50 protein-coding genes and 1 tRNA gene (1 of these 51 running past the window's edge) are annotated in these 57,671 nt (G+C 61.5%); 35 read left to right on the forward strand and 16 right to left on the reverse strand.

All coding sequences use genetic code 11. The annotated features are described in order from the left end of the window. Positions 1 to 448 precede the first annotated feature (448 nt). The 21 genes from B5P46_RS15745 (at position 449) to B5P46_RS15845 (ending at position 23,975) form a co-directional block, all read left to right on the forward strand. Entirely contained in the window at positions 449 to 787 is a 339-nt protein-coding gene (locus B5P46_RS15745; RefSeq protein ID WP_020051470.1) for a hypothetical protein, read from the forward strand. Between the two features lie 139 nt (positions 788 to 926). Beyond that, on the forward strand, positions 927 to 1,133 hold the full coding sequence (locus B5P46_RS15750) for a hypothetical protein (RefSeq protein WP_012758797.1): 207 nt from the start codon (positions 927 to 929) through the stop codon (positions 1,131 to 1,133). Between the two features lie 157 nt (positions 1,134 to 1,290). Continuing rightward, entirely contained in the window at positions 1,291 to 2,097 is an 807-nt protein-coding gene (locus tag B5P46_RS15755) for a pseudouridine synthase (protein ID WP_129419471.1), read from the forward strand. A 14-nt stretch (positions 2,098 to 2,111) separates the two neighbouring features. Continuing rightward, positions 2,112 to 2,798: a phosphoribosyltransferase gene (locus B5P46_RS15760; RefSeq protein ID WP_129419619.1), complete on the forward strand. Its 687-nt coding sequence runs from the start codon at positions 2,112 to 2,114 to the stop codon at positions 2,796 to 2,798. Positions 2,799 to 2,900: 102 nt separating this feature from the next. Further along, the gene (locus B5P46_RS15765; protein WP_129419472.1) at positions 2,901 to 4,643 is read left to right on the forward strand and encodes an SLC13 family permease; all 1,743 of its coding nucleotides are present in this window, start codon (positions 2,901 to 2,903) and stop codon (positions 4,641 to 4,643) included. 84 nt (positions 4,644 to 4,727) lie between these two features. Next, positions 4,728 to 5,672, forward strand: a complete 945-nt coding sequence (locus B5P46_RS15770) for a phosphoribosylaminoimidazolesuccinocarboxamide synthase (RefSeq protein ID WP_129419473.1) — start codon at positions 4,728 to 4,730, stop codon at positions 5,670 to 5,672. A gap of 108 nt (positions 5,673 to 5,780) precedes the next feature. Next, positions 5,781 to 6,383, forward strand: coding sequence for a TetR family transcriptional regulator (locus B5P46_RS15775; RefSeq protein WP_129419474.1), 603 nt, complete (start codon positions 5,781 to 5,783; stop codon positions 6,381 to 6,383). Between the two features lie 167 nt (positions 6,384 to 6,550). Further along, positions 6,551 to 7,762 (forward strand): efflux RND transporter periplasmic adaptor subunit, encoded by a 1,212-nt coding sequence (locus tag B5P46_RS15780; RefSeq protein WP_129419475.1) that lies wholly within the window; start codon positions 6,551 to 6,553, stop codon positions 7,760 to 7,762. Positions 7,763 to 7,810: 48 nt separating this feature from the next. Beyond that, entirely contained in the window at positions 7,811 to 10,921 is a 3,111-nt protein-coding gene (locus tag B5P46_RS15785) for an efflux RND transporter permease subunit (RefSeq protein WP_129419476.1), read from the forward strand. 148 nt (positions 10,922 to 11,069) lie between these two features. Beyond that, on the forward strand, positions 11,070 to 12,503 hold the full coding sequence (locus tag B5P46_RS15790) for an efflux transporter outer membrane subunit (protein ID WP_129419477.1): 1,434 nt from the start codon (positions 11,070 to 11,072) through the stop codon (positions 12,501 to 12,503). A gap of 174 nt (positions 12,504 to 12,677) precedes the next feature. Continuing rightward, positions 12,678 to 13,721 carry a LacI family DNA-binding transcriptional regulator gene (locus tag B5P46_RS15795; RefSeq protein WP_129419478.1) on the forward strand — a complete coding sequence of 348 codons (1,044 nt, stop codon included), beginning with the start codon at positions 12,678 to 12,680 and terminating at the stop codon, positions 13,719 to 13,721. Between the two features lies 1 nt (position 13,722). Further along, entirely contained in the window at positions 13,723 to 14,745 is a 1,023-nt protein-coding gene (locus B5P46_RS15800; RefSeq protein WP_129419479.1) for an ABC transporter substrate-binding protein, read from the forward strand. A 67-nt stretch (positions 14,746 to 14,812) separates the two neighbouring features. Beyond that, a complete protein-coding gene (locus B5P46_RS15805; RefSeq protein ID WP_129419480.1) occupies positions 14,813 to 15,640 on the forward strand; it encodes an ABC transporter permease in 828 nt (275 codons plus the stop codon). Beyond that, on the forward strand, positions 15,637 to 16,416 hold the full coding sequence (locus B5P46_RS15810; RefSeq protein WP_129419481.1) for an ABC transporter permease: 780 nt from the start codon (positions 15,637 to 15,639) through the stop codon (positions 16,414 to 16,416). Before B5P46_RS15805 ends, B5P46_RS15810 begins: the two co-directional genes overlap by 4 nt. Continuing rightward, positions 16,409 to 17,434 carry an ABC transporter ATP-binding protein gene (locus B5P46_RS15815; RefSeq protein WP_129419482.1) on the forward strand — a complete coding sequence of 342 codons (1,026 nt, stop codon included), beginning with the start codon at positions 16,409 to 16,411 and terminating at the stop codon, positions 17,432 to 17,434. Before B5P46_RS15810 ends, B5P46_RS15815 begins: the two co-directional genes overlap by 8 nt. A 4-nt stretch (positions 17,435 to 17,438) precedes the next feature. Next, the gene (locus B5P46_RS15820; protein WP_129419483.1) at positions 17,439 to 18,359 is read left to right on the forward strand and encodes a nucleoside hydrolase; all 921 of its coding nucleotides are present in this window, start codon (positions 17,439 to 17,441) and stop codon (positions 18,357 to 18,359) included. Beyond that, positions 18,356 to 20,143 carry an adenine deaminase gene (locus tag B5P46_RS15825; protein ID WP_129419484.1) on the forward strand — a complete coding sequence of 596 codons (1,788 nt, stop codon included), beginning with the start codon at positions 18,356 to 18,358 and terminating at the stop codon, positions 20,141 to 20,143. The genes B5P46_RS15820 and B5P46_RS15825 overlap by 4 nt, the downstream gene beginning before the upstream one ends. 298 nt (positions 20,144 to 20,441) lie before the next feature. Beyond that, a complete protein-coding gene (locus tag B5P46_RS15830; RefSeq protein ID WP_129419485.1) occupies positions 20,442 to 21,374 on the forward strand; it encodes a metal ABC transporter substrate-binding protein in 933 nt (310 codons plus the stop codon). Next, complete coding sequence (locus B5P46_RS15835) at positions 21,371 to 22,276, forward strand: manganese/iron ABC transporter ATP-binding protein (RefSeq protein ID WP_129419486.1); 906 nt, start codon at positions 21,371 to 21,373, stop codon at positions 22,274 to 22,276. The genes B5P46_RS15830 and B5P46_RS15835 overlap by 4 nt, the downstream gene beginning before the upstream one ends. Next, the gene (gene sitC, locus B5P46_RS15840; RefSeq protein ID WP_164986500.1) at positions 22,273 to 23,133 is read left to right on the forward strand and encodes an iron/manganese ABC transporter permease subunit SitC; all 861 of its coding nucleotides are present in this window, start codon (positions 22,273 to 22,275) and stop codon (positions 23,131 to 23,133) included. Before B5P46_RS15835 ends, sitC begins: the two co-directional genes overlap by 4 nt. Continuing rightward, complete coding sequence (locus B5P46_RS15845) at positions 23,130 to 23,975, forward strand: metal ABC transporter permease (protein WP_129419487.1); 846 nt, start codon at positions 23,130 to 23,132, stop codon at positions 23,973 to 23,975. The genes sitC and B5P46_RS15845 overlap by 4 nt, the downstream gene beginning before the upstream one ends. 135 nt (positions 23,976 to 24,110) lie before the next feature. Here the strand turns inward: B5P46_RS15845 and B5P46_RS15850 are convergent, their stop codons facing one another. The 6 genes from B5P46_RS15850 to B5P46_RS15875 form a co-directional block, all read right to left on the reverse strand. Further along, the gene (locus B5P46_RS15850) at positions 24,111 to 25,280 is read right to left on the reverse strand and encodes a M20 aminoacylase family protein (RefSeq protein ID WP_129419488.1); all 1,170 of its coding nucleotides are present in this window, start codon (positions 25,278 to 25,280) and stop codon (positions 24,111 to 24,113) included. A gap of 215 nt (positions 25,281 to 25,495) precedes the next feature. Then, positions 25,496 to 27,001 carry a tripartite tricarboxylate transporter permease gene (locus B5P46_RS15855; RefSeq protein WP_129419621.1) on the reverse strand — a complete coding sequence of 502 codons (1,506 nt, stop codon included), beginning with the start codon at positions 26,999 to 27,001 and terminating at the stop codon, positions 25,496 to 25,498. Between the two features lie 9 nt (positions 27,002 to 27,010). Then, on the reverse strand, positions 27,011 to 27,472 hold the full coding sequence (locus tag B5P46_RS15860) for a tripartite tricarboxylate transporter TctB family protein (protein ID WP_129419489.1): 462 nt from the start codon (positions 27,470 to 27,472) through the stop codon (positions 27,011 to 27,013). A 213-nt stretch (positions 27,473 to 27,685) separates the two neighbouring features. Then, positions 27,686 to 28,669, reverse strand: coding sequence for a tripartite tricarboxylate transporter substrate-binding protein (locus B5P46_RS15865; protein ID WP_129419490.1), 984 nt, complete (start codon positions 28,667 to 28,669; stop codon positions 27,686 to 27,688). A gap of 229 nt (positions 28,670 to 28,898) precedes the next feature. After that, the gene (locus B5P46_RS15870; protein ID WP_017961950.1) at positions 28,899 to 30,233 is read right to left on the reverse strand and encodes a sigma-54-dependent transcriptional regulator; all 1,335 of its coding nucleotides are present in this window, start codon (positions 30,231 to 30,233) and stop codon (positions 28,899 to 28,901) included. Next, positions 30,230 to 32,032, reverse strand: a complete 1,803-nt coding sequence (locus B5P46_RS15875; protein WP_129419491.1) for a sensor histidine kinase — start codon at positions 32,030 to 32,032, stop codon at positions 30,230 to 30,232. Before B5P46_RS15875 ends, B5P46_RS15870 begins: the two co-directional genes overlap by 4 nt. A 185-nt stretch (positions 32,033 to 32,217) precedes the next feature. Between B5P46_RS15875 and B5P46_RS15880 the strand changes: the two genes are divergently transcribed. Beyond that, positions 32,218 to 32,880, forward strand: a complete 663-nt coding sequence (locus tag B5P46_RS15880; protein ID WP_129419492.1) for a sulfite oxidase-like oxidoreductase — start codon at positions 32,218 to 32,220, stop codon at positions 32,878 to 32,880. On the opposite strand, the gene B5P46_RS15885 is transcribed toward B5P46_RS15880, so the two are convergent. The 3 genes from B5P46_RS15885 to B5P46_RS15900 form a co-directional block, all read right to left on the reverse strand. Then, positions 32,865 to 33,494, reverse strand: coding sequence for a hypothetical protein (locus B5P46_RS15885; protein ID WP_129419493.1), 630 nt, complete (start codon positions 33,492 to 33,494; stop codon positions 32,865 to 32,867). The genes B5P46_RS15880 and B5P46_RS15885 overlap by 16 nt on opposite strands. 295 nt (positions 33,495 to 33,789) lie before the next feature. Then, entirely contained in the window at positions 33,790 to 34,524 is a 735-nt protein-coding gene (locus tag B5P46_RS15890; RefSeq protein WP_129419494.1) for a CbtA family protein, read from the reverse strand. 115 nt (positions 34,525 to 34,639) lie between these two features. Next, positions 34,640 to 34,849 (reverse strand): CbtB domain-containing protein, encoded by a 210-nt coding sequence (locus tag B5P46_RS15900; RefSeq protein WP_003542661.1) that lies wholly within the window; start codon positions 34,847 to 34,849, stop codon positions 34,640 to 34,642. A gap of 233 nt (positions 34,850 to 35,082) precedes the next feature. On the opposite strand from B5P46_RS15900, the gene B5P46_RS15905 reads away from it, so the two are divergent. Together B5P46_RS15905 and B5P46_RS15910 are read left to right on the forward strand one after the other, a co-directional pair. After that, positions 35,083 to 35,637: a histidine phosphatase family protein gene (locus B5P46_RS15905; protein ID WP_129419495.1), complete on the forward strand. Its 555-nt coding sequence runs from the start codon at positions 35,083 to 35,085 to the stop codon at positions 35,635 to 35,637. A gap of 417 nt (positions 35,638 to 36,054) precedes the next feature. After that, on the forward strand, positions 36,055 to 37,626 hold the full coding sequence (locus B5P46_RS15910; RefSeq protein ID WP_129419496.1) for a putative bifunctional diguanylate cyclase/phosphodiesterase: 1,572 nt from the start codon (positions 36,055 to 36,057) through the stop codon (positions 37,624 to 37,626). Between the two features lie 9 nt (positions 37,627 to 37,635). Here the strand turns inward: B5P46_RS15910 and B5P46_RS15915 are convergent, their stop codons facing one another. Continuing rightward, the gene (locus tag B5P46_RS15915; protein ID WP_129419497.1) at positions 37,636 to 39,237 is read right to left on the reverse strand and encodes an inorganic phosphate transporter; all 1,602 of its coding nucleotides are present in this window, start codon (positions 39,235 to 39,237) and stop codon (positions 37,636 to 37,638) included. A gap of 280 nt (positions 39,238 to 39,517) precedes the next feature. Between B5P46_RS15915 and B5P46_RS15920 the strand changes: the two genes are divergently transcribed. The 3 genes from B5P46_RS15920 (at position 39,518) to B5P46_RS15930 (ending at position 43,510) form a co-directional block, all read left to right on the forward strand. Then, a complete protein-coding gene (locus B5P46_RS15920; RefSeq protein ID WP_129419498.1) occupies positions 39,518 to 40,696 on the forward strand; it encodes an acetate/propionate family kinase in 1,179 nt (392 codons plus the stop codon). Positions 40,697 to 40,767: 71 nt separating this feature from the next. Next, positions 40,768 to 43,152, forward strand: coding sequence for a phosphoketolase family protein (locus B5P46_RS15925; RefSeq protein ID WP_129419499.1), 2,385 nt, complete (start codon positions 40,768 to 40,770; stop codon positions 43,150 to 43,152). Between the two features lie 79 nt (positions 43,153 to 43,231). Next, entirely contained in the window at positions 43,232 to 43,510 is a 279-nt protein-coding gene (locus B5P46_RS15930) for a hypothetical protein (protein WP_129419500.1), read from the forward strand. A 68-nt stretch (positions 43,511 to 43,578) separates the two neighbouring features. Here the strand turns inward: B5P46_RS15930 and B5P46_RS15935 are convergent, their stop codons facing one another. Beyond that, a complete protein-coding gene (locus B5P46_RS15935) occupies positions 43,579 to 44,469 on the reverse strand; it encodes a helix-turn-helix domain-containing protein (protein ID WP_129419501.1) in 891 nt (296 codons plus the stop codon). A 117-nt stretch (positions 44,470 to 44,586) separates the two neighbouring features. On the opposite strand from B5P46_RS15935, the gene pobA reads away from it, so the two are divergent. From pobA to B5P46_RS15970, 7 genes are all read left to right on the forward strand, one after another. Then, positions 44,587 to 45,759, forward strand: a complete 1,173-nt coding sequence (gene pobA / locus B5P46_RS15940; protein WP_129419502.1) for a 4-hydroxybenzoate 3-monooxygenase — start codon at positions 44,587 to 44,589, stop codon at positions 45,757 to 45,759. 209 nt (positions 45,760 to 45,968) lie between these two features. Next, complete coding sequence (locus tag B5P46_RS15945; RefSeq protein WP_129419503.1) at positions 45,969 to 47,141, forward strand: ABC transporter substrate-binding protein; 1,173 nt, start codon at positions 45,969 to 45,971, stop codon at positions 47,139 to 47,141. Between the two features lie 70 nt (positions 47,142 to 47,211). Then, complete coding sequence (locus tag B5P46_RS15950) at positions 47,212 to 48,075, forward strand: branched-chain amino acid ABC transporter permease (RefSeq protein WP_026158858.1); 864 nt, start codon at positions 47,212 to 47,214, stop codon at positions 48,073 to 48,075. Between the two features lies 1 nt (position 48,076). Next, on the forward strand, positions 48,077 to 49,081 hold the full coding sequence (locus B5P46_RS15955) for a branched-chain amino acid ABC transporter permease (protein WP_129419504.1): 1,005 nt from the start codon (positions 48,077 to 48,079) through the stop codon (positions 49,079 to 49,081). Continuing rightward, complete coding sequence (locus B5P46_RS15960) at positions 49,078 to 49,842, forward strand: ABC transporter ATP-binding protein (RefSeq protein WP_129419505.1); 765 nt, start codon at positions 49,078 to 49,080, stop codon at positions 49,840 to 49,842. The genes B5P46_RS15955 and B5P46_RS15960 overlap by 4 nt, the downstream gene beginning before the upstream one ends. Then, positions 49,823 to 50,539, forward strand: coding sequence for an ABC transporter ATP-binding protein (locus B5P46_RS15965; RefSeq protein WP_129419506.1), 717 nt, complete (start codon positions 49,823 to 49,825; stop codon positions 50,537 to 50,539). The genes B5P46_RS15960 and B5P46_RS15965 overlap by 20 nt, the downstream gene beginning before the upstream one ends. Positions 50,540 to 50,945: 406 nt before the next feature. Beyond that, complete coding sequence (locus tag B5P46_RS15970; RefSeq protein WP_129419507.1) at positions 50,946 to 51,779, forward strand: VCBS domain-containing protein; 834 nt, start codon at positions 50,946 to 50,948, stop codon at positions 51,777 to 51,779. 731 nt (positions 51,780 to 52,510) lie between these two features. On the opposite strand, the gene B5P46_RS15975 is transcribed toward B5P46_RS15970, so the two are convergent. Together B5P46_RS15975 and B5P46_RS15980 are read right to left on the reverse strand one after the other, a co-directional pair. After that, the gene (locus B5P46_RS15975) at positions 52,511 to 53,647 is read right to left on the reverse strand and encodes a P-loop NTPase fold protein (RefSeq protein WP_206735359.1); all 1,137 of its coding nucleotides are present in this window, start codon (positions 53,645 to 53,647) and stop codon (positions 52,511 to 52,513) included. Further along, complete coding sequence (locus tag B5P46_RS15980) at positions 53,644 to 53,976, reverse strand: P-loop NTPase fold protein (protein ID WP_164986501.1); 333 nt, start codon at positions 53,974 to 53,976, stop codon at positions 53,644 to 53,646. Before B5P46_RS15980 ends, B5P46_RS15975 begins: the two co-directional genes overlap by 4 nt. 200 nt (positions 53,977 to 54,176) lie before the next feature. Here B5P46_RS15980 and B5P46_RS15985 point away from each other — a divergent pair, with 200 nt between their 5' ends. Then, positions 54,177 to 54,833 carry a DUF2971 domain-containing protein gene (locus B5P46_RS15985; protein WP_129419510.1) on the forward strand — a complete coding sequence of 219 codons (657 nt, stop codon included), beginning with the start codon at positions 54,177 to 54,179 and terminating at the stop codon, positions 54,831 to 54,833. 163 nt (positions 54,834 to 54,996) lie between these two features. Here B5P46_RS15985 and B5P46_RS15990 read toward each other — a convergent pair. The 3 genes from B5P46_RS15990 to B5P46_RS16000 form a co-directional block, all read right to left on the reverse strand. Continuing rightward, positions 54,997 to 55,073: transfer RNA gene (locus tag B5P46_RS15990), tRNA-Met, on the reverse strand. 135 nt (positions 55,074 to 55,208) lie between these two features. After that, on the reverse strand, positions 55,209 to 56,408 hold the full coding sequence (gene mnmA / locus B5P46_RS15995; RefSeq protein WP_129419511.1) for a tRNA 2-thiouridine(34) synthase MnmA: 1,200 nt from the start codon (positions 56,406 to 56,408) through the stop codon (positions 55,209 to 55,211). 448 nt (positions 56,409 to 56,856) lie between these two features. Beyond that, a protein-coding gene (locus tag B5P46_RS16000) for a putative bifunctional diguanylate cyclase/phosphodiesterase (protein WP_129419512.1) crosses the window boundary here: on the reverse strand, positions 56,857 to 57,671 show its 3' portion. 1,339 nt of this gene lie beyond the right edge of the window; only the last 815 of its 2,154 coding nucleotides appear in the window; its start codon lies off the right edge, out of view — the gene reads right to left on this strand; it ends in the stop codon at positions 56,857 to 56,859.

The raw sequence follows: 57,671 nt of genomic DNA on the forward strand, positions 1-57,671 counted from the left end.
CAGAACACAAACCAGCAATCGCCAATCCGCTTGAGTTTCACTAGAACGAAAGACTTCGTCGCCAGCAGCGCCGCCGCCCTCGTTCAGTGAGTGGGCTTATAGAACTAACCCTCCCAAACAGTCAACACACCCAACCAAAGTTTTTTGACATTTTTGTAACAGGTTGATTCGGCTTGCGTTTTTGTTGGTCGACATTATCCACAGGGTGCGCTTTCGGAACGGATTCCTGAAAATTCCTTTACCGACTGGTCAAAAATCCATCGGAAAGCCGTTCTCGGACCCCGAAAGATGACGAAAAAACAGCGTCTTGCGCGGATTTATGGTTAACAGAGGATTAAAGTGCCTCCGACCGGCGAGCTTTAAACTTCCGTCACAAATCAGCGGCTGAGATTTCGGAACCTATCACCGAGTTGGGTGTTGTCTTTCCCATTGAAGGAAGGAGACCGACATGGCTGCCAATACCGATGATATTAGAGCATCTGTCAGCAAGGACATCGCCGCACTCCAGCAGGAAGTCTCGCGCCTACAGAAGATGATTTCCGCGCAAGGCGCCGAAGCCTACTACGAAGTGCGCGGCCGCGCCGGCAAGGCGTATGACGAAGCCCTGCCCCGGGCAAAGAACGCCGTCGCCCAGATCCGGGCCGAAGGTGTCGCTGCCGCCGACGCCGCCCGCGAGCATCCGACCGCAACGACCACTGCTCTGGTGCTTGCAGGCGCCATTGGCTTCCTTGCCGGATACCTGCTTTCCGGCAGTCCGCAGCCGCAGCCTCGCCATTGGTGGCGCTGACACGCCACATCCACCCATAGACCGGTTTTTTACGCACCCGCCGATCCGTTTTTCGGCAGGGTGCGTAAATGCTTATGTCTTACAAAAACCAATTTTTAATGTGAGCTATGGGAACATAAAAAACGAAGGGAGGACTACCATGGAGAACAAGAGGGCCAACTGCATTATTGAAGTCAGCGTCGACAGCGCCGATGGCCGCTATGCGGTCGGTATCATGAATATGCGCCAGGCACTCGATCTGCCGGAAATGCCTAGTCTGTCCTACACGCATCCGGACCCGGTCAAGGCCGCCGCCGGCATCGTCGTCAGCCGCAAGGAACTGGCCGGTTTCATGGTCTGCCGCTGAGGCAGCGCCACCCTAACAAAGCCGTGACGGCGCTTTATCCAAAGCGCTGAGCCCTTGTTGCAGCGCCTTTATTCCCCTCGTTTTTTATTCACGTTGCTGGCATCCTTCTGCCGTTCATGCCAAGAAAACGGCATCGAAAGCAGGATAAGGATGGCAAATGAGGGAGCGGCGCCCCCCGCACAAGACGCGTGAACGAACAAAGCTCGGAGATAACGCCGCGGCCAAGCGGGTCACCCTTCCCCGTGCCCTTTCCAAGCTCGGTTATTGCTCCCGCACGCAGGCCGAACGCCTAATTGCCGAAAATCGTGTTGCGGTTGACGGCCGTACCGTCAGCGATACTTCCGCATGGGTCGATCTTGCCACGGCAAGGATCAGCATCGACGGCCTCGTCATCGCTGCCGAAGCGAAAATCTATCTGATGCTCAACAAGCCTCGCGGTCTCGTCACCACCCGCCACGATCCCGAAGGCAGGCCGACGGTCTATGATTGTCTCAGGGATTTCGACATCCCGCATCTCTCTCCGGTCGGCCGGCTCGACAAGGCGAGCGAGGGCTTGCTGCTTTTCACCAACGACACCGAATTCGCCCAGATCCTGCTTGATCCGGTCACCCATGTAACAAAAACCTATCATGTCCAGATCGACCGCATCATGGACGACGAGGACATAGCCGCCATGACATCAGGCATCCGCCACGACGGCGAAGTGCTGACGGCGACCGCCGCGCGGCGCCTGCGCCAGGGCGACAGGAATTCGTGGATCGAGGTCGAGCTCGACGAGGGCCGCAACCGCCAGATCCGTCGCATGCTGGAGGCGCTCGGCACCGAATGCCTGCGCCTCGTACGTGTCGCAATCGGCGGGCTCGATCTCGGCGAACTGCCGAAAGGCGCCGTGCGTGCACTGACCGAACCGGAATTGCAGGCACTGCGCCGGAGGACCGGCATGGAAAGGACGAGACGCAATTGACCGGTATGACAGAGCTGGCGCCGCACGATTTCTGGCAGGAGATTCACCCGCCCGGCACCTTCGCCGCCGATGGGGAATTAGCCTCTTTCTATGTCGCCACGCTCGAAGACGGCCGCCAGCTTCGCCTGCCGATCCGTGAGCTGGCGGATGGCGAGCACGCTCTCGCCTCGCTGATCGTCAACCAGGCAAGCTTCGCCGTGCTCGATGCGCTCGCCGAACGCCTCGCCGAAAAGATTAGGCCCATGCGCATCGATGTCGTCACCGGCCTGCCGACGCTCGGCCTGACGCTGGCCGCCGCCGTGGCACAGAAGCTCGGCCATAGCCGCTACGTTCCGCTCGGCACCTCGCGCAAATTCTGGTATCGCGACGAGCTCTCCGTCGCCCTGTCTTCGATCACCACGCCGAGACAGCAGAAACGTCTCTATATCGACCCGCGCATGCTGCCGCTGCTTCAGGGACGGCGTGTCGCACTCATCGATGACGTCATTTCCAGCGGCGCCTCGATCGTTGCCGGCCTGCATCTGCTGATGGCCTGCGGTATCGAACCCGTCGTCATCGGTGCGGCCATGCTGCAATCGGAGCGCTGGCGCGAAAGCCTCGCAGCCGCCGGGCCGCAATGGAGCGCGCGCACCGTCGGCGTCTTCGCAACCCCCATTCTGCAGCGGAACGCCGCGGGCCGGTGGCAGGCACCACCAGCCTGACGCGAGATATGAGGATTGTTCAATCTTCGCCTAAAAGCGCCTCTGTACAGCGCATGAGGAACGATTACAGTCCGCCTGATCGATGAAACAACGGACCCGCCCATGTCGTTCGAGCAAGCATCCCTGCTGATCCTTCTGCTGGCGATGCTCATTCTCTTCTCGCTCGGTCGCATCCGCATCGAGGTGGTCTCGATCGCCGGCCTGCTTGTCGGCCATGCGCTCGGCCTTTATCCCGCCGATCAGATCTTCACGGGCTTCGCCAGTCCCGTCGTCATCACCGTCGTCGAAATCCTGCTGATCGTCCAGGTGCTGGCGCGCGCCAAGCTCTTCGACAGTCTCGCCGCCCGTTTCGCGACCGCAAGACCCAGGGACTTCACCGTCATCGCTGGCACTTCCGCGCTTGCCGGCTTCATGTCCATCTTCATGAACAATATCGGCGCCTTTGCGATCACCTTGCCGGTAACGCTACGTCTCGGCACGGTCCTGACGATCCCCCGCCGCCAGCTCGTCATGCCGATCTCGTTCGCGGCCCTGCTCGGTGGCCTCGTTTCGCTGATCGGCACGCCGGCCAACCTGCTCGTCAGCGATGCGCTCGCCAAGGCGACCGGAACCGGCTTTCACTTCTTCGATTTCGCTTATGTCGGCCTGCCGGTCGCCATCGCCGGCATTCTGCTCATCGCCTTTCGCGTGCAGCGCCTGTTTCCGGAACCCGACGAAACACCGTCAACGACCTCTCCGGCTACGCGCCGCATCGTCGTCGAGCGTCGCATCCCTGACGTCTCGCCGCTGATCGGCGTGCGGCTTTCCGATTGCCCGGTGCGTTTCGGCATCAAGCCGCACGCGCTGATCCGCGCCGATAATTTCGTCTTCGGTCCGCTCGACCAGTCGGTGATCGAACCTGGCGACGTGCTGCTTGCCGAAGGCGCCGATGCAGTCTTTGCCGGCCTTGCCGCCACGCAGGCGCTGATCGCCGATACCCATCCGGATGCCCTGCAGCCGGATTTCACCCGTGTCGAAGCTGTCGTCATGCCGGAAAGCACGTTGGTCGGTTCGCGCGTCCGTTCGCTCGAAGTCTTCCATTCTCGCGGCATCGCGGTCACCGCCCTTTCCATGCGCGCGCCGCGCATCGAGGGCCGCTTCCTCGACCTGCAATTGTCGATCGGCGATATATTGACGCTGGAGGGACCGCCCATCGCGATCGGCGAAGCGTTGGAGGAAAGCGAGTGCCTGCCGCTCGCCTCGACAGCAGCGGCCGAACCGGCGCTCCTATCCTGGCGCCCCTTCGCGCTTTTTGCCGCGGGCGTCGCTGCCTCGGCCGCCGGCCTGCGTCCCGACATCGCTTTTGCCGGCGTCGTGCTCGTGCTCGCTCTGCTTAATCATCTGAACATCCGTCAGGCGATGGCCGATCTCAATTGGCCAATCATCATCATGCTGGCGGCGATGATCCCGATCGGCCAGGCGGTGGCAAGCACCGGAGCGGCCGAAACCATTGCCGGCTGGCTCAGCCTCGTCGTGCCGATCACCCATCCGCTCTTCGGCATCGCCCTCATCCTCTTCCTCGCCATGGCATTGACGCCTTTTGTCAACAATGCGACGGTCGCAATCGTCCTGACCCCGATCGCACTGGAATTCGCAAGAGCCGGCAGGCATGCGCCGGACGCCTATCTGATCGCGGTCGCCGCCGGCGCCTCCCTGGATTTCCTGACGCCCTTCGGCCATCACAACAACACGCTGGCAATGGGCATCGGCGGCTACCGCTTCGGCGATTTCCTGCGCGCCGGCTGGCCGCTTGCCGTCACAACTTACGGCCTCGCCCTGCTTCTTACCGGTCTGTTCTGGCTGTGATGCGATACCCGATCGGCTTGACTTCCCCAGCAATGAAACTAGAGCAGGAAGTCTTCACCCAATAATTAAGGACAGTCGAGCGCCGTGCGAATTCTCTCCGAAGCCCATTTCCCGGAATTGCCGAACTATTATCGCGGCAAGGTGCGCGAGAATTACGATCTTCCGGACGGACGCCGCATTATTATCAGCACCGACCGGCTGAGCGCTTTCGACCGCATCCTCACCTGCATCCCCTATAAGGGCGAGGTACTGACGCAGACTGCGCGCTACTGGTTCGAGGCGACGAAGGACATCTGCCCGAACCACGTTCTCGACTATCCCGACGCGAATGTCGTCATCGGCAAGCGGCTCGACATCCTGCCGGTCGAGATCGTCGTGCGCGGTTATCTCGCAGGCACCACCGGCACCTCGATCCTGACGCTTTATAAGAAGGGCGAACGCGAGATGTACGGCATCCGTCTGCCCGACGGCATGCGCGACAACCAGATCCTGCCGGAACCCGTCATCACGCCGACCAGCAAGGAATTCGACGGCGGCCACGATGAGCCGCTGACACCCGCCGAAATCGTCACGCGTGGCCTTCTCACCAAAGAACAATGGCAGACGCTGTCGACATATGCGCTCGCCCTCTTTGCCCGTGGCCAGGAGATGGCGGCGAAAAACGGGCTGATCCTGGTCGATACCAAATACGAGTTCGGTACCGATGGTGACGGCAACATTATCCTTGCCGACGAGATCCACACGCCGGACAGTAGCCGCTACTGGCTTGCCGAAAGCTATCCGGCAAGCTTTGCCGCCGGAAAACGCCCGGAAAGTTTAGACAAGGATTTTGTCCGCGCCTGGGTGGCGGAGCGCTGCGATCCCTATAAGGACGAGATCCCGGAAATCCCCGCCGAACTGATCGAGCAGACCTCGGCCGTCTATATCAAAGCCTACGAGGCGATCACCGGCGAGCGCTTTGTCCCAGATGATAGCGGCGAGACGCCGCTTGCCCGTGTCCGAAACAACCTCGCTCCCTATTTTCCTTGAAAAGGCGACAGACGAAAGCCGCCGGCCCGATCATCAGCTTGCGGCATTCCTTCCAATCGCGCTAGCATCGAAAAAAAGGGGTATCGGGCTCAGCCCGGCGGGGAACAGATGGCAAGAAGGCCAAGACGCAAGGCCGAGGAAACGCGGGAAGACATTCTCTCCATGGCGGAGATGCTGTTTCGCGAGCGTGGCTTCGTCGCGGTATCGATCGCCGATATCGCCGGCGCGCTGCACATGTCGCCCGCCAATGTCTTCAAGCACTTCCGTTCCAAGGTCGCGCTGGTCGATGCGATCGCCGGACGCCATCTCGACGATGCCGCCGAGCGCTTCGCCGCCTTCGACGAGAAGCTGCCGCCGAAGGAACAATTGCTCCGCTTCATCCTGCGTCTGCTGGAAAGCCACCTGCAGGACATCCAGAAGAACCCTTACATCTTCGAAATGGTGCTTTCGACGATCGAAGCCAAACTCGAGGCCGGCAATCGTTATCGCGCTCGCATCGAGGCGAAGCTCGGCGAGATCATCCGCGAGGGCATGGCGGAGGGACGTTATCATTGCCGCGATCCCGAGAGCGCGGCGCATACCGTTGCAGACGTCCTGGCCTGCGTGCTGCACCCTGTCCTGATCGCTCGCGACCACAAGGAGACCCTTGTGCACCGTGCCGAAAAAATCGTGTGTTTCGTCGATGCCGCACTGCAAAATAGCGCTTGCTAAGTGATGATTGCTGAATTACGTCACTTCGTAAAGCTTTTCTTAAATTCGGATAACGGCATTTGAAGCCAAACCAATCCTGACGCTTATATAAGCCTGCGCTCGATCGAGCCGAGCCGTGGGCTGAACTCGTGGATTGAACGGCGATTGCCACCGCACAGGAATTCAGCATGATACGGCGTGCCCTCCTCATCTCCCCGGCCCTGGCATTCGCAGCCCTTCTCGCCGCCTGCAGCGACAGTGGCTCCAAGCCCGCCGGCAATGCGGGTGCAGGGGCGGCGCAGCAGGCTGCCCCCGTCGGCGTAGTCACGCTGGCGAAGGGTACCTTCCCGATCACCACGATCCTGCCCGGCCGCGCCGAGACATTTCAGACAGCCGATATCCGGCCTCAGGTCAGCGGCCTGATCCGCGAGATTGCCTTTAAGGACGGCGGCGAGATCAAGAAGGGCGACCTTCTCTACCAGATCGAGGATGCACCCTATATCGCCGCCATCGAGCAGGCCAAGGCGGCGATCTCCAAGGCGCAGGCGAGCGTGCCGAGCGCTGAAAGCAATCTCGACCGCTACCAGCGCCTCGTCGGCAGCGGCGCCACCCAGATCGAATTCGAGACGGCCAAGACGACGCTGCTGCAGGCCAAGGCCGAAGTCGAGTCGGCGAAAGCCGCGCTTTCCGCCGCACAGATCGATCTCGACCATACCAGGATCGTCGCGCCTTTCGATGGCATCATCGACCAGACGGCTGTTAATGTCGGCAACGTCGTCTCTGCCAACCAGACGACGGCGCTGACGACGATCCGCCAGCTCGATCCGATCTACATCTCGCTGACGGAATCGAGCACCAACCTCTTGAAGCTGCGCGATGCGATGGCCGCCGGCGACATCAAGGGCGAAGCCAATGTCGTCTTCCATCTGATCTTGGAAAACGGCAAGGAATACAACCAGCAGGGCAAGCTCGACATGTCGAAGCAGGTGGTCAGCGAGACGACCGGCACCTTCATCATCCGTGTGCTCTTTCCCAATCCCGACCGTATCGTGCTGCCCGGCATGTATGTCCGCGCAACCGTCGAGCTCGGCGCCGAGGCCGGTTATGCGCTACCGCAGCTGGCGACGAGCCGTGATGCCAACGGCCGGCTGACGGCACAGTTCGTTTCCGCCGACGGCAAGGTCGAAACCCGCGCCTTCGAGAACAGCTCGCCCTCCAACAATTCCTGGCTCGTGACCGAAGGCATCAAGGACGGCGATCAGCTGATCGTCAGCGGCCTGCAATCGATCACTTCAGGCATGCCGGTGAAGCCGGTCCCGATGAAGATCAACGACAACGGCGTGGTCGTGCCTGCCGAGCAGCCCGCGGCCGGTGATGCTGAGAAGCCCGCAGCGAAGTAATCGCTGCAGGCCCGCATCGTCACCGTCTCAGCCGCACAGGAACAACCGATGGCCAAGTTTTTCATCCGACGTCCGATTTTCGCCTGGGTCATTGCGATCACCATCATGCTCGCCGGCCTGCTGGCGATTTTCACGCTGTCGATCTCGCAATATCCCGACATCGCCCCGACGACGGTTCGCATCAACGCCACCTACCGCGGCGCCAGCGCCGAGACCGTCGAGAAATCGGTGACGACGATCATCGAGGACGGCATGACCGGCCTCGACGATCTCACCTACATGACCTCGACCTCATCGACGGGTTCGGCCAGCATCCAGCTCACCTTCGGGACGAGCGCCGACCCCGATATCGCCCAGGTGCAGGTGCAGAACAAGCTGCAGCTGGTTCAGTCGCAGCTTCCAAGCGACGTCATCGATGCCGGCATCAGCGTCACCCGCTCGACCTCGAGCATCCTTCTCGTCGGCTCGCTCGTTTCAACCGACGGCAAGCGCAACTCCGTCTACCTCGGCAATATCATGTCGACCTCGATCGAGGATCAGATCCAGCGCCTGGAAGGCGTCGGCAGCATCAATGTCTTCGGCTCGGGATACGCCATGCGCGTCTGGCTCGATCCGTTCAAGCTCTTGAAATACCAGTTGACGCCGAGCGACGTGACGTCAGCCATCCAGGCGCAGAACACCCAGGTTTCCGTCGGTTCGCTCGGTGCTCAGCCGACGATCCCCGGCCAGCAGATCAACGTCACCATCACCGCCCAAAGCCAGCTGACCACCGTCGCCGATTTCGAGCACATCATCCTGAAGGTCGAAAAGGACGGCGCAACGGTGCGCTTGAGCGACGTCTCACGCATCGAGATCGGCCAGGAAAGCTACGGCGGCAGTTCGCGCTATAACGGCCAGCCGTCGACCGGTTTCGCCGTCAACCTTGCAATCGGCGCGAACGCCATCGATACCGCCGCCCGCGTGCGCTCCGCGCTCGAGGTTATCGGCCGTGGCCTGCCGGCAGGTGTCGAGATCACCTATCCCTACGACACCACGCCCTTCGTGGAACTGTCGATCGAGAAGGTCGTGCACACGCTGATCGAGGCGATCGTGCTCGTCTTCGTGGTGCTGCTTGTCTTCCTGCAGAATCTCCGGGCGACGCTGATCCCGACGATTGCCGTTCCCGTGGTGCTGCTCGGCACATTCGGGGTGCTGGCAGTCACCGGCTATTCGATCAATACCTTGACGATGTTCGCCATGGTGCTGGCGATCGGTCTTCTCGTCGACGACGCCATCGTCGTCGTCGAAAACGTCGAACGGATCATGTCCGAAGAAAAGCTTTCGCCGCTCGAAGCGACGGAAAAATCGATGGGCGAGATCACCGGCGCCATCGTCGGCATCGCGCTCGTCCTCACCGCCGTCTTCATTCCGATGGCCTTCTTCGGCGGTTCGACCGGCATCATCTATCGCCAGTTCTCGATCACCATCGTCTCGGCCATGCTGCTGTCGGCGCTGGTCGCCCTCGTGCTGACGCCCGCACTTTGCGCCACGATGCTGAAGCCCGTCGGCGAACACAGGAAGCACCGCGTCGGCGACTGGTTCAACCGCAACTTCACGCGCTCGACCAACGGCTATATCAGCGCCATCGGCTATCTGCTGAAGCGGCCGATCCGCGTCATGCTGGTCTTCCTTCTGGTCGGCGCCGGTTGCGCCTATCTCTTCACCCGCCTGCCGAGCTCCTTCCTGCCGCAGGAAGACCAGGGCGTGCTGCTGACCATCGTCACCACACCGCCGGGCTCAACCACGCAACAGACCCAGGCAGTCGTCGAGAAGGTCGAGAAATACTACCGTGAAAACGAGAAGGACGCCGTCGATTCCGTGTTCGGCGCGCTCGGTTTCGGCTTCAGCGGTTCCGGCCAGAACAGCGCTATCGTCTTCACCAAGCTCAAGGATTTCTCGTTGCGCACCGATCCGGCGCTGAGCGCCCAGTCGGTCGTCAACCGGGCGCTTGGCAATTTCTTTGCGATCCGCGAGGCGCAGGTCTTCGCGCTGCTGCCACCGGCGATCCAGGGTCTCGGCGTGTCGAGCGGCTTCTCCATGTATCTCGTTGACACCGGTGGCCACGGCAACGACGCCCTGACGGCCGCCTCCAAGCGGCTGATCCAGATGGGCAATAGCTCGGGCAAGATCGTGGCGCTGCGCAGCAGCAACAAGGAAGTCGAGCCACAGATGCGCATCGTGCTCGATCAGGAAAAGATCGGCGCTATGGGCGTCGACATTACCTCGGTCAATTCGATGCTGTCGATCATCTTCACCGGCCGTGACGTCAACGACTTCACGCTGAACGGCGAGATCAAGCCGGTCTACGTCGAGGGCGATGCGCCCTTCCGCATGCAGCCGAGCGATCTAAACCACTGGTACGCCCGCAACAATGACGGCGAAATGGTGCCCTTCTCCGCCTTTACCCGCACGGAGTGGGTGAAGGGCGCGCCCTCGCTTGCCCGCTTCAACGCCGTCAGCGCCATTCCGCTCGATGGCGCGTCCGCATCCGGGGTTTCCTCCGGCGATGCGATGAACGAAATGGAAGCACTGACCAACCAGCTCGGCGGCGGTTATACGGTCGCCTGGCAGGGCATCTCCTATCAGGAGCGGCTGTCCGGTTCGCAGGCGCCGATGCTCTACGCGATCTCGGTGCTGGTTGTCTTCCTCTGCCTGGCAGCGCTTTACGAAAGCTGGTCGATCCCGTTCTCGGTGATCATGGCGGTGCCTGTCGGCATCCTCGGGGCGCTGACGGCGGCAACGGTCTTTGGTCAGGCAAACGACGTCTATTTCAAGGTCGGCCTGCTGACCACCATCGGGCTGGCGGCGAAGAACGCCATTCTGATTGTCGAATTCGCCAAGGACCGCATGGAAAGCGGCATGGGACTCTACGAGGCGACATTGGAAGCGGCGAGATTGCGGCTGCGGCCGATCATCATGACCTCGCTTGCCTTCATTCTCGGCGTCGTGCCGCTGGCGATCGCGACAGGCGCGGGCTCGGCGGCGCAGAATGCCATCGGTATCGGCGTTCTCGGCGGCATGTTGGCGGCAACGCTGCTCGGAATTTTCTTCGTGCCGTCGTTTTTCGTCGTCATTCGACGCATCTTTGCCACACGCGCCAAAAATGCGGCAGGACTGTGATATAAATGCACTGTGATAATGCAGTTCCCGTTGCTACATTGCGCCCGACTGCTTCGGTGTGTTTTTTTGGTATGACGAGGCGCGGCGGCGATAGTGAAGCATGAAGCGTCGGACAAGAATTGACTTGCTCGAGTACAGGATGAAATGAATGGTATCTCTTCGTTTTGCCACACCGGCATTATTATTATTGTTGTCGGGCTGCGTCGTAGGCCCGGATCATGCTCCTCCTGAAATGCCGCTGCCCGCCAAATTCGGAGAGGGCGGAAACAAGAGTGTAGGCGACGTTGCTACCGCAGCCTGGTGGACCGCCTTCAACGACCCCAAACTGAATGGCTACGTCCAGGCCGGACTCGATCAGAACCTGACCGTCCAGCAAGCGATCGAACGCATCAATGCGGCTTCCGCCAACGTCACCGCCGCTGGCGCCGGCGGCCTGCCGAACCTGAACGTCGGCGCTTCGCACACGGTCAGCGGCCAGAAGGGCGAGCTGCGCACACAGTTCGACACGCGCAACACCAGTGCCGGCGACGTCCAGCTGAGCTGGCTGCTCGACCTCTTCGGCCTCTACAAGCGCAGCACCGAGAGCGCGCTTGCGTCGCTCGATTCAGCATACGCATCCGCTGATGTTGCCAAGCTGACCTTGGTGCAGGATCTCGTCTCGAGCTATATCGACGTTCGCTATTATCAGCAGCGCCTGGCGCTTTCGAGGGCCAACCTGAAGTCTCGTCAGGAAACCTACGAACTGACCAAGTTCCAGCTTGAAGCCGGCGCCGCCTCACGTCTTGACGTCGTCCAGGCCGAAGGTCTCGTACAGTCGACGCTGGCCGAAATTCCCGGCCTCGAAACCAACATCCGCATATCGGCCCATCACATCGCCACGCTGCTCGGCCTGCCGGCCTCGGCTCTCGTCGATGAATTGCTGAAGGGCCGTGGCCAGCCGGTATTCCGCGGCGGCATCAACTCCGGCATTCCGGCAGATCTGATCCGCAACCGTCCCGACATCCGCGTAGCGGAGCGTGATCTCGCCGCAGCAACGGCCAATATCGGTGTTGCCCAGGCGCAGCTTTATCCGAGCATCTCGCTCAGCGGCTCGATCTCGCCGTCCTACATCAACCAGCGCGGCGTCCATGGCGGCCTGACCGGCTGGTCCTTCGGTCCGAGCCTCAACCTACCGATCTTGGATGGTGGCCGTCTACGCGCCAACGTCAAGTCGGCAGAGTCCAACGCTGCCGCCGCCTATCTCAACTGGAAGTCGACGGTGCTGTCCGCCGTTGAACAGGTCGAAAATGCGCTTGCCGCCGTCCGGCGTGACGCCCGCACGGTCGCAGCACTTCAGGCCCAAGTGAAGACCACGCAGGAAACGCTCGAGCTTTCCACAGCATCCTACAAGGACGGCGCCTCTTCGCTGCTCGACGTTCTCGACGCCCAGCGCCAGGTCTCGCTTGCCCAGGCAAGCCTTGCCGCAGCTGTCCAGCAGATGGCCAAGGACTACGTGTCGCTGAACATCGCAGTCGGCGGTGGCTTCGCCCCCGGCGGCAAGACCACCGCACCGGCGGCGAAGGTTGTGGCTGTCAAGGGCTGACAGCTTCTTCAATCGATCTGAAAGTACAAAGCCTCGCGATTGTCTCGCGGGGCTTTTTCTTATCCGCCGCGTGCCGTAACCGAATAATTGCGGATAAGATGAATTCGGATTCGACAGGCAGGAAAAGCTAAGCTATCACTTTGATTAAACGATTAATCAGAGTGATCGTCATTCATGACAGCATCGCGCCCGGGACCGAACCTCAGCAGGATAGCGACGTCGCTCGGCGTCTCCGTCGCCACGGTCTCCAATGCGCTTTCCGGCAAGGGCCGGGTTTCCGGCCAACTGGTCGAAAGGATCCGTGAGCATGCAGCCGAGCTCGGCTACGTCCCGAGCCAGGCCGGGCGGGCGCTACGGACCGGCCGCAGCGGCGTTCTCGGCCTGGTGCTGCCCGATATTGCCAATCCGCTGTTCCCGAAGATTGCGCAGGCGATCGAATTCGCTGCCTCCGCCGCAGGTTACGGTGTGCTGATCGCCGATTCCCGCGGTGATGTCGCCGCTCAGACCGAGGCGATCAACCGGCTGGTCGAGCGCGGCGTCGACGGCATGGTCATCATTCCCCGCCGCGCCACCCGCATTTCGTCCGCCGCCTGTCCGGTCGCCGTCATCGACACTCCCTCGACGCCCGGCAACACCGTCGCCGCCGACCATTGGCAGGGCGGCCGCGAAATCGCCAGCCATCTCGCAGGCCTCGGCCATCGCCGTATCCTCATCATCGGCAACAATCAGGAATCCAACGTCCAGAACGACCGCGCCGGCGGCATCCGCTCCGGCATGCGCCCGGGCATGCATTCGGAAACGCTGTGGATCGACAGGCTGGAGCAGGAGAACGGCGGCGGCTGCCCGCTCGGCCTCGCCGAAAAAGTCAGGCAGGGTTTCACCGCCTTCGCTGCCCTCTCCGACCTGCAGGCGCTGCGTGCGCTGACGGAGTTGCAGCAGGCGGGTATCAACATTCCCAGTGACGTCAGCGTCACCGGCTTCGACGACCTCATCTGGTCGCCTGTTGTCACGCCGTCGCTGACGACGGTCCGGATGGACATGGATAGGATTGCCGGGATTGCCGTGTCGGCGCTGGTGGATACCATAAGAACAAGCAGCATCCGGGAGGGCATGCTCGTTACCGCGGAGATCGAACGCGTCGCCATGCAACTGATCGCCCGCCAATCATCCGGGCCTGCGAACCCGGCACCAAAAACCTCAGAGATGGAGAACATGTAAGATGAAAAGAGCTCTCATTGCCTCGGCAGCATTCGCCGCCCTTTCGCCGCTCGGCGCAGCCGCAGCAGAACGGACGCTGACGATTTCCGTCTATGCCTTTGCGCAGGACGATTTCAAGACGCTGGTCTACGATCCGTTCGAAGCCAAATGCGGCTGCAAGCTCGTGGTCGAAACCGGCAACAGCGTCGAGCGTCTGGCCAAGATGGAGGCGAACAAGGCCAGCCCCGTCGTCGATCTCGCCGCCGTTTCCATGGCCGATGCGCTGGCCGCGTCCCGCGCCGGCCTGATCGACAAGATCGATACCGCGAAACTCGCCGATTTCGCCAAGCTCTACGAGGTCGCCAAGGATCCGAACGGCGACGGCATGAGCGTCGGTTACACCTTCTACGCCACTTCGATTGCCTATCGCTCCGACAAGATGAAGATCGACTCCTGGGCCGATCTCTTGAAGCCGGAATATGTCGGCCACGTCGCCTTTCCTAATGTGACCACCAACCAAGGCCCGCCGGCGCTCTATATGCTCGGCCTGGCGCTCAGCAAGGACACGCCGGATCTGAAGGGGCCGATCGAAGCGCTGGGCGAGAAGAAAGACGACATCGTCACCTTCTACGAAAAGTCCTCGCAGCTGGTGCAACTGATGCAACAGGAAGAGATCTGGGCAGCGCCGATCGGCCGTTTCTCCTGGGCCGGGTTCACCAAGCTCGACGTCCCGGTCGCCTGGGCAACGCCGAAGGAGGGCCAGACCGGCGGTATGAACGTGCTGGTCCTGACCAAGGGCTCGAAGAACCAGGATCTCGCTTTGCAGTTCATGGACTTCTGGCTCTCGACCGACATCCAGACCAAACTCGCCGAAAAGCTGATCGACAGCCCGGCAAACAGCGAGGTCAAGCTTTCCGAAGCCGCCGCCAACAACCTCACCTATGGCGAGGAAACGGCCAAGAGCCTCAAGCTGATCCCCTCAGCCGTTGCCCTCGACAATCGCGGGGGCTGGCTGAAGACGTGGAACGAGAAGGTCGGCCAGTAGGCCCGCGTGAAAACTGGCCCCGGCGCCTCTGCCGGGGCCTCCCTCTTGTCCACACGAAAGGCGCCTCATGTTCCAGAACCGCGCAGAAGCCCTGGCGCTTGCCTTGCCGGCAGCCGTCTTTGCGACCCTGGTCTTTCTGTTGCCCGTTGCGATCCTCTTGTCGGAGGGCTTTCGCGCCGGCAGCAGCTGGAGCCTGTCGGCCTATGCCGATTTCTTCTCCGGGACGTTGAACCGCACTGTTTTCCTGCGCACGTTCCGGCTCGGCCTCGAAGTCACCGCCGTTTCCGCGGTCATCGGTTATGCCGCAGCCTTTGCCATCGTCAACCTGCCGGCGAATGGCAAGGGCCGGATGATCGGCCTCGTGACCCTGCCGCTGATGATCTCTCCGGTGGCGCGCACCTATGCCTGGATCGTCATTCTCGGCCGCACCGGCATCGTCAACCAGGCGATAACAGGCCTGGGTCTCAGCGCCGAGCCGCTTCGGCTGCTGTTCACCGAGACCGCCGTCTTCATCGGCCTCCTGCAGCTCTTCCTGCCGCTGATGATCCTATCGCTGATCAGCGCGCTCGAAAACATGCCGAAGGATGCGATCCCGGCTGCTCGCGTGCTCGGCGCCAACTGGTTCCAGGTCTTCTGGAAAGTCATCCTGCCGCTCACCAGAGAAGGCCTCGTCGTCGGCGGCACGCTTGTCTTCACCGGATCGCTGACCGCCTATATCACCCCCGCCGTGCTTGGTGGCTCCAAGGTGCTGATGCTGGAAACGCTGATGTACCAGCAGGTTTCCGTCGCCAATGATTTCGTTTCGGCAAGCGTCATCGCCTTCATCCTGATCGTCATGAGCTTTGCCGCCAACATTCTGCTGAAACGCCTTGCGACGGCGAGGAACCGCCGATGACGCTGCGTCTGTTTTCGCCTCTCGTGCTTTTCCTGCTGCTGGTCTTCCTGATCGGCCCGTTCCTGATCATCATCGCCGCTTCGCTATCGGCGGGCGATACGCTGGCCTTCCCGCCGCAGGGCCTGTCGCTGCGTTGGGTGATGAAGGTGTTCACCATCGAGAGTTTCCGCGACAGCTTCGCCATGTCGATGTTCCTCGCCGTCTTCGGAACGCTCGCAGCCCTCCTCTTCGGCATTCCGGCCGCCTACGCCCTCTCCCGCTACAAGCTGCCCGCGGCCGAGACCGTCCGCACCATCGTCTCGCTGCCGATCATCGTTCCCGGCATCATCGTCGGCTTGGCGCTGCTGCGTTATCTCGTCGTGCCCTTCGGCTTCAACATCACGCTCGCGCTCTTCTTCGCCCATACGGCCCTGGTGCTGCCCTATGCCGTGCGCGTCGTCTCGGCGAGCCTCGACAATCTACGTTCGGATATCGAGGAAGCGGCCGTCCTGCTCGGCTCCTCGCGGCTCGGCGCCTTCTTCCGCGTGGTGATGCCGAATATCCGCGGCGGCATCCTTGCCGCCTTCATCCTCGGTTTCGTCACCAGCTTCAATCAGGTGCCCGTCTCGCTGTTCCTGTCCGGTCCCGGCGTCCGCACGCTGCCGATCGACATGCTGGGTTACATGGAAACCACCTACGATCCTTCCATCGCGGCGCTCTCCGCCCTTCTCGCCTTTCTCTCGATCGGCATCGTCTTTCTCGCCGAACGCTTCCTGGGATTCTCGCGTTATGTCTGATGCCTATCTTCAACTCGACAAGCTGACACTTGCCTATGGCGACACGGTCGCGGTGCGGGACCTCGACCTCGCGATCGGCAAAGGTGAGCTGGTGGCGCTTCTCGGCCCCTCCGGCTGCGGCAAGACGACGACGATGCGCGCCATCGCCGGCCTGCTGACGCCCGCCGCTGGCCGCATTCGCCTCGACGGCGCCGATATCACCCGCGTCTCCGCCAACAAACGTACTGTCGGCCTCGTTTTCCAGTCCTACGCCCTCTTCCCGCATCTGACGGTCTATGAGAACGTCGCCTTCGGCTTGCGTCTCAAGCGTATTTCAGGTGCGGCTCTCGACGCCCGCGTCGGCGCCGGCCTGAAATCGGTCGGCCTGTCGGCTTTCGCCGGCCGCAAGCCCGCCGAACTCTCCGGCGGCCAGCAGCAACGCGTGGCGCTCGCTCGCTCGATGGTGATGGAGCCGAAGGTGCTGTTGCTCGACGAGCCGCTCTCCAATCTCGATGCCCGCCTTCGCCTTGAAATGCGCGCCGAATTGCAGCGCGTGCAGAAAGAGACCGGCATCACCATGATCTTCGTCACCCACGACCAGGTCGAGGCCCTGGCGCTCGCCGACCGCATCGTCGTGATGCTGAACGGCGGCATCGAACAGATCGGCACGCCGGAGGAGATCTACAACAATCCGGCCTCGGCCTTCGTCGCCGATTTCGTCGGCTTCGAGAATGTCTTCGCGCTGAAGGATGGAAAGCTCGCGACGCCAAACGGGCCGGTCGGACTTTCCGGCCCGGCGCCGGAAGCCGCAGCGGGCCTCGCATGGCGTCCGCGCATGGTGACCCTTGGCTCCGGTGCTTTCCAGGGCACCGTGCGCGGCACGTCTTTCGCCGGCAATACCCGCGAATACCTGCTCGACACTCCGCTCGGCCCGATCAAGGCCGAGATCGATGCGGGCATGCCGCCGCACGAGATCGGCAGCCCGCTCGCCTTCGATCTACCGGTTGCCGGCGCGGCAAGCCTCAAACGGTTCGGGTGAAATCATGGGCGTCTGGATCGACACGGACATGGGCTTCGACGACATCGCCGCCATTCTGGTGGTGGGACAGTCGGAACTCGAGATCGACGGTGTATCGCTGGTCTTCGGCAATACGCCGCTGCCGCAGGTGAGGATAAACGCCGCCGGCGCCGCCCGCGCCTTCGGCTGGACGTTCCCCATCCACACCGGCCGCGCCATGCCCGTGCTCGGCAAGCTCGAAACCGCTCAGGCGATCCTCGGCGAAACCGGCATCCCGACCATCGGCAGGAGCCTGCCGCAGGCGGCTGCCCTTGCCGAAAACGATGCCTTCGCAGCACTCTGCCGCTGGCTGGAGCGCAAAGGCCAGCACCGCATCCTGGCGCTTGGGCCGCTCACCAACATCGCCGCCGTGGCGCTTGCCCGGCCGGACCTTGCCGCCCGCATCACCGAACTCGTCTGGATGGGCGGCGGCGTCACCAGCGGCAACCATACGGCCTCCGCCGAGTTCAACGCGCTCGCCGATCCCGAGGCCCTCTCGATCGTCATCGCCCATGGCCTGCCGCTGCGCATGGTCGATCTCGACCTTTGCCGCAGGGTGCTGGCCAGGCCCGAAGACGCCGAGCCGGTGCGCAATGCCGGCGGCGCCAACGCCGAGCTGATCGCCGATATGTTTTCGGGTTATATCCGCATCGGTACCAGCCGCGGCCGCCCGGCCATGGCACTCTACGATCCTTCCGCCGCCGTCGCCTTCGTCGCTCCAGATATCGTCAGCTTCCGCCCTGCCCGCATCGACGTCGAGCTGCATGGCGCCTTGACCCGTGGCCGCACCGTCGTCGAGACCCGCGCCACGCATGCGAGTTTCAATGCTCAATTCGCCGCCGACATCGATGCCGACATGGCGCGTGTCATCATTCTCGCTGCCCTGGTCAACGAGGCCCGCAAATGAACGCCACCGCTCGCCAAGAACCCGCCGATCTCAACGATCCCGCTTTGCGCGCCCGCGCCGTCACTGCTGCGCGCGGCGACGCCCCCTTCGACATACTGATCACCGGCGGCCAGCTGCTCGATACGGTGACGGGCCTGATCCGGCAAGCCGATATCGGCCTTGTCGGCGCACTGATATCAAGCGTCCATGCCCCGGCAAGCCGCGCGGATGCCGTCGAGATTATCGATGCGGCGGGCAGTATCCTGACGCCCGGCCTGATCGACACGCACATGCATATCGAAAGTTCGATGGTGACACCCGCCGAATATGCGAGCGCCGTCTTGCCACGCGGCGTGACAACGATCGTCTGGGATCCGCATGAATTCGGCAACGTCCATGGGCTCGACGGCGTGCGCTGGGCGATCGAGGCGGCGCGCGGCCTGCCGCTGCGTATGATCCTTCTCGCGCCCTCCTGCGTGCCCTCCGCACCAGGCCTGGAACTTGCCGGCGCCGATTTCGATGCCGCGGTCGTCACCGAGATGCTGCACTCCTCCGCCGTCGGCGGCGTCGCCGAAGTGATGAATATGCGCGGCGTCATCGACGGCGATCCGCGCATGACGGCCATCGTCAATGCCGGCCTTGCCGCCGGCAAGCTCGTCTGCGGCCATGCCCGCGGCCTCGAAGGCGCCGATCTCAACGCCTTCATGGCATCGGGCATCACCTCCGACCACGAACTTACCTCCGGCGCCGATCTCCTCGCCAAGCTTTCCGCCGGCCTGACGATCGAGCTGCGCGGCTCTCACGACCATCTGCTGCAGGAGTTCGTCGAGGTGCTGAACGGTCTCGGCCACTTGCCCCCGACCGTCACGCTCTGCACCGACGACGTCTTTCCTGACGAACTCCAGGAAGGCGGCGGCCTCGACGACGTCATCAGACGCCTGGTGCGCTACGGCATGAAGCCGGAATGGGCCATCCGTGCCGCAACCTTCAACGCCGCACAACGTCTGAAGCGTTCCGATCTCGGCCTCCTCGCCGCCGGCCGCCGCGCCGACATCGTGCTCTTCGAAGACCTCACAGAATTCCGGGCACGGCTCGTCATATCAGCCGGCCGCATCGTTGCCCGCAACGGCAGCATGCAGGTTGCCGTCCAGCAGATCGATACGGCGCCGCTTGTCAATTCGGTGAAGCTGCCGCCGCTGACCGAGAATGATTTTCGCATCCCGGCGAAGGGCGAGCGCGTCCGCGTCGCCACCATCGACCGCCCGCGCTTCACGCAATGGGGCGAGGCCGAAACCGAGGTCAGGGATGGTTTTATCGTGCCGCCGGCCGGCAGCGCCATGATTTCCGTCGTCCATCGCCACGGCAAGACCGACGGCATCCCGCGCATCGGCTTCCTCACCGGCTGGGGTGATTGGCGCGGCGCCTTCTGTACCACCGTTTCGCATGACAGCCACAACCTCACCGTCTTCGGCGGCAATGCGGGCGACATGGCGCTCGCCGCCAACGCCGTCATCGCCGCCGGCGGCGGCATGGCGGTCGCCAAAGACGGTAGGATCGAGGCGATGCTGCCGCTACCGCTCTCCGGTCTGGTCACGGATGCATCGCTGAAGGACACGGCCCTGGCCTTCGCCGGCATCCGCAAGGCGATGGAAAAGATCGTCACGTGGAAGCCGCCCTATCGGGTCTTCAAGGCCTGCTTCGGCGCAACGCTCGCCTGCAATGTCGGCCCGCATCAGACTGATCGGGGGATTGCCGATGTGGTGACGGGCAAGGTGCTGGAAAGCCCGGTACTGGCTGTTTGGTAGATCGAGGAAAGCGCAGCTCCGCCAGAAGGCGTGCCGTGTGCTCCTCAATGCCTAACTGGTCGAAGCAGGCGCCGTTACGGCAAATCCCGGTATGCGTTGTTTGAGGTTGACCGCAGCCAGCCCCTCGGGCCCTGCTGTCATCATTTTTCGGCCTCCGGTTCGGATCATTGTTGCAATTCATTCTTAATTGCACAATATTCAAAGCAAGGGTCGTCAAGCATTTTTTGCAAATCATTCTGAATCGCAACTTGTTCCGGCTTTTGCAATTCGGTCGTAATAGCAGCAAGAGGAGAAACATATGCTCTATAGGGAAAGACGGTCGGTTTTGGCCGGACTGATAGGGGTGGCATTCGCAGCCGTGCTGGCTGCCTTTCCCGCCGCTGCCCAACAGACAAGCAATTCGAAGTTCAAGGTGGTGACAACCTTCACGGTGATTGCCGACATGGCAAAAAACGTGGCCGGTGATGCCGCGATCGTGGAATCGATCACCAAGCCGGGCGCGGAGATCCACAACTATGCGCCGACGCCGGGTGACATCCAGCGAGCACAAGGTGCACAGCTCATTCTCTGGAACGGGCTCAATCTGGAGCGCTGGTTCGAAAAGTTCTTCCAGAACCTGCACGACGTCCCCGGTGCCGTCGTCTCCGATGGCATCGAACCGATGGGCATCTCGGAAGGCCCCTACGAAGGCAAGCCCAATCCCCACGCCTGGATGTCGCCGAAGAACGCCCTGATTTACGTCGACAATATCCGTGATGCTTTCGCAAAGTATGATCCGGCGAATGCGGAGACCTACAAGGCTAACGCCGAGGCCTACAAGCAGAAGATCGAAGCGACGATCACGCCGATCCGCGCCACCCTCGAAAAAATTCCCGAGGACAAGCGTTGGCTGGTTTCCAGCGAGGGCGCCTTTTCCTATCTCGCACGCGATTTCGGGCTGAAGGAACTCTATCTCTGGCCAATCAACGCCGACCAACAGGGCACGCCCCAGCAGGTCCGCAAGGTGATAGATGCGGTCAAGGAAAACCAGATTCCAACCGTCTTCAGCGAAAGCACCGTTTCCGATAAACCGGCCCGGCAGGTGGCGCGCGAAACCGGCGCGCATTATGGCGGTGTCCTCTATGTCGACTCGCTGAGCGAAGCCGACGGCCCCGTGCCAACCTATATCGATCTTCTGCGCGTGACCTCCGATACCGTCGCGAAGGGTCTTGCCGATGGGTTGTCGCAATGACCGTGCTGCTTGGTAATCTTGTCCGTCCCGCATCCTCGGATGCGGGATCGGGGATCACGGTAAAGGATGCGACCGTCACTTACCGCAACGGACATACGGGCCTGAGGGACGCGAGTTTCCAGATCCCCACGGGCACGATCGCCGCGCTGGTCGGTGTCAACGGTTCCGGCAAGTCGACACTCTTCAAGTCGATCATGGGTTTCGTGCGTCTCGCCAGGGGCCACATTCGCGTGCTTGGCATGCCGGTCGAAGAGGCGTTGCGCAAGAACCTTGTCGCTTATGTGCCGCAATCGGAAGAAGTCGACTGGAATTTCCCGGTGCTGGTCGAGGATGTCGTGATGATGGGTCGCTACGGCCACATGGGCATGATGCGCATCCCGAAGGCCGCGGACCACGAGGCAGTGGCGGCCGCGCTCGCCCGCGTCGCCATGAGCGAGGCCCGCAAGCGCCAGATCGGCGAACTTTCCGGCGGCCAGAGGAAGCGGGTCTTTTTGGCGCGAGCACTGGCGCAGGACGGCCGGGTCATTCTGCTCGATGAACCCTTTACCGGCGTCGACGTAAAGACTGAGGACCAGATCATCAAGCTCCTGCGCGAACTGCGGGATGAAGGCCGCGTCATGCTGGTCTCCACCCACAATCTCGGCTCCGTGCCGGAATTCTGCGACCGGACCATCCTGATCAAGGGCACGGTGCTCGCCTACGGCCCGACCGTCGAGACTTTTACGCAGGAAAATCTGGAAAAGACCTTTGGCGGCGTGCTGCGTCATTTCGTGTTGAGCGGAGCGCAGAACGGCAGGCCAACGTCGATCGGCGTCATAACCGATGATGAGCGCCCCTTGATTCTGCAGGGTGGCAAAGCGACTGCCCGGGGCCCCGATAGTGGCAATGGGGGCCGGGAATGATAGCCGAGCTCCTGCAGCCCTTCACCTATGAATACATGCTCAATGCCATGTGGGTGTCCGCCCTTGTCGGCGGCGTCTGCGCTTTCCTCTCGTGTTATCTGATGCTGAAAGGCTGGTCGCTGATCGGCGACGCGCTCTCGCACGCGATCGTTCCCGGCGTTGCCGGCGCCTATATGCTCGGACTTCCTTTTTCGATCGGAGCCTTCTTTTCCGGAGGGCTCGCTGCCGCAGCGATGCTTTTCCTCAACCAGCGCACCAAGCTGAAGGAAGATGCCATCATCGGCCTGATCTTCTCCTCTTTCTTCGGGCTGGGCCTGTTCATGGTTTCGCTCCAGCCTATGGCGGTCAACATCCAGACGATCGTGCTCGGCAACATTCTCGCCATCACCCCGGAGGATACGCTGCAACTCGCCATCATCGGCTTCGTGTCGCTCGCTGTCCTGCTTGTCAAATGGAAGGACCTGATGGTCACCTTCTTCGACGAGAGCCATGCCCGATCGATCGGTCTCAATCCGACCGCTCTCAAGGTCATTTTCTTCACGCTGCTGTCCGCCTCCACCGTCGCGGCGCTGCAGACCGTCGGTGCATTCCTCGTCATCTGCATGGTGGTGACGCCCGGCGCGACCGCCTATCTGCTGACCGACCGCTTCCCGCGGCTGCTTGTGATCGCCGTCATCATTGGATCGATGACCAGTTTCGTCGGCGCCTATGCGAGTTACTTCCTCGATGGCGCGACAGGCGGCATCATCGTCGTGCTGCAGACGGCAATCTTCCTGATCGCGTTCTTCTTCGCACCCAAACACGGCATGCTGGCGGCACGCAGACGCGCCGCGCAGGCGCTGGAGGCAGCGCCATGAACATGGTCGACACACTTCTTTCGCCTTTCCAGTTCGGCTTCATGGTCAACGCGCTGGTGATCTCGGTGCTAGTCGCGATCCCGATGGCGCTATTGTCCTGCTTCCTGGTTCTGAAGGGCTGGTCTCTGATGGGAGACGCCATCAGCCACGCCGTCTTTCCCGGCGTGGTCATCGCCTATATCGTCGGCATACCCTTCGCCGTCGGCGCCTTCGTGGCCGGCATGTTTTGCGCTATCGCCACCGGTTTCCTGAAAGATAACAGCCGTATCAAACAGGATACGGTGATGGGCATCGTCTTCTCCGGCATGTTCGGGCTTGGCCTGGTCCTTTATGTCAAGATCCAGTCCGACGTGCATCTCGACCACATCCTGTTCGGCGACATGCTCGGTGTCTCCTGGCACGACATCGGGCAATCGGCCGTCATTGCCGCGATCACGGCTGTCATTCTTGGTGTGAAGTGGAAGGACTTCCTGCTGCACGCCTTCGACCCCGCCCAGGCGAGAGCGGTGGGCCTCAGGATCAACCTGCTGCATTACGGCCTTCTCGCCCTCATCTCGCTGACGATCGTCGGTGCCTTGCAGGCGGTGGGCATCATCCTTTCGATCGCCATGCTGATTGCGCCGGGAGCCATCGCCTTCCTGCTCACCCGCAAGTTCAGCACGATGCTGCTCCTCTCCATCGCCATTGCGGTGATCGGCTCTTTTGTCGGCGTCTACCTGTCCTTCTTCATCGACAGCGCGCCGGCGCCGACCATCGTGCTTGTGCTGGCGATCGGCTTCGTGCTCGCCTTCATCCATGCCACGCGAGGGACGGCCCGGGTTGAGGAATCGCCGATGGACTGATGGATATTGAAGAAGTCGCTGTACGGAGGGCAGTTGTTGACCAACGCAGAATGCAGCGAGGCGCGCAACGGTCGCTTTCAATTGCGGCCTAATTCCTAAAATCGATTCCGGCTTGGGCAATTAGGCAGCAGATAATCAAACCTTCAATTCTCGCTCGACCAATGCCACCCAATAGGCCGCCCCATATCCAAGCGCTTCATCGTTGAAATCATAGGCCGTGTTGTGATGCAGCGCCCCGTCCACCGCGGGACCGTTGCCGAGCCAAACATAGCAGCCCGGCGCGTTCTGGGCGAAGAAGGCGAAATCGTCGCCTGCCGTCGACGGCGGAAAGCTTGTCTGCACCTTTCCGCCGAAGACCGAGCCGGCGGCCGTGAGCGCCCGTGCGGTCGCATCCGCGTCATTGATGACAGGCGGAATCCGCCGTTCGAATGCATAGTCCACAGCAATGCCGTACATAGTCGCAGTGCCATGCGCCAATCGTCCGATCTCGGTCTCCAACTGGTCGCGCACATCGGGTGAATAGGCCCGCGCCGTCCCACCGATCTCCACGATATCCGGAATGACGTTCAGCGCCTTCGAGTCGCCCGCCTGCAGGAAACAGGCGCTGACGACGGCAGGCTGCAGCGGATCGACCACCCGTCCGACGATCGTCTGCAGCGACGACAGGAAGGTCCCGGCCGCCGTGATCGGATCGCGGCCGAGATGCGGCTTGGCGCCGTGCGTGCCGGTCCCACGGAAAGTCATGCGCCAGCTGTCGGAGGAGGCAAGCTGCGGCCCCTCGACCACGCCGATCTCATCGACCGCAAGCCCAGGCATGTTATGCAGCCCATAGACGGCATCGCAGGGGAAAAGCTTGAACAGCCCCTCCTCGACCATGCGCCTTGCTCCGCCTCGCCCTTCTTCGGCCGGCTGGAAGATGAAATGCACCGTGCCGGAAAAATCCTGCGTTGCCGCAAGATGCCGCGCGGCGCCGAGCAGCATCGCAGTATGACCGTCATGGCCGCAGGCATGCATTTTTCCGGGCGCGGTCGATTTATAGGGCCGCTCCGCCATTTCAGGCATGGCGAGCGCGTCCATGTCGGCCCGCAGCCCGATCCTGCGCGTGCCATTGCCGAGCTGCAGCGTGCCGACCACGCCGGTGCCGCCGAGGCCGCGATGCACCGTGATGCCAGCTTCTTCTAGAAGCCTCGCGACGATGCCGGCGGTACGCTCCTCCTCGAAACCGAGTTCGGGATGGGCGTGCAGGTCGCGGCGCAGGGAGGTCAGAAACGGCAGATCGTCCTTGATCCGGGCGGGAATGCTCATCGCGCAATGCTCCTGGGGCCTGGATATCCTGTCAAGCGAAACGGGCGCCCAACCGGCGCCCGCGTCAGATTATCTCTTGTTCATCAACCAGACAGTAAGTTCAACCCCCAGAACAGGATGATTTTAGGCCGGCCTAAAATCTGAATCCTGTTCTACATTATATAGTTAGAGCATGATGTCGTCCGAAAACCGCTTACACTTTTCGGCATCATGCTCTAGCCCTCCTCGACGAACACCTCCTCACGCTTCTTCTTGACGCTCGGCAGGAAGACGACAATGAGGACGGCGACCGCAATGGCCAGAAGAATGGCACTGATCGGCCGCGTAACGAAGGTGGTCGGATCGCCGCGCGACAGGATCATGGCACGCCGGAGGTTTTCTTCGAGCAATGGCCCGAGCACGAAGCCGAGCAGAAGTGGCGCCGGCTCACAGCGAAGCTTCGCCAGCACATAGCCGATGAGCCCGAAGAAGGCGACGGCATAGAGATCGTAGACGTTGGCGTTGACGCTGTAGACCCCGATCGAGCAGAAGGCCATGATGATGGGGAAGAGCACGTAGTAAGGCACGGTCAGGAGCTTCACCCAGAGCCCGATCAGCGGCAGGTTGAGGATGACCAGCATCAGGTTGCCGATCCACATCGAGGCGATGATGCCCCAGAACAGCGCCGGCTGCTCGGTAGCGACGTTCGGACCGGGTACGATGCCCTGGATAATCATCGCCCCAACCATCAGCGCCATGACGGGATTGGCCGGAATGCCGAGCGTCAAGAGCGGAATGAACGAGGTCTGCGCGCCGGCATTGTTCGCCGATTCCGGTCCCGCAACGCCGGCGATCGCACCCTTGCCGAATTCCTCCGGCGTTTTCGACATCCGCTTTTCTACCGTGTAGGAGGCAAAAGCAGCGAGAATGGCGCCACCACCCGGCAGGATGCCGAGCGCCGAGCCGATTGCCGTGCCGCGAATGACCGGCGCAATCATCTCCTTGAATTCCTGGCGGGACGGCAAAAGGCCGGTGACCTTGGCCATCAGCACCGTGCGTGTCGACTCGCCCTCGAGATTGCGCAGGATTTCCGCCACCCCGAACACGCCGACGGCAAGCGCCACGAAGTTCAGCCCGTCCGCATATTCACGGATGCCGAGCGTGAAGCGTGGCGTGCCGGTGTAGATGTCGGTGCCGACGAGGCCGAGCAGCAGACCGAGCGCCACCATGGCCAGCGCCTTGACGACCGAGCCATGCGCGAGCGCGATCGAGGAGACGAGGCCGACGATCATCAGCGAGAAATATTCCGCCGAGCCGAATTGCAGCGCGATTGCGGTCAGCGGCGGTGCGAAGATCGCGACGAGGAAAGTCGAGACCGTGCCGGCGAAGAACGAACCCAGTGCCGCGATCGCAAGCGCTGCGCCGGCCCGGCCCTTGCGGGCCATCTGGTAGCCGTCGATCGCGGTCACGGCCGAGGAGGATTCGCCCGGCATGTTGATCAGGATCGCCGTCGTCGAGCCGCCGTACTGCGCGCCGTAATAGATGCCGGCGAGCATGATCAGCGAGGAAACCGGTTCGAGCTGGAAGGTGATCGGCAAGAGCATGGCGATCGTCGCCGTGGCGCCGATGCCGGGCAGCACGCCGATCAGCGTGCCGAGCAGCACGCCGAGCAGGCAGAAGAGCAGGTTTTCCGGAGTGCCGGCTGTTGCAAAGCCGAGCGCGAGATTGCTGAAAAGATCCATCATCGTCTCCTAGAACCGGACCCAGGGGCCGAAGCGCTCGAACGGCAGACCGAGCCCGTAGCTGAAGACCGCAACCGAAAAGATCGTCAGCAGCAACGACAGGATGATCGCGAAAAACACGTTCATCTTTTGCGATGCGAAGCAGGCGATCAAGGCGGTGAGGAACAGTGACGGTGCAAATCCGAGACCGCGCACCGTCAACCCGAAGAATACCGGTGCCGGCAGGATGAAGAGCATGCCGCGCCAGGCAAACGGGTCGATCGGCTCGCCCTCGACCCGCAGCGCCTGAATGAAGATGATCGCCCCGAGAAGCACGAGCACGGCGGCAAGCACCAGCGGGAAATAACCAGGGCCCATGCGCACTGCCGTGCCGAGGTCGAGCCCCAGCGACTGGATGGCGAAGAAAGCGCCGGTCGCGACGAAAAGCGCGCCGCAGATCGCATTGGTGGTATCGAAACTGATGGATTTCATGGTGTCTCCTGGGGAGATGGTTCGTGACGCACTGCTGCTGCGATTGCCCTCATCCGCTTGCCGGCACCTTCTCACCGCATGCGGGGAGAAGGGAAATAGCTGCAAGCCCTTCGCCCTCTTGCCGCCGTTGAGCGACGCAAGTCCCCTCTCCCCGTTCACGGGGAGAGGGTCAGGGTGAGGGGCTCATCCGGCATGTCCTGACGAGGATAATCCTCAGTCGGCATATTCGCCAGCGGCCTCGATCACCGTTTTCCAGCGGGCGATCTCGCTTTCGAGCTTGGCCTTCAGCGCAGCCGGCGTCGCATCGGCGTCGGAGGATGGCGCCGTGCCGAGCTCGGCGAAGCGGGCGCCGACATTCGGATCCTTCAGCGCCACCTGCAGCGACTTCGACAGGCGTTCGTTGATCTCAGCCGGCGTCCCCTTCGGCGTATAGATGCCGTGCCAGATGCCGACTTCAAACCCCGGCAGACCTGCTTCGACGGCCGTCGGAATGTCCTTCATCACCTCGAGGCGCTTGGGCGAGGTCACGGCATAGGCCTTGATCGTGCCGCCTTGGATCTGCTTCGTCGTGTTGGTCGTCTGGTCGCACATGACGTCGACCTGACCGCCGAGCAGATCGGTCATCGCAGGGCCGGTCCCCTTGTAGGGAACGGTCGTCAGCGGCGTCTGGATGGCGCTCATGAACATCATGCCGCAGAGATGCGAAGCCGCACCGATGCCGGCATTGGCGACCGTCACCTTGTCCTTGTTCGCCTTAATGTAATCAATCAGCCCCTTGAGGTCGGCCGGCTCCATGTCCTTGCGCGCGACGATCGTCATCGGCACATCGGTGACGAGGCCGACATAGTCGAAGGCGCCGAGCGTATCGTAGGCGAGCTTGCGGTAGAGCGTCGCGCTGGTCGCCATGCCGATATGGTGCAGCAGGATGGTGTAACCGTCGGGATCGGCATTCGCCACGCGGCCAGCGCCGAGCGTGCCGCCGGCGCCGCCGACATTTTCGACGACGATCTGCTGGCCGAGATCCTTCGACATGGATTCGGCGACCAGGCGCGCGACGGTATCCGTCGGGCCGCCGGCCGCGAAGGGCACGACCATGGTGATGGTGCGCTCGGGATAGGTCTGCGCCGAAGCGGCGCCGGCGAGAAGAGAGACCGCGGCAGCCGCGGTCAGGCCGAGCATGGCCTTCAGAATTTTCATCGTTTCCTCCCTGATGAAATAAGCAAGCCCGCCGACACATCCTCCGCGCCGGTTCGGATCACCTATTTGCCGCCTGGAAAAATCGACCCGCAATCATTGCAGCCGCTTTCGAAAGACGATTTTGCGACAGTGCGATGCAGCATGGGTCGATTTGGAAACAAACGGCTCTGAGGGTGGGTGGAAATCCACCCATCGCACCGCGAGATTGGAGCTCCGCCCCAGCACCCGGCTAGCTTTCGGTGGTCAGCATCCGCTTGTCGAGACCATATTTCTGCATCTTTTCGTAGAGGGTCTTCCGGGAAATGCCGAGCGACTCATAGACCGGCCTGAGGCTGCCGCCATGCGCCACCAGCGCGCTGGCAATGACCCCGCGTTCGAATTCGGCGACGCGCTCCGCAAGCCCGGTTGCCTCCTCGGCTTGCCGCCCGCCATTGTCGAGACCGAGGACCAGACGGTCGGCGGCATTCCTCAGCTCACGCACATTGCCGGGCCAGTCGCGTTGAGCAATGTCGGAAATCACGTCTGGCGGCACGGCCATCTCGTCGCGGCCGTAGCGGGCCGCCGCTTCCCGCACCAGCTGCAGGAAAAGCAGCGGAACATCCGCCCGCCGCTGCGACAGCGACGGCACGTGTAGCGTCGCGACATTCAGCCGATAGAAGAGGTCGGCGCGAAAGCGCCCCGCCGCCACCTCCGCCTCCAGGTCGACCTTGCTTGTCGCGATGAAGCGCACGTCGAGCGCCACCACCTCGTTCGAACCGAGCCTGGAGATCACCCGCTCCTGCAGCACCCGCAGGAACTTCGCCTGCAGGTCGAAGGGCATAGAGCCGATCTCGTCGAGCAGGATCGTGCCGCCGCGCCCATGTTCGAATTTTCCATAACGCGGCCTCACCGCGCCCGGAAAGGCCCCCACCTCATGGCCGAAAAGCTCGCTCTCGATCAGGTTTGCGGGCAGTGCGGCGCAATTGATCGCGATGAACGGCCGGCTCGCCCGAGCACTGATGTCGTGGAGCGCCCGCGCCACCACCTCCTTGCCGGCACCGGTTTCTCCGACGATCAGCGTATCGGCATCGCTCGCCCCAATCGCCCGGATGCGGTAGCGCAGATCCACCATCACCTGCGTGCGCCCCGGCAGCCGCGCCTCGATATCGTCGCGCTTGCCGGCAACCGCCTTCAGCAGCCGGTTTTCGAGCACGAGGCCGCGCCGCTCCATCGCCCGGCGGATGACGCCGGCAAGCATCTCCGGCGTGAACGGCTTCTCGATGAAATCATAGGCGCCTTCGCGCATCGCCTTCACCGCAAGCTGAACGTCGCCGTGGCCGGTGACGAGAATGACCGGCACCTCCGGGTCGAGTTCGCGGATCTTCTGCATCAGCGTCATGCCGTCCATGCCGGGCATGCGAATATCGCTGACGACGACGCCGGGAAAGCTGTAGCCGATCAGCTCCAGCACGTGGTCGCCGTTCGAATAGGTCTCGACACTGAAGCCGGAGAGCTCCAGCGCCTGCGCCGTCGAGCGGCGCAGTTCCTCCTCGTCGTCAACCAGCAGGATCTTCGCATCGTTCATTCCGCTGCCTCCGGCATCAGCCCTGCCGCCGATTGCAGCTCGATGCGGAACACCGCGCCCCCTTCGGGATGATTGGCAGCAGTAAGGCTGCCGCCGAAATCCTTGATGATGTTATAGGAGATCGAAAGCCCGAGGCCGAGCCCCTTGCCGACGCCCTTCGTCGTGAAGAAGGGATCGAAGATACGCTCGGCGATCGCCGCCGGCACGCCCGGTCCGTGGTCCCGCACAGTCAGCACCACCTTGCCGGCCTCCTCGAAGGCCGAAACCTCGATGCGCCGATCATCCAGCCCTTCCACCGCATCGGAGGCATTCGAGATCACGTTCACCAGCACCTGCTGCAGACGCACTGAACCGGCACGCACCACCGGCGGACGCGGCCCGAGAGCGAGAAGCAGTTCGGCATCCGCCGCCTTCAGCCGCCAGGCGATAATCTCGAGCGTATCGCGCATCGCCTCGTCGAGGGAAACGGGACCGAGCTTCTCGTTCGGCTTGCGGGCGAAGTTGCGCAGGTGCCGGCTGATCGCAGCCATACGGTCGATCAGCCCGCCGATACGCCGGATATTGTCCCGCGCCTCCTCCGTCCGCCCACGGTCGATGAGAACGGAGGCGCTGTCCGTATAGGTCTTGGCAGCGGCGAGCGGCTGGTTGAACTCGTGCGAAAGGGCAGCCGACATCTGCCCCAGCCCGGCAAGCTTGCCCGCCTGGATCAGATCGGCCTGCGTCTGTCGGAGCTGTTGCTCGGTCAGCCGCCGTTCGGCGATTTCTTCTTCGATGCGGCTGTTGACGCGGGCAAGATCGGCTGTGCGCTCCTCGACGCGCCGCTCCAGCTCGTTGCGGGCTTCGGCTTGCATCTGCATGCGCTCGGCAAGCCGCGCCCGCCTCTGGCGCAGAACCGCGACTGCGAGCCCGGCGATACAGAGGAAGAGAAAGACTGCCGCAAGCGCCGTGCGTGCCTGGGCACGGATGGAACTCGTCTCCATCAGCACGTTCACCGTCCAGTCCTCGGCCGGCATGTAATGCGAGAGCACCAGATATTCACTCGAACCGCGCTCGCCGGCCAGCGTCATCAGCTCATGCTGCTCGAAGTGGTGACGCGTCACCGGCAGCGCCGCCAGCCTGGCATTGGCATAACGTCGCGACGCCTCGGTACGGGCGACGCGGTCGGCCGTCAGCGGCAGGATCGCGCCATAGAGCCATTCCGGGCTGCCGGACATGAAGATGATGCCCTCCGGATCGGAAACGAAAATCTTGTATTCGCCGCCGCCCCAGGAGGATTCGATCATGTCGATATCGACTTTGAAGACGATGACGCCGCGAATATCCGCGCCGGTTCGGATCGGTGCGGCAAAATAATAGCCGCGCTTCAGCGAGGTGGTGCCGAGCGCGTAAAATCGTGCCTGCCGGCCTTCGACCGCATCTTGGAAATAGGGCCTGTAGCTGAAATTCTGCCCGACGAAGCTTGCAGGCCCATCGTAATTGCTGGCCGCGATCGTCTCTCCGTCTGGCTTCACCACATAAATATCGGAGGATTTCAGCAGCCCGTTGATCTCCTTGAGATAGAGATTGGCCGCATCGCGCAGCGCCGCATCTTCAGGCGCGCTCACCAGTTCCTTGATGTCGTCGTGATCGGCGATCAGCGCCGGCAGCGCCTCGTAGCGGTTGAGATGACCGCTGAGTGCCGAAACGGCAAGGCGCAGCGCCGTTCCCGCCTGCGCCGAGGCTTCCTCCATGTAGGCGCGCGTCGCAATCGCGCTCCCATAGGTGAAGAAGGCGAAGATGATCAGCGGCACTACCAGCAACGCCGCTATCGCACGATATCTCGAAGACAGAACCGGCTCCTCCCCTTTTCTGCCTCCACTCCCCAGCGAGGCATACCCAACGCACCGAGTTTAGAGGGGTGGACAGGGATTTCCAAGGGGCCGCCGAAACTTGACACCCGGCAGGCGCAGATGTCCTATTGCTGCACCGCAAGGAGGCCCCGCCCATGAGCGACGACCAGACGCCCGCCGATAGCAAACTCACCACATCCAAGCGCCGCTGGGCGGCAGAGGGCAAGTTCCTGACCGGCCGTATCAGCCGTCCCGAAGCCGAGCGCCTGCCGCCCGGCCAGCACCTTGTCAAGAACTGGCCGGTACTCGACCTCGGCCAGCAGCCTGTCATCTCGACCGATACGTGGCGGCTCGAGGTGCGCGGCCTCGTCGAAACGACGCGCACCCTCACCTGGGCCGACTTCCAGGCGATCGAACAGAGCACGGGGGTGAGCGATATCCACTGCGTCACCACCTGGTCGCGCTACGACAACAAATGGAAGGGCGTTTCGACGCGCGATCTGCTTGACCTCGCAATGCCGAAGCCGGAAGCAGCTTACGTCATGCTGACGAGCTATGACGGCTATACCACGAACCTGCCGCTCGCCGATTTCGCCGCCGAGGATGCGATCCTCGCCACCGCCTGGGAAGGCCTGCCGCTGACGCCGGAGCACGGCGGCCCGATGCGCCTCGTCGTGCCGCATCTCTATTTCTGGAAAAGCGCCAAATGGCTGCGCCGCATCGAGCTGATGCCTGCCGACCAGGCCGGCTTCTGGGAAAAGAACGGCTACCACATCTATGGCGATCCGTGGCGCGAGCAGCGCTATTCCGACGATTGAGCTTTCGGCCACGAGAAACGGCGAAGCCCAAACACGCCAAGGCCGAACAAGGAGGCTAGCCCCGTCAGCGACGCCATGCTGGCGGCATGGAATGGGATCCCGCTCCAGCGCGGCTTGACGATATCGGCGGTGTTGAAGGCCTCGCCGCTGAACCGGCAGGTGATGAGCGCAAGACCGCGCCGCACCATGTCGGTGTCGACCGCGGAAATGATTTCACCCGCCGCAGCGGCCTCCCGCGGCATCTCGCGCATCGAAAGCAAGACCGCCTTGGTCGCGGCGAGATAGGCATGGGCGCATTCGTTGAACGGGCTTTCCTCATCGGTCACACTGCCCGGCATCCGGCCCCATAGGCAGTAGGAATACTGGATTTCGGCATAGTTCAGAACGCGCCGGAACGGCTCGTTCGTATCGACGGCGCGGGATGCAAGATCGATGATCCGACCGCGATAGTCAGATATGACAGCCATCTCGCCATGGGAGATTTGCGGGATATTCAGCCCGGCATGGCTGCCGCCGCCGCTGCGGCTATGGGCAAAAGCGCTTCCAGCGGCGAGGAAGAGCAAGCTTGCACTGAGGCCAAGAAAGGTAAGCAGTCGATAGAGATAGCGTGCCATCCCTCCAGCTTCCCTCATTCCGGTCCTCCGTTTCCTGATGGATGAGAGAGGAATACGGCGTCGCCACATATCCCTTCTCCCCAGCGGGGGTCCGAAGGACGGGTCGAGACCCGCGGCTCGACCCCGGTCGGTGCCGGCAGGCAGATGAGGGGGTGAGCGGCAAAGCCGCGAATGCACTGAGCGCAAGCGAAGGGCAACATATAGGGCGTGCCGTGTGGGCCCCTCATCCGACCCTTCGGGCCACCTTCCCCCGCTGGGGAGAAGGGGTAGCAAGCGGCAGCCTCGGTACGCCCGATCACCGAAACGCCGGCCGCAGCCCGACCTTAACGGCAAGCCGCTTTTCCGCCAGCGCCCCGAAGGCGAGGCCGAGCGTTGCCCAGAGGATCGCATGCATGCCGAGCGAGGTCGTGCGGAAGCCCCAGAGCACCATCGCCGAAAAGTTCTCCGGCACCTCGTTGATCGGCGGCAGCAGATAGAGCACGAGGCCGATGAAGACGAGATAGGCGACGCCGGCGATGGTCGCGCCGTTCCAGGGACCGAAGCGCTCGGAGAGACGACGTGACAGCGCCACCGCGGCAATGAGTGCGGCAAGCGAAACGACGATCATCAGGAAGAACAGTTCGGTTCTGACGCCTATCGTGTCGGGATTGCCGACCGCCGGCGGAGTGGCGGGATATTTGATGCTGGGAACAAGCACGACCGCCACGAAGGCGGCAATGGCGATGACGGCCGAGGTGCCGCGCGCCGAAAGGCGGCTGAAGCGACCATGCACGAAGGCGAAGGCGAGCGCGAAGAGCCCGCCGACGGCGACGCTGTAGGCCATGACGCCGGTGAAAAGGCCAAGACCGGCCTGCGTGGCGCGGCTGACGATTTCAGGGTCGGCAGCTTCGCCGGCCGCCTGGGCGCTCGCCTCCTCAAAGGCGATCGCCGCATCGACCAGCGGCTCGCCGAAGGTATGGGCGAAAGCGAAAACGAGGATGCCCGCAATCAGGCCCGCGAGCATGCCGCGAAGCAGAAGGTTTCCAACCATGTCAGGAACTCCTTAAAGCATGTCGCGCAAAAGTGTGCAGCGGTTTTGCGATAACGACATGCGTAAAAACAAAACCTAAAGCGCGATGAGCGAATCTGAAAGATCGCGACGCGCTTTAGTGGCAGGGAAAGCCGAGGAGATGGCGGCCGTCATGCACGAATTCGTGCACATACATGCCGTTGAACAGCGCCATCGCGCCTTCCTCGGTGCCGACGAAATAGAGGACGATGAGCATCAGCAGGCCGCCGAAGATCGCCCAGGGCAGGATCTCTCCTACAGGGATCGGCGCCGGTACAGCAACGGGCGCGAAAGTGGTGTCAGACATGTATTCCTCCGGGAATGACGCGTTCAGTCGAAAGAGTGCTTGTGCAGTAGGGTCTGACTTCCAGCGCGAAGAGCTTTCGACACGCTGGTCACAGTGGCGCGACCGCGCCGGACTTACACCGGCTTCCAAACCCGCAACAGCACGGTTATATCTGCACGCCGAAGAGACTGTCAACGAAACTTCACAAGCCGGCGAAGGACGCTGTCGCCGCATTCCGGGAGACAAGAACGACCGTGAACACGCGCCTCACCTGGATCTGCCATGGCGCGACGGCAGCAAGTCGCAAGGCCCTGTTCCCGCTCGACGAACCGCTGGAGGACAAGGCAGTGGAGGAGGCCGGCAGGATGATCGCCCCGCCCCGCGCCGACCGTATTGCCACGAGCCCCGCCTTGCGCGCCCGTCAGACTGCTGACGCGCTCCGCCTCGAAGCCCGGATAGATCAGGCGCTTTGCGACTGCGACCATGGCCGCTGGGCCGGCAGGTCGATCGCGGCGATCGGAACCGAAGAGCCGGAGAACTTCATGGGCTGGATGAGCGATCCGGAAGCGGTCCCGCATGGCGGCGAGAGTCTTATTGATCTGCGCAAGCGCATCGCCGGCTGGATGGATGGCCAGACCGTCCTCGGCGGCCACGTCATTGCAATCAGCCATGCGGCCGTCATCCGGGCAGCGATCGTGCATGTGCTGCAGGCGCCGCTTTCCTCCTTCTGGTTGAGCGACGTCGAGCCGCTTTCCGTCATCCGCATGACCAGCAACGGACAGCGCTGGTCTCTGCGCTTCCAGCATTAGAGACTGCTGATCTTATCCAGCTTTGCACAAGCAAATCGCGTCATCTCTGTTGAACCCGGCTTTGCGGGGACTACTTCCTTGTCCCAAGGAGATGGAAGAATGACATATGATTGGAGTGGCGAGCGCACGCGACGCCTGCGTTTCATGCGTGTCGCCACAGTCACGGTTCTGGTCGGTCTCATCGTCAGCGTTCCGCTGCTGATCGTCACCGCCTGAAGCACGAGAAAGGGCGAGCGATGCAATTGCACGCTCGCCTTCGTTTTTTTCCCGCATCGACGCCGTGGTTCCCTCCAAGCCCTGTCGGGTCTCTCTGCGGCACAGCAACAGGCTGCCGCCTCCGATAATTCGCCTTCTGGTTTCAACAAACATTTCAGACTTTCATGATATTTCCGTGAAGGTGGAGATGGAGAAGGCATAATGCCGGTGTTTTTCCAAAGCAGGGCCGGAAGGCAATGTGTGTCGATTGTTGGATTTGGGGTAACCCTCTGGCTCCTCGGCACGCTGCTGCAGCTCGACGACAGCCTGGTCGCCTTCATGACCGGTTTCGGCGAGTACGGCGCCGACAAGCTCGTTCTGGCGCTCGGCATCGCCGGCGCCATGAGCTTCATCTATTCGGTGCTGCGCATCGCCGACCTGCGTAAGGAAATGGAACTGCGCGCCGCCGCCCAGGCCAAAGCCGATTGGACCGCAACCCACGACCATCTCACCAAGCTGCCGAACCGATACGCCTTCGAGCGCAAGATCCTCTCACGGCCGATCAAGGACGACGAGGCCGAGATCGAGGAGTGGGACCGCAACGTCACCATCTTCTCCGTCGACCTCGACGGCTTCAAGAAGGTCAACGATCTGGTCGGCCACAAAGGCGGCGACGTCCTGTTGATCGAGGTTGCCAGACGCATCTGCGCGCTCGGCAATGCCGATTGCGTCTATCGCTTCGGCGGCGACGAATTCATCATCGTCGCCTTCGCCCTGACGGCGCAACGCGAGGAGCGTTTTGCCAAGCTGCTGATCCAGGCCGTCACCCGGCCGATCCATATCGATGGCTTTGCCGTCGAAGTCGGCGCCAGCGTCGGCTATGACCGCTGGGCGGAGGGAGCCGAGCCGCTGGAAGATGCCGCCCACCGTGCCGACCTCGCCATGTACGAGGCGAAATCACGCGGGCCTAACCACTACCTCGTCTTCGAACCTTCGATGCAGGACAAGGTAACGGAACGCGCCGCGCTGGAAACCAGGCTGCGCGCCGCAATCTCCAACAAGGCGATCAAGCCCTTCTATCAGCCGCTGATCGACCTGAAGACCGGCCAGCTCTGCGGCTTCGAGGCCTTAGCGCGTTGGATCGGCGACGACGGCGTCAACATTCCGCCGCCGGTCTTCATCGATATCGCCGAGGAAACCGGCATGATCACCGCATTGTTCGAGGACCTTCTCACCCAGGCCTGCAGCGACGCCCTCACCTGGCCAGAGCATGTGATGTTGTCCTTCAACGTCTCGCCGGTGCAGATGGAAGACAAATTGTTGACGTCGCGCATTCTCAAGGTTCTTTCGGCAAGCCGGCTGCCGCCGCAGCGTCTGGAAGTGGAGATCACCGAAAACGCGCTGATCCAGGATCCCGCCATCGCCGCGCTTATTCTCGACGAGCTGCACGCCGCCGGCATCCAGATCGCGCTCGACGATTTCGGCACGGGCTATTCGAGCCTCGCCCAGCTCGCCCGCTATCGTTTCGACAAGATCAAGATCGACAAAAGCTTCATCGCCACCTATCGCGACGACGAGCGCCAGGAGAAGATCGTCCGCGCCATGCTCGGCCTCGGCAGGAGCCTCAACATCAAGACGACGGCCGAAGGCATCGAGGAGCACGGCCAGCTCGCCTTCCTGCTGCAGCTCGGCTGCGATATCGGCCAGGGCTATCTTTTCGGCAAGGCGATGCCCGCCGCCGAGGCGGGCATCTTCATCAATGATCGTAATACCCGTCTGGCTTCGACGGGCTGACCAAATGATCTAAAAAACCTGACGCAGGATCACGAAGAGCACGAACGCGATCGCAATCGAGGCCGGCAGCGTCAGCACCCAGGCCATCAGCATGTTGCGCACGGTCGACCATTGCAGGCCGGAGCCGTTCGCCGCCATGGTGCCGGCAACGCCTGATGACAGCACATGCGTGGTCGAGACCGGCAGGCCGAGATGGTCGGCCGAAGCGATGGTGACCATCGCCACGACTTCGGCTGCCTCGCCCTGACCATAGGTCAGATGCGTCTTGCCGATCTTTTCGCCGACGGTGACGACGATGCGCTTCCAGCCCACCATCGTGCCGAGGCCGAGCGCGATCGCGACCGCCACCTTCACCCAGAGCGGGATGAACTTCGTCGCGTTGTCGACCGCCTTGTGGTAGTTCGTCACCGCGCTGAGGTCGCCGGCATCCATCGGCAGCAGCTTCTGCTTGTCAATCAGCTTCAGCGCCTCGCCGATCAGGTAGATGTCGTTGCGGACGTTGCCGACGAGATTGGTCGGCACAGCCTCGAGCGTCGGGAAACCGGCGACTTCAGCACTGGTCTGGTGGATATATTGCTGCAGAGCCAGCGTCGTCGCATCCGTCCAGGTCTTGTTCTTGACGGCGTTGCTGACCTCGACCTTGTAGTCGGTAACCGTCACGCCAGGCTTTACATATTTGCCGAGCGCGGTTTCCACCTGGGCCGATGCCGACTTATAGGCTTCGAGATAGTTGACATCGGGCGTGCGGTTCAGCGCGAAAGCCGTCGGCACCAGGCCGATCAGGATAAGCATGATGAGGCCCATGCCCTTCTGGCCGTCGTTGGAGCCGTGGGCGAAGCTGACGCCGGTGCAGGTGAAGATCAGGATGGAGCGGATCCAGAGCGGCGGCGGCTGGTTGCCCTTCGGCTCTGCATAGAGCGCCTTGTTGCGCACCAGAAGCTTCATGACCAGCAGGAGAACAGCGGACAGGCCGAAGCCGATCAGCGGAGAGATCAAAAGCGACAGGCCGATATTGGTCGCCTGCGACCAGTCGACGCCGCTGGTCGCAGTGCCTGCCGGCGCCAGGAACTGATTGGCGAGGCCGACGCCGATGATCGAGCCGACCAGCGTGTGCGAACTCGACGACGGCAGGCCGAGATACCAGGTGCCGAGGTTCCAGACGATCGCGGCAATCAGCAGCGCGAAAACCATGGCAAGGCCGGAGCCGGAACCGACCTGCAGGATCAGTTCCACCGGCAGCAGCGCCAGAATACCGAAGGCGACGGCGCCGCTCGAGGTCAGCACGCCGAGGAAGTTGAAGAAGCCGGACCAGATGACGGCGAATTCCGCCGGCATGGAACGGGTGTAGATCACGGTGGCGACGGCATTTGCCGTATCATGAAAACCGTTGACGAACTCGAAGCCGAGCGCGATGAGCAGCGCAAGACCTAGGAGAATCCAGGGAACGGCAACTGCAGTTGTCAGGTCGCGGGCGAGTGCATAGGCGACATATCCAAGGCCGCAAACCAGAACGAGCGCGAACAGCGGCAAGAACCACTTGTTGGCCGAATTCGAACTGTGGAGCGGGTGGGAAGCGTCGCTATGAACCTGGCTGGGGGCAATATCGGCCATGGCATAGTTCCTTATTCCGTTTTGCAAATTTGCCTTTTGTTAATAATTCCGCCGCGTGAAGCTCTCATGACGCCCCATCCGGCCCGCCCCGTAAGGCACTGACATCGGGCAATATTCACTGTCACATGCCTCCATCCCGGCACGTTCATGAGCGATGCCGCGGCACAATCCATAGGCCGGGCAGCGACAAAAATGCGGGAATGGCGATGAGATACCTTTCCGTCCAAGGCCCCGGCACTAAGTTCGGCCATCGTCACCTCCACACGGAGTCTGAGAGGACATGTCATCGACCGACCTCCTGCTGACCTTCAACGCCGGCTCCTCCACGATCAAGATCGGCATCTTCGCGATAGACGGCTCCAAGGCGCGGCACATCGGCAAGGGCGTCATCGATTTTCGCGCCGAACCGCTCTCGCTCGGCCTGACAAAAGGACAGCAGATAGTCGAGATGCCGTTGAAGGCCGAGGTGACGGAAGACCTGCACGGCGTCATCGATGAGACCTTCGCGCGTCTCGCCGATCACTTCGACATGACCGCGACGCGTGCTGCCGGCCACCGTGTCGTCCATGGCGGCAACCGCTTCACCAGAGCGATCGCCCTCGACGCCGCCGCAATCGATGCCGTCGATGCGCTGACCTCGCTTGCGCCCCTGCACCAGCCGCAGGCGCTGCGTTTCATCCGCGCCCTCCGGCATCTGAAACCGCATCTTGCCCAGACGGCCTCCTTCGACACGGCTTTTCACGCCACGCAGGACGATCTCGTTCGCCGCTTCGCCATTCCCCGCGCGCTGCATGACGAGGGCATCAAGCGCTACGGTTTCCACGGCCTCTCCTATAAATTCATCGCCGGAGAGCTTCGCCGCAAGGCGCCGCGCGCGGCAAAGGTGGTCGTCGCCCATCTCGGCAGCGGCGCCAGCCTCTGTGCGCTGGATGACGGCGTCAGCCGCGATTGCAGCATGGGCTTTTCGACGCTCGACGGCATCCCGATGGCGACGCGCCCGGGCTGGCTCGATCCCGGCATCGTCCTGCATCTGGCCGGTCAGAGGAAACAATCCTTCGAAGAGATCGAGGACCTGCTCTATCACCGCTCAGGCCTGCTCGGCGTCTCCGGCATCAGCGCCGATACGCGCGACCTGCTGAAGGACGGACGGCCGGAGGCGCGCCAGGCGATCGACCTCTTCACGCTGCGCATTGCCGGCGAAATCGGCCGCATGGCGGCGACGCTTGGGGGCCTTGACGCCATCGTCTTCACCGCCGGCATCGGCGAGCATCAGCCGGAGATCCGCGCTAGCGTCGCCAAGCGGCTGTCCTGGCTTGGCTTTGCAATCGACGAAAAGGCCAATGCTGCCAATGATTTCACGATTAGCACGCCGGAAAGCGGCATCGCCGCCCATGTCATCGCCACCGATGAGGAGCAGATCATCGCCGAGGAGGCGCTGTCCGTTCTTGGCAGTGGCTGATCCAGATCAACAGCTTGCCGGCATCAGCCGGTAGAATTGACGTTGAAGACGTTTTCGAACGGGAGAAACCCATGGAAAAGCATGTCTCGACCGCCGCCCTTAACGATGCCGAACTCACCCTGATCGACCGCTATTGGCGCGCCGCCAATTATCTCTCCATCGGCCAGATCTATCTGCTGGCCAATCCGCTGCTGCGCGAGCCGCTGAATCCAGAGCACATCAAGCCCCGCCTGCTCGGCCATTGGGGCACGACACCCGGCCTCAACTTCATCTATGCGCATCTGAACCGTCTCATCCGCGCTCGCGACCTCGATATCATCTACATGTGCGGCCCCGGCCATGGCGGGCCGGGCATGGTCGCCAACACCTATCTCGAAGGCATCTACAGCGAGATCTATCCCGATATCTCCGAGGATGCCGAAGGCATGCGCAAGCTCTTTCGGCAATTCTCCTTCCCCGGCGGCATTCCGAGCCATGCGGCACCCGAAACGCCCGGCTCGATCCACGAGGGCGGCGAACTCGGCTACGCCCTCGTCCATGCCTATGGCGCCGCCTTCGACAATCCCGATCTGATCGTTGCCTGCGTCGTCGGCGACGGGGAAGCCGAAACCGGGCCACTGGCTGCGAGCTGGCATTCCAACAAGTTTCTGAACCCCGCCCGCGATGGTGCCGTGCTGCCGATCCTGCATCTGAACGGCTACAAGATCGCCAATCCGACCATTCTTGGCCGCGCCAGTCACGAGGATTTGCAGAGCCTCTTTGAAGGCTACGGCTATGAGCCCTTCTTCGTCGAGGGTCACGAGCCGCGCGACATGCACCAGCAGATGGCCACAACTTTCGACAGGGTCTTCGACCGCATCCACGAAATCCAGGAGGAAGCCCGCAAGGGCAAGGCACCCGATATCTGCCCGCGCTGGCCGATGATCGTGCTGCGCAGCCCGAAGGGCTGGACGGGACCGAAGGAAGTCGACGGCAAGAAGGTCGAAGGCTTCTGGCGCTCCCACCAGGTCCCGGTCTCCAACTGCCGCGAGAATGAAGGGCATCGCAAGATCCTCGAGGACTGGATGCGTGGCTATGATCCGGAGGACCTCTTTGGCAACGACGGCCGGCTGAAACCCGAACTGCGGGCGCTAGCCCCCGTCGGCGAGCGCCGCATGGGCGCCAATCCGCATGCCAATGGCGGCTTGCTGCGCAAGGAACTCGATGTTCCCGATTTCCGCGACTATGCGGTCGATATCGGCAAGCGCGGCAGCGCCATGGTGCAATCGACGGAAATCCTCGGCCATTATCTGCGCGACACGATGAAGCGCAACGCCGATGCCGCCAACTTCCGTATCTTCGGCCCCGACGAGACCGAATCGAACCGCCTCGGCAGCGTCTTCGAAGTCACCGACCGTGTCTGGATGGAGCGTATCGAACCCTACGACGTCCACTTGTCCCGAGATGGACGTGTCATGGAGGTGCTGAGCGAACATCTCTGCCAGGGCTGGCTGGAAGGCTATTTGCTGACCGGCCGCCACGGCCTCTTCTCCTGCTACGAGGCCTTCATCCACATCATCGATTCCATGTTCAACCAGCACGCCAAGTGGCTGAAGGTGACGCGGGAACTCGCGTGGAGAAAGCCGATCTCGTCGCTGAATTACCTGCTGACCTCGCATGTCTGGCGTCAGGACCACAACGGCTTCAGCCATCAGGATCCCGGCTTCGTCGACCTCATCGCCAACAAGAATGCCGATATCGTCCGCATCTACCTGCCGCCGGATGCCAACACCCTGCTTTGGGTCGGCGACCATTGCCTGCGCACCTATGACCGCATCAATGTCATCATCGCCGGCAAGCAGCCGGAGCCGCAATGGCTATCGATGGACGAGGCGGTGAAACATTGCGAGGCCGGCATCGGCATCTGGCACTGGGCGAGCAACGAGGACGACACGATCCTGCCCGATCTCGTCATGGCCTGCGCCGGCGACGTGCCGACCATGGAGACGCTCGCCGCCGTCGACCTGCTGCGCCGTGCCATTCCGGAACTGAAGATCCGCACCGTCAACGTCGTCGATCTCCTGGCACTGCAATCCAGGGATCAGCATCCGCACGGCCTGACCGACGAGGCATTCGATGCGATCTTCACCGCCGACAAGCCTGTCATTTTCGCCTATCACGGCTATCCCTATCTCATCCACCGCCTGACCTATAAACGCACCAACCACCGCAACATCCACGTCCGCGGCTTCATCGAGGAAGGCACGACGACGACCCCCTTCGACATGACCGTCCTCAACGAACTCGACCGCTTCCACCTCGCCATCGAAGCGATCGAGCGTGTGCCGGGCCTGAAGGAAAAGGCAGGAGAAGCGCTCGCCGCCTTCCGTGGCAAGCTTGCGGAACATCACGACTATGTCCGCGAATATGGTGAGGACATGCCGGAGGTGCGGAACTGGACATGGCCGATGGCGTGAAGCGAAAACCAAACCGAATCGCACGGAACTGGTCGGCGGAGATCATCCGGCGGAAGCGATCGTCAAGCAAAGTCTAAAGTTGGTGAAAACCCTCGGCGCACTGTTCCTGCAAGACCGCATCGTAGGCTATGTGTCTCGGGCAAGCTTCAAGGCCGTCGACCGAGGAAACGACATGAAAAGTTTCGCTGCCACGCTTACCGCCGCCCGGCTGGAAAAGGCGCTCGCCTTCTACATGACGCCCGAAGCCCAGCGCGATGGCTCAGGCGATGCCGTCAAGTCAGCTGAGCAACGAGACGCATACGAGACCCGCGCCGGCGAACGCGCCCGTAACACGGAAGACGGCGTCGAAGCCTGGTAAGTCGATCCCCACCGGGCGTCCTCGCGGATGCCTGCCCGCGAACGCGTAGCACCCGGAATGCCGGAATCCTATGCACGTTCGAGCCGGACTTTTTCCTTCATGCGCCAGACCCGCGGTGTTTCTCCCGTATATTTAAAAAAGAAGCGCGAGAAATAGCCGGGGTCGGCAAAGCCGAGCCGAAATCCGATCTCCTGAACGCTGCCCAGTGTAAAAACCAGCTGGCGTTTCGCCTCTTCGACGAGTTTGCCGGCGATCAATTCATGCGGCGTGTTGCCGGTCATCGACCGGACGATGCGGGTGAGATGCGTCGGGGAAAGCCCAAGCTCCCTGGCGTAGAAGGACGCGGGCTTGTGTGACCGAAAATGCTGCTGGATGAGCTCGCTCAGCATGTCCATACGCCGCTCGTTCTCGTTTGCCGGAAGCTCGTGCGCATTCCCATCATGGGAAATCCTCGCCGTCAGCCGCAGCGCCAAGGCGACATAGGCGGCCAACGCCTCGTTGCGGCCGCTGCGGCGGTTTTCGAATTCGTCGCCCAGCCGCCTCAACGTCTGCATGACATAGGCGGCCTCGGCATTATCGGGATCGAGCGGCGTCAGATGTGGCGCCGCCAGCCATTCGCCGAGCTGGCTTCGGTCGCCGGGCGGATGGCTGAGATGGGATCTCAACAGGGTGATCACCAAGCCATCGATATCGCGTGAAAAGCGAAAGCCGTGATTGAGCCCGGGCGGCACGGTGATGATGGCCGGCGGACGGATGGCATGGCTCTTTTCGCCGAAGATCGCATCGCCCGAACCGCCTTCGATGTGCAATATCTGAAAGAAACTCTCGTGACGGTGCGGGCGGATCTCCCATTGATGCAAACTGCTGCGAGAGCGAATTGTTTCGCAATGCACCCAAAAAACCGGTTCTCGCCCGGTCTTTTCGCCGTAGAGTTCATAGGTAGGAACGTGTCTGCTCATGGGGATCGTCCGGCACCAATGTTCGATTAGTGCAATTTTTTGGCCGGAATGTCCATTGCTGCAGCAGGGACGACACGGCAGAATCTGGCAAAACACAAAAATGCAGGGAGGCAGCAGTTGCGAACGCAGGTCGCCATCATCGGTTCTGGACCATCCGGCCTGCTGCTCGGCCAACTACTGACCGAAGCCGGCATCGACAATGTCATTCTCGATCGTGTGAACAAGGATTACATCCTCGGCCGGGTTCGCGCTGGCGTTCTGGAGGAAGGCACCGTCGGGCTGCTGGATCAGGCAAAAGCCGGGACGCGGCTGCACGCCGAAGGCCTGCCGCATGACGGTTTCTCATTGGCCTTCGACGGACGCGACCATCGCATTGACCTTCACGAACTGACCGGCGGCAGGCGTGTTACGGTTTATGGACAGACCGAGGTGACGCGCGATCTCATGGAGCGGCGCGAAGAAAGCGGCTCCCTGTCGATCTACGATGCCGTCGATGTCGCGCCGCATGACTTCGACGACCATTCTCCCTTCGTCACCTATGTGAAAGACGGTGTTGCCAAGCGCATCGATTGTGACTTCATCGCCGGCTGCGACGGGTTTCACGGCGCCAGCCGCAAGGCCGTCCCGGAACGGGCGATCAGGAGTTTCGAGAAGGTCTATCCCTTTGGCTGGTTGGGGGTCCTTGCCGACGTGGCGCCTGTCAGCCATGAGCTGATCTACGCCAACCATCCAAGGGGCTTTGCGCTCTGTTCAATGCGCTCGGCGACCCGCAGCCGCTACTACATCCAATGCGCACTCGACGAGAAGATTGAGGGCTGGAGCGACGACCGATTCTGGGACGAACTGAGACGGCGCCTGCCGGTGCATCACGCCCAGGCCTTGGCGACCGCGCCGTCTTTCGAGAAATCGATCGCTCCGCTGCGCTCTTTCGTCGCCGAGCCGATGCGTTTCGGCCGGCTTTTCCTGGTCGGCGACGCTGCCCATATCGTCCCGCCGACCGGCGCCAAGGGACTGAATCTTGCCGCCAGCGACGTCCATTACCTTTTCTCCGGGCTGATCGAGCATTACCGCGAAGGCTCGAATAGTGGGATAGACGCCTATTCGCAGAAGGCGCTCGCCCGCGTGTGGAAAGCCGTGCGGTTTTCCTGGTGGATGACGACGATGATGCATCGTTTTCCGGATACCGGTGATTTCGACCAGAAGATCCAGGAGGCGGAGCTCGATTATCTCACCCACTCCCGCGCCGCCTCGACGGCGCTTGCGGAGAACTATGTGGGACTGCCATTCTGATAGGGTTGTCTGAGGTGGGCCATTGACCAGAATTCGACCGTAGAACCGGCCGCCGATAGTTCCGCTCTTCGACATACAATCATAATTGTACAGTTATGGATTACGGTACTTATTTCATTTTACATCACCATTTCGCATGACAGGTTAGCGCTAAATTTCTAGCGGCTAGCGAATACGGCGCTGGAGTGCGCCAAAAAGGGAGAGAGAGAATGAAGAAACTATTTCTGGCCGCCATTGCGGCTGTCGCCATGGGCACGAGCGCCTATGCCGACACCATCAAAGTTGGGATCATCGGACCGTTCTCCGGTCCGTTCGCGCTCCAGGGCAAGAACTTCAAGGCCGGCATCGACGCCTATATGGCGGTCAACGGCAACAAGGTCGGCAACGACACTGTCGAGATCGTCTACCGCGACGTGCCGCAGGCCGATCCCGCCCAATCCAAGGCGCTGGCGCAGGAACTGATCGTCAAGGAGAAGGTCCAATATCTGGCCGGCTTCTACTTCACCCCCGATGCCATGGCAGTGACGCCGATCCTGAAGCAGGGCAATGTGCCGATGGTCATCATGAACGCCGCCACCTCGGCGATCGTCACCAAGAGCCCGCTCGTCGTCCGCACCTCGTTTACCACCTGGCAGACCTCGACGCCGATCGCCAAGGTCGCCTTCGACGCCGGCGTCAAGAAGGTGATTTCGGTCGTCAGCGATTACGGCCCCGGGATCGACGCCGAGAACGCCTTCAAGGCCGGCTTCGAAAAGGCCGGCGGTCAGGTAGTCGAGGCGATCCGCATGCCGCTTGCGACCAACGATTTCAGCCCGATCATGCAGCGCATCAAGGATTCCGGCGCTGAGGGCGTCTTCGCCTTCCTGCCGTCAGGTCCGACGACGCTCGGCTTCGTCAAGGCTTACAACGACAATGGCCTGAAGACCGCCGGCATCAAGTTCTTCGCGCCGGGCGATCTGACCCAGGAATCCGATCTGCCGGCGCTCGGCGATGCGGCACTCGGCATCCAGACGACCTTCCACTATGCCGTGTCGCACGATTCTCCGGAGAACAAGGCTTTCGTCGAGGCGGCTGCCAAAGCGATCGGCAACAAGGCCGAACTCTCCTTCCCCGCGGTCAGCGCCTATGACGGCATGTATGTCATCTACAAGATGATCGAGGCGACGGGCGGCAAGCAGGATGCTGAGAAGGCCGTTGATGCGGTCAAGGGGCTTGCCTGGACCAGCCCGCGCGGCCCGGTTTCGATCGATCCGGAAAGCCGTCACATCACGCAGAACATCTATCTGCGCGAAGTGACGAAGGCCGATGACGGGACCTACATCAATAAGGAGGTGCAGACTTTCGAAAAGCAGGGCGATCCGGGTCTGGCGGCTGTCAAATAACATCGAGCGTCAAGACAGGTGACGGGCTTGGCCTGCGATCAGGCCGAGCCCGTCGAAGCAAGGTATTTCCATGCAGACAGTCTTCAGCATAGCCGTCGACGCCCTTGCCTATGGCATGGTGCTCTTCGTGATATCGATCGGCCTTTCGGTGACCATGGGGCTGATGCGTGTCGTCAACCTCGCCCATGGCGCCTTCGCGATGATCGGCGGCTATATCGCCTCCTATGTCGCCCGCGATCTCGGCCTTGGTTATGCCGCGGCGGTCATCGCCGCCGTTGTTATCACCATCATCGTCGCCATTCCGATCGAGCGTTTTCTCTACCGCCGGATCTACGGTGCGCCGGAACTGACCCAGGTGCTGATGACCATCGGCATCACCTTCTGCGTCATCGGCATCGCCAATTATGTCATGGGGCCGACGCTGAAGACCATACCGCTTGCCGGTGCGCTGCAGGGGTCAGCCGATCTCGGCTTCCGCACCATTCCCGTTCACCGGCTTTTCGTCATCCTCTGCGGCCTTGCCGTAGCGCTCGCCCTCTGGTTTACGATCGACAGGACGAGCTTCGGCGTCAAGCTGCGTGCCTCCGTGGATGATGCGGCGATGGCCGCGGCACTCGGTGTGCGCACCGAGATCATCTATGCGGTGAGCTTTGCCGTTGCCGTCGGGCTTGCCGCCTTCGGTGGCGTGGTCGGCGCCGAACTCCTGCCTGTCGAGCCCTATTATGCGCTGCGCTACATGGTGACCTTCCTGGTCGTCGTCTCCGTCGGCGGCGCGGGCTCGATTCCGGGCGCGCTGATTGCCTGCCTGCTGCTGGGCGCGATCGATACGACAGGGCGGTATCTGATGCCGGAATTCGGCGAATTCTTCTTCTATCTCGCCGTGATTGCAATCATCTGCGTCTTCCCGCGCGGCCTTGCCGGAAGGGCGAAATAAGATGGCGCTTGTCATGAACGACGAAAACGAAGGTCTACAGCATCGGCGCGGTTTCATCAGCCGCGATCTTATCGGAATAGCGGTCATCTTAGCCACAGCCGCGATCGGCTATTTCGCCTTCCCCGACAATCTCGCCCTTCTGACCCGGATGATCACGATCGCGCTGTTCGTCCTGTCGCTCGATCTCGTGACCGGTTATTGCGGCGTCGCAACGCTCGGCCATGCAGCACTTTTCGGCTCCGGCGCCTATGCCGCCGGGATCCTGTCGGCGCATTACGGCATCAATGACCCGCTGCTGATGATGCTTGCCGGCATTGCCGGCGGCGCGGTTGCCGGGCTGGCCTGCGGAGCCATCATCCTGCGTGCGCATGGGCTGCCGCAGCTGGTGCTGTCGATTGCGCTGATCAACCTCTTCCATGAATTCGCCAACAAGGCTTCATCCTGGACAGGCGGCAGCGATGGACTTTCCGGCATCGCGCCGGACCCCGTCTTCGGCCTCTTCGAATTCGATCTCTACGGTCACACCGCCTTCTTCTTCGGAATGGCGCTGCTGCTGATCGTCTTCGTGCTGCTGAGGTTTCTGGTTCGCTCGCCCTTCGGCATGCTCTGCCGCGCCATCAAGCAGGACCCACTGCGCATCCGCGCCATGGGCGCCTCGCCGAAGGCAGCTCTGATCAGGATGTACGCAATATCAGGCGCCGTTGCCGGTGTCGGAGGCGCCTTGAACGCGATTTCGACACAGGTCGTCGGCCTCGACAGCCTGTCTTTCACGCAGTCGGCCGAAGCGCTTGTCATGCTGGTCCTCGGCGGCACCGGCTCTCTCTTCGGGGCACTTTCCGGCACCGTCATCTTCATGCTCTTCGAGGACTATGTCTCCGCCGCCAATCCGTTCCATTGGCTGACCATGGTCGGCGCGCTGCTGATCGCCGTCGTGCTCTTTGCGCCGAAAGGTCTCTATGGCACGGCCGCAGACTTCGTTAGCCGCCGCAGGGAGCAGCGCTCATGAGCCCGGTCTTCGAAGTCGCCAATCTTAGGAAAGCCTTCGGCGGCCTTGCCGTCACCAATAATGTCTCGCTGACCATGTCACCTGGCGATCGCATCGCGCTGATCGGCCCGAACGGCGCCGGCAAGACCACCTTCGTCAACCTCGTAACCGGCAATCTCTCGCCCGATTCCGGCGAGGTTCGCCTCGGCGGCGAGATGGTGACGAAGGTCGATGCGATCGGCAGGGTCAGACGCGGTCTTGTCCGCTCCTTTCAGGTGACGCGGCTCTTCCAGGACATGACGCCGGCCGAACATGTGGGACTTGCCGTCCTTCAGCGCGATGGAAAGACCGGGCACATGTTCGGCAATTTCCTGCGTATGCCCGATGTCATGGCCGAGGTCGACGATCTCCTCGGTAAGCTCGGACTGGCTTTCCTGATGCATCGCAAGGTCAGCGAAATCGCCTATGGCCAGCAGCGGCTTCTCGAGATCGCCGTGGCGCTGGCATTGAAGCCGAAAGTGCTGCTGCTCGACGAGCCGGCAGCGGGCGTGCCGCAGAGCGATACCGGCCGCATCGAGCAGGCGCTGGCCGATCTGCCCGCCGATCTCGCCGTGCTGATGATCGAACACGACATGGATCTCGTCTTCCGTTTTGCCAGGCGCGTCATCGTGCTTGCATCAGGCGCGATCATCTTCGATGGCCTGCCGGAAGACGTCACCAAGGATGCGCGCGTGCGCGAGGCCTATCTCGGGAGCTATGCCAATGCCAGCCATATCGCTTGAGGTCGAGAATCTGTCGGCCGGATATGGGCCGACGAGAGTGCTCGAAAACATTTCCTTCTCCGTACCGGCAGGTGCCCGGCTTGCCGTGCTCGGCCGCAACGGCATGGGCAAGACCACGCTGCTGGCGACGCTTGCCGGGCAGACCAGGCGATACGAGGGCAGCATCCGCCTCGGCGATTCGGATGTCACGACGGCACCGAGTGCTGCACGCGCGCATAAAGGCCTCGGATATGTGCCGCAGGCACGCTGCGTCTTTCCGACGCTGACGGTTGAAGAAAACCTCTTCGTCGGCTTGAAGGCGCGACCGAAGACGGCGCTGGAGGAAGCCTATGCGATGTTCCCGCGCCTGAAGGAGCGCCGCCGCAACCTCGGCAGCCAGCTTTCCGGAGGCGAGCAGCAGATGCTCTCCACCGCCCGCACCATTCTCGGCCGCCCCTCCGTCCTGCTGCTCGACGAACCGCTGGAGGGCCTCGCGCCCGTTATCTGCGAGGAACTGATGGCGGCCTTTACCGACCTCGCGAAGACGGGAGACATGACCATCCTGCTGGTCGAGCAGCGCATCCAGAGCGCGCTCGATTTCGCCGACCAAGTCGTCATTCTCGAACGCGGCAGACTGGCCTGGACCGGAACGCCGGAAAATCTCACCAGGGATCACGAGGCTGTCGAGAGCCTGCTCGGGGTCGGCGGCCTGCATTGATCGATAGTCGGCAGAAGCTCGGGCTCTGCTGATTGCTCCCCTTTCGCCTTCAAGATTGCTCTTGGCGCGTCAAGCAATTCATGCAGTATATCGTCATGACGATGTCATGATTGACCTGTCATTATTATCATGCCTGAAAGTTTTCCGCTGGCGGAATTGATGGATCGCCTGAAAAGGCGAGAAACACCATGATCGATGAGGCGGCAGCAATCTAAGACAAGACGTAAATCCTGGTTCATTAACAGGATCGACGTTTATGCGGCTCCCTTTACTTGAATAGTTGAGCTGTAATCGACCGGAATATGTGACGTTGACGGGTTGAATTGCTCTGACGCTCCATCAATTTCGGTTGCCAGATACCCTATAGGGTTGCATAGTCAAAAAGAACACCACACGGGAGGTAGAAATGGCAAACCACAAGCCGGTCGCAGGTGACGTATACCAGCCTATTTTCAACATCGACAATCCGATCGACGGCAACATCTTAGACAATACCAGTTCGGTGGATGTCGACGGAGATCAGGTACGTCTCAACTTCGTCAATGGACAGCGAATTCCGCAACCGGCCGATCCGTACGGGCCTGCCACGACCACCACAGTCGAGGGAAAATACGGCACTCTGACCGTGTATTCCAACGGAAACTACACGTATGAGCTCGATCACACCAACCCGGTGGTAGCAGCGCTCGGCCCGGGAGACCAACTCGTCGACCAGTTCAATTTCAAGATTTCCGATGGCAAAGGCGCCACCGACTTCGGCTTGCTCAACATCGCGGTCGACCTACCGGAACGCGGCGACGTCTTCGTCAATTTCGAGGATGTCGGCAACCACGACTTCCCGACGGGCTACAAAGGCTTCGATTGGGGCGCTTGGTACGATGGTGACGACGCGACTGTGCGGGAGGAAGCGGATGGCAACCACTATCTGGGAGGAGGCGTGTTCTGGACACCCATCCAAGCCGCCGATGGCGGCAACTTTCAGATCGAGCAATTCAGTGTCGCAAACGGCACATCGGACTATGACAACGTTCTGACGATCGAAGGTAAGCTGGACGGCGATACCGTATTCTTGGTCACGGTCAACGTCACCGCCGACAGCATTCATGACCCGCAAGTGATCGATCTCAGCGCCTACGGCGAAATCGACCAGCTCGTGCTCGACACCGAACCCGTCATCAACGAAACGAGCGGCCCGGATTATTACGGCGCGCAATACGACAACTTTCATTTCATCGTTTGATTGATGGGAGAAAGGGCGTCGTATCGCCGAAATCTTTGCATCTTCGCCAAGCCCTCTCTGCTGTGGCTATCTGATACCAATATCTTGCGATAGCTGACCGGGTTGCGTCTTGCTAGCATAGGATCGTGCGAGGAGGCACGGTTATGCTGGGATGGAGGAAATGATGCAGCCAGTCGGGATGAGGTTAGCGGCGATAATGTTCTCGCTTGCCGTATGGGCTATTATTATCGCTGTCGCATCCCACTTTTGGGCGACGAAGATGCCTCTGTTGCTTTTGGCTCTCTACAGATAGGCCTGTCCTCGGCGTTGGCGGAAATGCTGCGGTTGCGCTTCAAAGACCGGGCCGTCCTTTGAAAGAGGATGAAATGACCGAGGCACGGAACGCAATATTCTTCGTCAAATGCAAGGATCGCACGGCCTGGCTTAACCGCGCCCGTCGCGACCCTCGGTCTCCCATTTTGGCTTTCGCATCGCCTTCGTGATTGCCGAAGATACCGACGAGAACGGCACCTTGTCGCAAAAGCCGATTGAGATAGCCGGGCGCCCTGGGGTTCATTTGGCGACGCTGATGACTGCCTTGAACGGCCTTTCCCGGCTTGGCTACATATCCTTTGAGAGAGGCGGGTATAGGCAGCCAAGCAAAATCACGTTGCTGCCGATAGCATCGAAAGGACGCTCCGCCGCGTGACGGCGCCGTGACATTCCGTGACATCTCTGAACAGACTTAGCTGTCACGCTGCCTCCGAACCGTCTTTATTGGGCGTGACTAGTCCTCCCACATTGGCGACCAAGTCGAGCAACCCTGTCTGAATGCTTGGGGCGGTCCGCAATACCGATACACCATTCCATTCGGGGGAAAAGACGCCGTGAACATAATCTGCTGTACGGTCATCGGCAGCCGAATTGCGGTTCCTCATTATCTTGTCCATGCTGTCAAACAAGCTTATTGCACTGCCGAAAGCTCTATGAATATTTATACGGCGATCGACCTGACTTCCATCGCGCTGCATAAATGTTTGCCCAATGAACCAACTGGAGGGTACGCTGCGCTGCGCTGCCGCCCAATCCAACTCACCTGTTCTGTAGAATGCAACGCACAGGGGAAATAGTAGCACCAAATCGAGCGGGATTTTGTGCGGCCAAGCCGAAACCGTGACTTCGATCATTTCGAGAACTTGTTCGATGGCCCTTAGATCAAGGCCGTAGGAAGTGCACCCTGACGTGATGAACTCGACCATGTCATCATCCGGGACCCGAACCTTCTTGCTGTCGATCGTGGCACAAAGTTCTTCAATCCGCCTTTTTGCCGATACGGCGCTGAAGATGTAGGTCCGATCAAAAAAACGCTTCAAGTAGGTGAACCCGTCAAAACCCTGGCCATAGGCGCCGGCTATGCTGTGTCGAAGTTGCTGGGAGTTCGTGGCGAATACGAAGGCAACGCCATCCACCTCAAATAGGTGCTTGATCCTTTCGAGCAGATGAACGGCATAGGACGGCCGGCACCGATCCAACTCATCTACCAAAACGAAAAAGGGAGCTTTCTTCCCAGATTTGTCCAGCGCTACTACCGCCGCCGCTAATTTCTCGCGGAAAGTTTGGATCGCCTTATCGGTTTTTTGGAATTGACCGATAAGCGCCTCAAGCGTTCTATCGAACAGTTTATCGATCTCAGCGACGCCGGTCTCAATCGAGCTGTCGATTGCAGCCTCTGCAGCTTCAGAAACAAGTGAATGATCCGCATCATCGGCTAAAATATCGTCTGCGGTGATGTCGAAGTGCTTCTTCGCTAACGATCTGATTGCCCCACCAGCGGCTTTTACCGCGATGCGACCGCCGTTCGATTTCACGGTCTTCCATGCCGTCTTCACGGCACTGTCCTTTTTGACGTGAGGGCAAAGGCTCGATCGATTGCAGCCATGATAGCAATGTAGGGATCGCCCGCATGGTCGTCCTTCCAAGCGTTAACGTATGCGACCACATGCCCTTCTAATTCCGCCTGCTTCCCAAAACGCTCAAGGAAGAATGATTTTCCGCCTCCCCATTCGGCATCGATATTTAACGAATATGAGCTTCGGCGGCCCAGGCGCTTTCGCTTCGCGACTTCTCCGACAATAAAATTATAAAGAAAGTCGGCCTTCTGGCGGCGGTCAAGCCGATCCGCTTCCCAGATTTGCTCTGTCGTTTTGGCTTCCACCATTTCCCCCATGCCATCAAATGTGCACCCAATTTATGATTGAATTCTTTAGTCCGGGTGTGCAATGCCTGTGAGCCGCAAATGCACTAGGAAATTGCGATTTTGGTTGCCGATTTTTGGGGTCTGGCATCGCTGACTTTATTTGAACCAGGTGATGTTCGGATCGGATCTGCGATCCTTTATTTGCACTAAGGGGATTGGCGATGCGCGTCTATCACTTCATCGACGAGAAATGGGGGCTCGACAACATTCGCCGCCGGCGCCTCAAGATTGCTCGAATATCAGATCTGAATGATCCGTTCGAACTGGAGATTGCCAGCCCCGATCCTACCGTCCGACGGGCATTCAGGCAGACGAAAGCGCAGTTGAATGGGTGGGCGGGTCTACTCTGCTTCAGTCGCGATTGGCGCAACCCCGTCCAGTGGGCGCATTATGGGGATCGACATCGTGGCTTATGTCTCGGTTTCGACATCCCCGATCCCTTGCTAACGACCGTTGTCTATCGATCCCGCCTCTTGAAGGCGGACATGGTCGCGATGAACGGTGCAGATGATCAGCAGTGGGAGTTCTACAAGAAGGTCCTGTCGACTAAATATACTCATTGGAAATACGAAAATGAGGTGCGTCTATTTATAAGGCTCGACGATGAGGACGCGCAGGCCAAGGACCTATACTTTAAGTCCTTCGACAGCGAGATGGCCTTGAAAGAAGTGATCGTCGGCCATCGATCGGAATTGCTTCGCAAAGATCTCATTGATGCGATCGGCGAGAATGCGGCATCAGTCCGGCTTCGGAGAGGCCGTCTTGCATTCAATTCTTATCGTGTGGTGACGCAAAGCAATCCAGCGCTTTGGGAGTAATCTAGAGGATGGTGATGCCGACCGCATTTGCCCGCACGAACGCGGATCTTCCACTAGAAGATGATTAATTCAACGAAGCGATCGTCAGACGATATCGTTAAGGTCGACGTCGAGCGCGAGCGCCTTCATGACATCGGTCGAGCTGATTTCATTTAGAAAATAGTGGTAGCGGAGGAGGGATTTGAACCCCCGACACAAGGATTATGATTCCTCTGCTCTGACCTACTGAGCTACTCCGCCACTGGTCAACGATACCCGCTCGCGAAGCGATGCCGGTTCGTGGGATGAGCGGCTTATAAGGTGCGCTTCGGCTTTGTGTCAAGCGCATGATCGAGAAAAACGGTGGGCTTTGCCGCCTCCCGTTTCCGATGGGTTTCAGGCGGCGACGGGGCTGGCCAAAAGGGCCTTCAGGCAGGCTTCCGCCGAAGGTTCGCGCTCGGAGCGCTCGATGAAACCGCCGCCGAAGACGCGGGCGTTGTCGCCGGGCGCGGAATAAAGCGCGCAGGCCTGGCCGGGCGCAATGCCCGCCTCGCCGACCGTCAGGTCGACATAGGTGCCGGTTGCATCGACATGCAGCACGGCGGGCGCCGGCGCCCGTGTCGAGCGGACCTTGGCGTAGCAGGCAAAGCCTTTGCCGGCGGCGGCTTCCGAAAGCGTCTCGTCGCCCAGCCAGTTGACGTCGCGCAGGTAGACGCGGTGTGTTTCCAGCGCCTCTTTCGGCCCGACGATGACGCGGCGCGAGCGGGCGTCGAGAAAGACGACGTAGAGCGGCTCGCCGGTGGCGATGCCGATGCCGCGGCGCTGGCCGATCGTGAAGTGCAGGATGCCCTCATGGGTGCCGAGCACGCGGCCATCGAGATGGACGATCTCGCCGGCGAGCGCCGCATTCGGCTTCAGCTTGGTGATGACGTCGGAATATTTGCCCTGCGGCACGAAGCAGATGTCCTGGCTGTCGGCCTTCTTGGCAACGACGAGGCCCATCTCTTCGGCGAGCCTACGGGTCTCGGCCTTCGGCAGGCCACCCAGAGGAAAGCGGAGATAATCGATCTGCTCCTGCGTCGTGGCGAAGAGGAAATAGCTCTGGTCGCGGTCGGCATCGGCCGGGCGGAAAAGCGCGCGGCGGCCGGGATTGTCCGGCGAAGGATTCCGTCCCGAGCGGATATAGTGGCCGGTCGCCAGCGCATCGGCGCCGAGCTCCTTGGCGGTCGCCAGCAGATCGGCGAATTTGACGGTCTGGTTGCAGGAAACGCAAGGGATCGGCGTTTCGCCCGCCACATAGCTTTCGGCGAAGGGATTGATCACCGTCTCGCGAAAGCGCTTTTCGTAATCGAGCACGTAATGCGGAATGCCGAGCGTCTCGCAAACGCGGCGCGCATCGTCGATATCCTGGCCGGCGCAGCAGGAGCCGGCGCGGTGAACGGCGGCGCCATGATCGTAAAGCTGCAGCGTGATGCCGAGCACATCATAACCCTGCTGTTTGAGAAGGCCGGCGACGACGGATGAATCGACGCCGCCCGACATGGCAACGACGACGCGGGTCTCTTCCGGCTTCTTGTCAAAATCCAGTGTGTTCAACGATGGTGCCAATTCTGCGCGGTCACGATCCGCCCTTGCGCTGCAATTGCGGCGGATTGCTGATCTCCGGCGGGATCGACCGCCGTCTCTCGATGAGGCACCGATATAGAAAGGATTGTCCCTGGACGCAAGGGGCGGCCTTCGGCAGCCGATAGTTTCGCATTCCCGCACAAAGAAAGGCGCAGCCGAAGCCGCGCCTTGGAAGCAGGGGTGCGGCTCAAGTGCCGATCAGCTTGTTGCAGGCGAATGCGATGCCCGGATTGGCGATAATGGCGGTTACGAGCGCCAGTCCGATCATCGAGAATGAATAGCGTTTCATAGACATCCTCCTTTCCAGCCCGCGACGATTATGCCGCTTCTGCCGCCGTTCTCAAAATGACGAATGCTTGATGGCATCGGGCGGCATGCCTCGCCGGACGGCTGATCCCCAACTGCCGCGCAAGCGCTTCTATATACGAGACGAAGCAGCCTTCAGTACGCAACCATGGATCAGCGCCTCCGCCTCATGCTGCGGCATCGGCCGGCCGAGCAGATAGCCTTGCACCTCGCTGAAGCCTTCGGCGCGCAGCTTCTGCAACTGCTCTTCCGTCTCGATCCCTTCGGCCAGCGTCGTCGCGTTGAAGCCGGAGCCGATGCCAACGACGGCGCGCACGATCGCGAGATTGCCGGCATCCGTCTCGATGCCCGAAACGAAGCTGCGGTCGAGCTTGATCTTGTCGAAGGGAAAGGACCTCAGATAGCTCAGCGACGAATAACCGGTGCCAAAATCGTCGATGGCGATGCGGAAGCCGAGCTCCTTCAATGCGCGCAGCCGCGACAAGCTTTGGTCGGCGTCGGTCAGGAATACGGATTCGGTGATTTCGATTTCAAGCCGGTCAGCATTGAGGCCCGTCTCGTCGAGCGCCGCGACCACCGTCGAAAGCAGGCTCGCATGCCGAAACTGGCTGACGGAGAGATTGACGGCGATCCTCAGATGGCCGGGCCAGCCGGCGGCCGCACGGCAGGCTTCCCGGATCACCCAGTCGCCAATCGGCACGATAAGACCGGTTTCCTCAGCGAGCGGAATGAATTCCATCGGCGCCACCAGCCCGCGTTTGGGGTGGCGCCAGCGGATCAGCGCCTCGAAGCCGCCGATGCCGTCATTGTCGAGCTGCACGATCGGCTGGTAATGCAGCTCGAACTGCCGCTTCTCCAGCGCTTCCCACAGTTCGGCGGTCATCACGTGCCGGCGCTCGGCGGCAAGCCGCATCTCCGTCTCGTAGA

The organism is Rhizobium leguminosarum, from assembly GCF_004123835.1.
GTDB lineage: Bacteria > Pseudomonadota > Alphaproteobacteria > Rhizobiales > Rhizobiaceae > Rhizobium > Rhizobium leguminosarum_M.

Bases quoted from the DNA above. Each gene is read 5' to 3' on its own strand.
- B5P46_RS15745 (WP_020051470.1), top strand. From the start codon at position 449: ATGGCTGCCAATACCGATGATATTAGAGCATCTGTCAGCAAGGACATC.
- B5P46_RS15750 (WP_012758797.1), top strand. From the start codon at position 927: ATGGAGAACAAGAGGGCCAACTGCATTATTGAAGTCAGCGTCGACAGC.
- B5P46_RS15755 (WP_129419471.1), top strand. From the start codon at position 1,291: ATGAGGGAGCGGCGCCCCCCGCACAAGACGCGTGAACGAACAAAGCTC.
- B5P46_RS15765 (WP_129419472.1), top strand. From the start codon at position 2,901: ATGTCGTTCGAGCAAGCATCCCTGCTGATCCTTCTGCTGGCGATGCTC.
- B5P46_RS15775 (WP_129419474.1), top strand. From the start codon at position 5,781: ATGGCAAGAAGGCCAAGACGCAAGGCCGAGGAAACGCGGGAAGACATT.
- B5P46_RS15780 (WP_129419475.1), top strand. From the start codon at position 6,551: ATGATACGGCGTGCCCTCCTCATCTCCCCGGCCCTGGCATTCGCAGCC.
- B5P46_RS15785 (WP_129419476.1), top strand. From the start codon at position 7,811: ATGGCCAAGTTTTTCATCCGACGTCCGATTTTCGCCTGGGTCATTGCG.
- B5P46_RS15790 (WP_129419477.1), top strand. From the start codon at position 11,070: ATGGTATCTCTTCGTTTTGCCACACCGGCATTATTATTATTGTTGTCG.
- B5P46_RS15795 (WP_129419478.1), top strand. From the start codon at position 12,678: ATGACAGCATCGCGCCCGGGACCGAACCTCAGCAGGATAGCGACGTCG.
- B5P46_RS15800 (WP_129419479.1), top strand. From the start codon at position 13,723: ATGAAAAGAGCTCTCATTGCCTCGGCAGCATTCGCCGCCCTTTCGCCG.
- B5P46_RS15805 (WP_129419480.1), top strand. From the start codon at position 14,813: ATGTTCCAGAACCGCGCAGAAGCCCTGGCGCTTGCCTTGCCGGCAGCC.
- B5P46_RS15810 (WP_129419481.1), top strand. From the start codon at position 15,637: ATGACGCTGCGTCTGTTTTCGCCTCTCGTGCTTTTCCTGCTGCTGGTC.
- B5P46_RS15815 (WP_129419482.1), top strand. From the start codon at position 16,409: ATGTCTGATGCCTATCTTCAACTCGACAAGCTGACACTTGCCTATGGC.
- B5P46_RS15820 (WP_129419483.1), top strand. From the start codon at position 17,439: ATGGGCGTCTGGATCGACACGGACATGGGCTTCGACGACATCGCCGCC.
- B5P46_RS15825 (WP_129419484.1), top strand. From the start codon at position 18,356: ATGAACGCCACCGCTCGCCAAGAACCCGCCGATCTCAACGATCCCGCT.
- B5P46_RS15830 (WP_129419485.1), top strand. From the start codon at position 20,442: ATGCTCTATAGGGAAAGACGGTCGGTTTTGGCCGGACTGATAGGGGTG.
- B5P46_RS15835 (WP_129419486.1), top strand. From the start codon at position 21,371: ATGACCGTGCTGCTTGGTAATCTTGTCCGTCCCGCATCCTCGGATGCG.
- sitC (WP_164986500.1), top strand. From the start codon at position 22,273: ATGATAGCCGAGCTCCTGCAGCCCTTCACCTATGAATACATGCTCAAT.
- B5P46_RS15845 (WP_129419487.1), top strand. From the start codon at position 23,130: ATGAACATGGTCGACACACTTCTTTCGCCTTTCCAGTTCGGCTTCATG.
- B5P46_RS15850 (WP_129419488.1), bottom strand. From the start codon at position 25,280: ATGAGCATTCCCGCCCGGATCAAGGACGATCTGCCGTTTCTGACCTCC.
- B5P46_RS15855 (WP_129419621.1), bottom strand. From the start codon at position 27,001: ATGGATCTTTTCAGCAATCTCGCGCTCGGCTTTGCAACAGCCGGCACT.
- B5P46_RS15860 (WP_129419489.1), bottom strand. From the start codon at position 27,472: ATGAAATCCATCAGTTTCGATACCACCAATGCGATCTGCGGCGCGCTT.
- B5P46_RS15865 (WP_129419490.1), bottom strand. From the start codon at position 28,669: ATGAAAATTCTGAAGGCCATGCTCGGCCTGACCGCGGCTGCCGCGGTC.
- B5P46_RS15870 (WP_017961950.1), bottom strand. From the start codon at position 30,233: ATGAACGATGCGAAGATCCTGCTGGTTGACGACGAGGAGGAACTGCGC.
- B5P46_RS15880 (WP_129419492.1), top strand. From the start codon at position 32,218: ATGAGCGACGACCAGACGCCCGCCGATAGCAAACTCACCACATCCAAG.
- B5P46_RS15885 (WP_129419493.1), bottom strand. From the start codon at position 33,494: ATGGCACGCTATCTCTATCGACTGCTTACCTTTCTTGGCCTCAGTGCA.
- B5P46_RS15890 (WP_129419494.1), bottom strand. From the start codon at position 34,524: ATGGTTGGAAACCTTCTGCTTCGCGGCATGCTCGCGGGCCTGATTGCG.
- B5P46_RS15900 (WP_003542661.1), bottom strand. From the start codon at position 34,849: ATGTCTGACACCACTTTCGCGCCCGTTGCTGTACCGGCGCCGATCCCT.
- B5P46_RS15910 (WP_129419496.1), top strand. From the start codon at position 36,055: ATGCCGGTGTTTTTCCAAAGCAGGGCCGGAAGGCAATGTGTGTCGATT.
- B5P46_RS15915 (WP_129419497.1), bottom strand. From the start codon at position 39,237: ATGGCCGATATTGCCCCCAGCCAGGTTCATAGCGACGCTTCCCACCCG.
- B5P46_RS15920 (WP_129419498.1), top strand. From the start codon at position 39,518: ATGTCATCGACCGACCTCCTGCTGACCTTCAACGCCGGCTCCTCCACG.
- B5P46_RS15925 (WP_129419499.1), top strand. From the start codon at position 40,768: ATGGAAAAGCATGTCTCGACCGCCGCCCTTAACGATGCCGAACTCACC.
- B5P46_RS15935 (WP_129419501.1), bottom strand. From the start codon at position 44,469: ATGAGCAGACACGTTCCTACCTATGAACTCTACGGCGAAAAGACCGGG.
- B5P46_RS15945 (WP_129419503.1), top strand. From the start codon at position 45,969: ATGAAGAAACTATTTCTGGCCGCCATTGCGGCTGTCGCCATGGGCACG.
- B5P46_RS15950 (WP_026158858.1), top strand. From the start codon at position 47,212: ATGCAGACAGTCTTCAGCATAGCCGTCGACGCCCTTGCCTATGGCATG.
- B5P46_RS15955 (WP_129419504.1), top strand. From the start codon at position 48,077: ATGGCGCTTGTCATGAACGACGAAAACGAAGGTCTACAGCATCGGCGC.
- B5P46_RS15960 (WP_129419505.1), top strand. From the start codon at position 49,078: ATGAGCCCGGTCTTCGAAGTCGCCAATCTTAGGAAAGCCTTCGGCGGC.
- B5P46_RS15965 (WP_129419506.1), top strand. From the start codon at position 49,823: ATGCCAGCCATATCGCTTGAGGTCGAGAATCTGTCGGCCGGATATGGG.
- B5P46_RS15970 (WP_129419507.1), top strand. From the start codon at position 50,946: ATGGCAAACCACAAGCCGGTCGCAGGTGACGTATACCAGCCTATTTTC.
- B5P46_RS15980 (WP_164986501.1), bottom strand. From the start codon at position 53,976: ATGGTGGAAGCCAAAACGACAGAGCAAATCTGGGAAGCGGATCGGCTT.
- B5P46_RS15985 (WP_129419510.1), top strand. From the start codon at position 54,177: ATGCGCGTCTATCACTTCATCGACGAGAAATGGGGGCTCGACAACATT.